We start from the raw sequence: 53238 nt of genomic DNA, 5'->3' as shown, positions 1-53238 counted from the left end.
CCTTCGTTTGTTCCTTGCAAGGCAAAGATATTTATTAATTTTGTATGTTTGTAAAACTTAAAATGTTAAAGTCCGATTATTAGGGGGTTAGACCAATTTTAAGAAATTTAATTTTTTTTTTAACTACTAGATCGCAATAGGGTATTTTATTAAAATTTTAAAATTCGCAATTATTAAATCTAATGATTCACGCTAATCAAGGGTTGAGAAAACAAGAAGTAATGAAGAAGATCTTTCAAATTATTTGTTTAATAGTCTAAAAATCAGGATCAAATAATATATAAAACGCACATTCAAAGATATTATTATTCAGATTAAAGCTTAAAAATTGGCAAAATCTATTCAACAATCTGCGATAAATTTGAAAAATATTTAAAATATATCTATGAGTGATTCAGTAATAACAACAAATAGGATTGGCTTAAGTCTAGTTAATATATGGTAAATTGATAATTTCTTTAAATTCATACCAAGCCGAGAAAGAAGTAGCTATCATCGCTATTGTTTTCTTTGCGGGGTTTTGGTTCTGATCGATGATTGATTTTAAAGCATACCAGTTTAAGGTAGTGTTTCACTAACTGTGTAAGTTGAAAAGTTATTCTGAAAAATTTTGAGCCCTTAAAGCTCAAAAAATTTTTCGGAAATAACTTTTTAACTATTTTTATATTTTATACAGCTATGATAGACAAAGAAGAATTATTGAACAGCAAGGACTTTTATAAGTCTTTTAAAACAGGAGAAGATTTAACATCATTCTTCAAACAAATGCACAAGCGAGCGGTAGAACACATGCTTGAAGCCGAACTAGATGACCACCTTGATACGGAAAAACATCAAAAAACCAAGGAAGGTAATTATCGTAATGGACATCAAACCAAGAAGATAAAATCTTCAATGGGAGAAAGTGTAATCAAAGTTCCTCGTGATAGAGACGGTACTTTTGAGCCCGCATTAGTGCCAAAAAGGCATAATATAATCGATGGTTTGGAAAATATTATTATCTCTTTTTATGCCAAAGGTATGAGTGTAAGTGATAGTGAAGAGCAAATCAGAGAAATGTATGATTTAGATGTTTCTACTTCAACAATTTCAAGAATAACCAATGCTGTTTCAAGTGAAATTATTGCTTGGGAAAATCGTCCTCTAGAAGACTTATATTTAATTGTTTGGATGGATGGGATTGTTTTTAAAGTTCGTGAAAACTCAAAAGTGATTAACAAAACTATCTATCTTGCCGCTAGATTATAGGGCGATGGCAAGAAAGACATTCTAAAAATGTGGTTTGGAAAGAATATGACTATTCCGATGAAAGTGGACACCTCATTCCGGAGTAAAGTGTACAGTAGTTTTGATGATGATTTCTTGGGTTAAAATTAGACAAAAACTTTTATTGTTTTTTCATTTTTTTTCTCATGGATTCTCCCTTGAGTTCAAAGCGGACTGCCGAGTGGATAATTCGATCCAAAATAGCATCTGCGATTGTCTTTTCTTCAATGAGATCATACCAGTTTTTCACCGGTAGCTGTGAGCAAAAAATGGTTGCCCTTTTTTGATTTCTATCCTCTACCAAATCCATTAGGATCATCTGTTTTTCATTATTGATGGCTTGTAGTCCAAAGTCGTCGATAATCAACAAATCGTGATTCTCGATCTTAGTGAGTTCCCTGATGTAAGAGCCATCTGCTTTGGCCATGATTAATTTTTGGAATAGTTTGCCCAAATTATAGTAAAGTACTTTGTAGCCTTTGATACAGCTTTGGTGTCCCAAGGCTGTTGCTAAAAAACTCTTTCCTGTTCCAGTACAGCCTGTGATGATTAGATTTTCATTTCGGTCAATAAAGGAGCAGTCCGATAAACGGGTAAGAAGGTTTCGCTCGAGATTGTGATCATCGGTATAGCTTATCTCCTCTAAAGACGCTTGATAATGGAACTTTGCATTTTTGAGTAATCGCTCGGTTCGGCTATTGTTGCGGTGATTATCTTCTGATTCAATGAGCCAGGCAATAAACTCATCATTAGTAAATGTGCCTTGGTTTCTGGTTTCGAATGAAGATTCATAAGCTCGTTTCATTCCGTTTAAACGCATTTTCTGCATCTTTTCGATAGTGGCATTTGTGTTAATATTTTGATTTAATTTAAAATGTTAAGCATAATATTCGGGCCCTCTGATATTGTCATGATTAGATAAGGAGACATTGAATAAATCCAGTTCTTCTTCTTTATCAAGTCCTCTCTCTAAAATATTTTTGATAGAATTATAGCTTACTGCATCGTAGCTTAGAGCCCTTTTACAGGCATTATTCAGGCGTTCTTTGTCTATTTTAGCTGCCATGCTCAATATTCCCAAGCAACTCTTATAACTATGTTCAGGATACTGTTTTTTATCCAATATTTTCTCAATGTATTCCTTTGTCCAAGGACCTATTTTTTGCGCCCAAGTGATAAAATATTCCGAACTCCAATCGGCATTGTAGGTGTGACTCACAGGCATATGTTCCTTTACGGTCACATAGTGGTAAGCCTTGCGACTGCGCGGGTGAAGAGCAATACGGGCTTGGTGATGGTAGATTTCCACTATGCTTTGGGTAAGGATCAACTTTACTTTCTTTCCGATATAGGCATTGGGTATGCTGTAATAGTTTTTATCAGCAGCATAATAGACATGGCAATTCTTCTGTACTGTAGCGATTTTATAGTCTCTCAGTTCGTATTTCTCCAAAGGCAATGGCTTTAAAGCATCCTTCTCTATTTCTAAAAAAAGACCGGTACGACTGTGTTGTTTTTTCTGAAAAGGGGTTTGATTGTAAATCAAAAGAAGCTCCTTTATAGCCAAATTCAATTCCGTAATACCGTAAAATTCTTTATCTCGAAGAGCCGCATGGATGCGGGTGTAAGTAATATTTACGGCACCTTCGACAAAGGATTTGTCCTTAGGCTTCAAGGCTCTGGCAGGCATTATTGAAGTGTTGTAATGCGAAGCAAAGCAGGCAAACTGTTCGTTTATATGGGGTTCGTATTTATTGGATTTGGTTACTGCCGATTTCAGATTATCAGGAATAATACAAGCAGGAACGCCTCCCAAATAATGCAGACAATTTTGAACACTGTCTATAAAATCGGGTATCTGTTGAGAAAAAGAGGCTTCCACGTAAGTGTATTGGCTTGAGCCTAGGGTCGCAACAAAGACTTCCACCGGCTTTATTTCGCCTGTTTCCTTGTCAATGATATGGAGTTTCTTGCCAGCATAATCAATGAAAAGCTTTTCCCCTGCTTTGTGGGTAGTAGGCATATAACCTTCCGATTTTTGGCTCCATTTTTTGTAATGCTCACAGAATTGGCTATACATGACTCCTTCGGGGTGTTTTGCCTTATACTCTCCCCAGAGAATATGACGAGTAACACCAACACGTTTTAATTCCTTTTCGAGATAAGGAAAAAAGGAATATAAATCTTTGTGAATCTGCTCTCTGTTGACAGGATTTAACTCATTGGGAACTTCAAAAAGCTCCGATAAATCTTCGCCTTTGAGTTCAAGGAGTTCCTTTAAACAAACCTCAGAAGCGGCAATAGCTCCAAGATATTTGATGATAGTTGTCCTTGATTTCCCAAGGTTTTTAGATATTTGATTGTTTGAAAGACCGTTGTCTTTCATTCTGATGATTTCTCGTATCATAACTGATCCTATTGATTTATTGGCCATACTTATGTGATTTGATCACAAAGTAGAACTAAAAATCATCATCAAAACTGTTCACTTTAAACCGGAATAGGGTGTTCACTTTGCTCCGGAATCACCTGTTCAGTTTGAACCGGAATGGTGTGTTCAGTTTGAACCGGAATATCCAGAATAGAAGTTCTGGCTTTTGGATGAGTGATTCAATAGATATAAAAGCGCGTGGAGTTGAGGATATTTTGATTACAGTAATAATAATTTGAACGGATCTACGCAAACTATCCGAAGCGTTTTTCCGCAATTCTAAACCAAAATACATTTGGTTCATAAGATAAGAAACTTGTAAATAGGTGGTTTGAAAGGACAGAAAGGCATTTGCTGGTGGTATGAAACACAGTTATAACGCGCCAAATAAACAAGCTTAAGAATATGCTTTAAACGATTTTGGTGATAAATGGGAGTCCTAATATTCTTACGCAATAAAATATTGGCGAGACAACTGGGATGAATTATTCGAGTTTTTTGACTTTCTTGTCGAAATTAGAAAAAATCATTTACACAAATAATTTAATAGAAAATCTAAATGGTAAAATTAGAAAATATGCTAATAACAAAATGCCTTTTCCCACAGATGATGCAGTTTTAAAATCTGTTTTGCTTGCTTTACGAGAGGCTATAAAAAAATGGACTATGCCAATTAGAGATTGGAGTATCGTATTAAATATAAGAATCAATTTATCCTTATATTTGTCGAAAGGCTCAAATTAAAAATCCAAGCCTTAACCTTTCAACTTATACACTTTAAAAGATAGTGTAGATTAATTATAAATATTTTTGTTAAGATAGCCTCTACTTTTATAAATTTAATTTTTTAACCCTTAATTCCCATGAGTGACTAAAAGTTGCGGATATGGATTTGGCGTGGTGTTCAAAATTACCGTTGGAACATTATCTTTGACATTTACCAGTAATTTGTTTATTTGAGGGTTAGCCTGTAAATTACTATTTACAAAAATACCTTGTGTCATTCCATAAGTCCTTATTACATCACCTTTTATCGTTGAATTAAGAATATAATTACTCATGCCGTAATGAACTGTTGAGGAAAACACAGGGACATTATCAAGCAGGTTGCAGCCCTCCAAATAACTTCCTTGAGCTCTAAAAACAGCGTCTGTAGGCGCATTATTATAAAAATTACAACTGTACAATGCCAAAGGAGAATCGCGTATAATATTTGGTCCTGTATGATTGGTAAAATCGCAATTTGCCGCTAATGGAAAATTGTTTCCTGAAATATCAATAGCTAATGAGTTTCCATCAAATTTACAATTAATCCAAGCATTTAGATTATCTGCTCTTGTAGCTCTCATAGAGATTGCTGTTCCACAATTCAAATACTGCCCATTGTAGAAAACAACTTTATCAACATATCCAGGATCACTTTGACTATTTGCTGGATTTGGGTCTTGAAAAAAACCAATCTTACAATCGAGAAAACTTACACTATCAAAGAAACAGTTGTCTAGTCCATAATTTCTATATAAATGAATCCCGTAATTTTGATTTCTAAATACTACGTATTTTAGGTTTGTAAAAGCAATTTGATCTATTTCATCAGGAGCAAATATACCAGCATTTCCGCCTTGCAATGTTACATTAGAAAGTATAAAATTATTATCACCAGAAGGGGATTCCTTGAGTGTTATTAAAGGAAATGTGTCTGTCAACCCTACAATTACAGTTTTTCCTGTACCAGATCCAATAATCCCATTTATTCCATTGATAGGTAAGGATAAAGTTGATCCAATATAAAAAATACCTTCTGGTAATTCAGCAATACCATTTTTGTTTATTAAATTTTGGATAAAATCAGTTTGATCAGTTTTATTCACTCGCTCCGTTTTCCAATTTGTTCCTAATGGGTCTGGTAATTTTTCCCATATGGTTCTCTCAAAGGGGGCATACTGAGTGCCCAATATAGCGTTTGACAATGTCGTTTGTACTATGGCAGATTTTTGAATTGCACCATTCAATGTTATATCTTTATTAGCTCCTGCACCTTGAAAGTGTCCTTTCAAATCAAATCCGGTCACATTGCCAGATTTTCTGATATAGTCATCATGTTCTCCAGCAAAATAAAGCACATTCGTTTTTGCTGCTATAGTCGGGGGTATAAAAGGAGTACTCTGATTTTTAATGTACTTATTAAAAAAAAATAAGTTATTAGCATCAATATCAAAAGTTGGAGTTTTAATTGTTGAATATCCATTTCCACCTCCAAAATCAGTAATTTTTACATCACCCATGTTTTGCATAACTAACATAGGTTTTGTTCCAGTACCGCTAAAATTCCATGCTTCACTATCTAAACCAACAAAAGTAATTGACTGTAAATTATCAATGTCCGTAGCGTCGCCAGCAGGAGTCAAAAAATTTGAATGTAAATGTACATTACCATAACTAGGTGTAATACTATTCCCTTTTAATACAAGCATATTTGAAGATGCATGTACTTGATGTTTGATAATTTTATTATTTCTAAAATACCCTGATTGACTACAATTAAAATTTATAGAGGACATAATATTTATAAATAGATTGTTTTCAATCCTAGCATTAGTTGCAACAATATTGCACCACTTAATCGTTTTAAGTGTACAATTAGAAATAATCGCACCTGCTTGAAAAGTTACCTCTTTACCTACTGGGAATAAATCTTCTAAATGCACATTAGTACTTCCCGCAGCTATTGTTATATTAGAGACTTGGGTTAAAGAAGGATGTCCGTACAATCTTTGGTTAGTTTTCATTATTATGTCAACACCTGAATAATCCCCTCTTTCTAAACGGACGGCGCCGTAAGTATCTAAAGCTTGTTGTAAAGTTGCTTTTTTTGCAATTGGTAATAAATAAGCTTTGAAATATTCAATTTCTTCTAACTGGTTATTTACCCCTGTTGGTAAAACTGGAATTTCAATTTGAGCCTCTTCAATTGCATACTGGTAATTTTGTGAAAAAACACCAGGTGAAAAGAGTAAAACATAAATTAAATACTTCATTGTCCTGATATTATATAAGAATTTAATCCTGATTTTCTAAGTAAGCCAAATCGTACATTTCCTGCAGCACTTGTAAACTTTGCACTAGCAGTAACATAATTAATTGTTACGTTTGTTGATGGAAGTATTGTTAATACAGCTCCGTTGTGAGCTTCTAAATTGATAGTATCGCCTATTACCATACTGCTAAACCCAGAAGTTAAAGTTAAGGTGGACGATGTTGTACATTCAATTGTATTACTAATATCTCCTGTCGCTACATTTCTAGAAGTTGTAAATGAAATAATTGCGGCTTTTGCAGTATTTGTTGTGGTTGATCCTACTAATCTATCGGCAGTTTTTGAATGTAATGCATAAGGAACACTTAGAAGTTGTGTGATTCCAATGATATTGTAATTAGTTCCGCCAGCGATATCTACCTGTGTTTCTATAAAGTAAGAACCATTTTGCCAAGGTATTGTGCTAAAATTACCTGTTACATTTTTTCCCGTCCCAATTTCAAGTGAAACTAAGCCATTATTATTTGAAGTAACAGAATGAGACTCTTGATAAATAGCAGTTCCGTTAGCAGCACCTTGATGTATAATTATTTTGAGGCTTACATTAGAATTTAGCAACAAGCTATTATCTTGTGCTCGAATAATTGCCTGATAACTAACTTTCTCTGGCGATTGTGCAGATAGCTTTATTGAAACAGCCAGTAATAAAAATAGAATGATTAATGATTGCTTCATTATTTTATTGTTTAATTATTTTAAATGTGTTTAAAACTTTGTTGTTAACGTATATTCGAAGAACGTAAATAGAAGGGGTTAGATTGTTTAAACTAATCTGGCTTTGAATTTGATTGATGGTGTTTTGTTTTATCAACCTTCCTTGCAAATTATAAAGTTGATAAGATTGTTGACCTGTTACTAAATCAAAACCTTTCAAATTCACATTTACAAAATCTGCAGTTGGATTTGGGAAAACAAATACTTCGGCTTTCCCCTCAATAGCTTCTACTATATTTTCGCTTTTATTTAATTCTTGATGCTGTATACCTTGAGCCACGTTATAGACTGATTCTAGTCCAATATAGGTATAAAATACTTGACCTATTGAGTAAGAAATAGAACCAGAACTTCCAGTTGCATTATTACCAGACGTAATTATTGTCTCCATAATATCATTACTATTAACTTGGTTATTTTGCCCAATTCCTTTCAAGGAAAAAAACAAAATTAACAGTAATGGTAGGTTTACTTTTTTTGATTGCAGGTTCATCACGGTAAAAAGGACTTTTAAATATTAGTTTTGCAAAAATATTTAAATTCATAAAATAACCGTCATAATTAATATAAAATCTGCTTAACTACATAATATTGATCGATTTAGTAACTATTTACTTATGTCCACTAATATATTTTATTCAAAAATCAATCTACGTATTAGATTTGAGCCCCTAAATAATAATAATTGTGAATTAAATAACTTATGTTTTTAATCATCAGAAATACTATTTTACAGTAACGCCGCTATATTTGAAAAAGTATGTATAAATATAATTAGTTGCGAAATAATCAGGTTTTATTATTTAAAAATACTTTCAAAATTCGCAGTTTTTTTTAAAAACCACTAGAAAAAATGCAATTCACCGACAATAAAAGCTTTATATAGAAAACAAAAGTGTTAATAATATTTTTTTCATTAATTTGATAAATATTGACTTTTTAGACAAAGTTTTGGAGTTTCTACTAACACCACTTTTTTTGTCATAATAAAACTTCTTTGTGCAGCAAGTTTATGATAATGTAAACTATTAACCTATTTCAAACAAGGCCCCAATTTTCAGTTATAATTATATTCTTCAATATTTTGTTGTCACTTATTTTAAAAAATATTTTATTAAAATAATAATCTTCAATTTTAATTAATCAAAAATGAAAGGAACTAACAACAACAGTTTTGGAAACGAGATAAGTGGAGCTAAAATAGCGTATCCCAAAAGCACGCTGCACCAGCTATTTGCTGAGCAAGCAGAAATATCTCCTAATTCGATAGCTCTTGAATATGATAGTGAACAGTTGACGTACAAGCAATTAGAAAAATTAGTAAATCAAATGGCAAATTATTTTTTTGCAGAAGGTTTACGCCCTGGACAAATTGTTGCTGTTTCTCTGGATCGATCTCCTAAATTAATTGTTTCTCTTTTTGCTATATTACAATGCGGAGCTGCTTATTTACCTTTGGATCCAAAATTTCCAACTGCACGATTAGATTATATGTTTCAAGATAGTGACGCTAGTTTTTTAATAACTACAGCATCACTTTTGAGTTCGGGACCAAATTGTTCAAAAACGATATTAATCGAAGAGGCATTTTCAGTGCTTGATAATTTCCCTGAAAAGAGAATTTTAGTTACCGTTCCCCATCAGGCAGTTGCTTATTTAATTTATACTTCTGGATCAACTGGAAAACCTAAAGGAGTTGCTGTAACTCATAGGAATTTAGTGAACTTTATTTTTTGCATGGCGCTTAAACCTGGAATAAATATAAACGATAAATTATTGTCAATTACTACAATTTCGTTTGATATTGCAGGTCTGGAATTGTTTCTTCCCCTAATAAAAGGCGCTTCATTAGTTTTTGCTGATTATGAGACTACACGTGATGGTCACATTTTACTCCGTCTTTTAAAAGAAAAAGAAATCACTATACTGCAGGCTACTCCTACTACATGGCAATTGCTGCTGGATTCTGGCTGGGAAACCCCGCTAGCTTTAAAAGCGCTTTGTGGTGGCGAAGCTATGCCTTTGAATCTTGCACGTCAGCTAATTTCAAAATGTGATTCACTTTGGAATATGTATGGCCCAACAGAAACTACGATTTGGTCTATTACTAAACAAATTCTTGAAGAAGATGAGGTAATCACAATTGGGCTGCCTATTGGCAATACTCAAATTTACTTATTGAATGAACAAGGACAGGCTGTTGTACCTGGATCAGTTGGAGAAATTGTTATTGGCGGTGACGGTGTTACTCAAGGTTATTGGAAAAGACCTGAGCTTACTAGTGAAAAATTTATACCAAATCCATTTTCAAAAAAAGTAAACTCTATTCTTTACCGTACTGGAGACCTAGGAAAATTATTAGCAAATGGAGAATTTCAATGCTTAGGACGGATCGACAATCAAGTAAAGATAAGAGGACACCGTATTGAATTAGGGGAAATAGAAGCTACTTTGAATAGTATTCTTGGCATAAAGCAATCCGCTGTAATTGTTAGTAAGTATTTTGGAAATGAAGATAAACTTGTGGCTTATTTAAAATGCGATGAGCAATTACTAGATGAAAAGCTAATTCATAATGAACTTTCAAAAATTTTACCAGAAATATTATTACCATCTAAATACATTTTAGTGGATGATTTTCCAATAACTCCAAATGGAAAAATTGATAAAAAAAACTTACCCGTTTTTAAATATAAAAGACCTGTTTCTGCCCCTCTTTTTAAGAAACCCAACACTCAATTAGAAAAAGATATTGCAAAGATTTGGCGTGAGGAATTGCAAATACCAAATATTGGCATTGATGATAATTTTTTTGATATGGGCGGTAGTTCAATTTTAGCACAAAAAGTATCTTCATTGACGAGAAAACGCCTATTGATAGAGCTACCTGTTTCAAAAATTTATATTCACCCTACAATTGGTGAACTTTCTATTATTTTAGGTGAGAATAGAAGCGAGGAAAAATTATTTGAATTGAAAAAAACTATTGAAAAAACAAATTCAACAGACATTGCAATAATTGGTATGGCTGGGAGATTTCCTGGTTCTGATTCTATACCGGAATTATGGGAAAATATAAAGGAAGGGAAAGAAACAATATCATTTTTTTCAAAAGAAGAATTAGATATCAGTTTACCTGAAAGTCTTCGTAGCGACCCTCTTTATATTGGCGCAAGAGGACTTTTGCCTTCTGCTAAAACATTTGATGCTAATTTCTTTGGATTAAATCCACAACTTGCTGCAGCAATGGATCCTCAAATAAGGATATTTTTAGAGATTGCATGGGAAGCATTAGAACAATCAGGACATTTGCCTAAACATTATAATGGTAGTATAGGAGTCTATTCGGGCTCTGAAATCAATACTTATTATGAAAATAATATATTTAACAACAATGAATTAAAAAATCAGATAGGTGAATTACAAATATATACTGTTAATGGAAAAGATTTTATTGCTCCTCGTACTTCATATCATTTAAATTTAAAAGGCCCTTCCGTCAGCGTACATTCCGCCTGCTCAACTTCTTTATTAGCAGTTGCAGAAGCTGTAAAAGCAATTAGAGCCGGTATGTGTGATGTCGCTCTTGCTGGAGGATCAAGTGTTACTGCACCAATTTACAGTGGTCATCTTTACGACGATGGATTTATAAAAAGCCCAGACGGACGCACTCGACCTTTTGAGGCTTCTGGAAAAGGTACCGTTTTTAGTGATGGAGCTGGAGTAGTTTTACTAAAAAGATTAGCAGATGCTCAAAGAGATGGAGACATTATATATGGACTAATAAAAGGAGTGGGTATAAATAATGACGGAGGAGACAAAGGCAGTTTTATGGCTCCAAGTTCTAAAGGTCAAGCTGGAGCAATAATTAATGCGCTCAATGATGCACAAATATTACCTTCAACTATTAGTTATCTAGAAGCACACGGTACCGCAACTCCTATTGGAGACCCAATAGAAATAGAAGGACTTAAAATAGCTTATGGCAAACAAGAAAAAAATGGTTACTGTGCGTTAGGGTCCATTAAAAGTAATATGGGACATACCACAGCTGCAGCCGGTGTTGCAGGTTTGATTAAAACAATTTTGTCAATGCGCCATAAGCAAATACCTCCCATGGTGGGTTTTAATACTCCAAATCCAAATATAGATTTTGAAAATAGCCCTTTCTATATAAATCGCAAGTTGATTGATTGGGATGTGGATGGTAAAAGAATAGCTGGAGTGAGTTCGTTTGGCATCGGCAGCACAAATGTTCATGTTATTGTCGAAGAATATGATATAGAACCTACTAAATCTTCATGCGGACGACCTCTTCAATTACTGTTATGGTCTGCAAAAAGTCGAAACAGTTTACTGGGTTACGAAAATGAGTTGGGTAATTTTATTGATAGATCGAAAAACATAGCTTTGGCAGACATAGCGTATTCATTAAACATAACTAGAGAGGAGTTTAGTCATAGAAGTTTTATAGTAGCTGATTCTATGAATGATGCTGCTGAGAAATTACTTTCTAAAAAAACAAAAAATACTAAACCCTTCCAGTTAAAGAGTGTAACTACTGAAATGGGATTTCTCTTTCCTGGACAAGGAGCTCAATATTTGCAAATGGGCAAAACTTTATATGATAACGAGAAAGTGTATCGTGATTCCGTAGATAAATGTGCTGAACTATTGATGGAAGATTTAAAATTAGATATTCGTCACGTAATCTATCCAGAAATTAATTCAAGTGATGCCATAGCGCTTCTCAAAGATACTCGCTTAACACAACCCGCTTTATTCGTTACAGAATATGCTTTATCTCAGTTATGGATGAGTTGGGGAATAAAACCGACTTTCCTTTGCGGTCACAGTATTGGAGAATTTACTGCAGCACATTTAGCAGGGATTCTAAATTTAAAAGATGCATTACACATAGTCGCAGTTCGGGGTCGTTTAATAAGTCAATTACCAACTGGATCTATGCTGGCAGTTCGCGTTTCAATAGAAAGGTTGCGTGAACTACTCCCAGAAACACTTTCAGTTGCTGCAATAAATTCAAATCAGTTTTGTGTTGTTTCAGGCACAAATCAAGACATAGCTATTTTTAATCAAGAACTTGAAGATCTTGATATTCCAAATAAGATACTTATCACAAGTCATGCATTTCACTCTTTTATGATGGATCCTATTTTAGAATCTTTTAAAGAGGAAATAGAAAAAATAAAACTAAATATTCCTAGATTGCCTATTATTTCGACAGTTTCAGGAACTTGGCTTACCGATATTGAAGCTATAAGTCCCATTTATTGGGTTAGTCATTTAAAAAGTACAGTACGGTTTGCAGATGCAATAGATACCGCATTTGAATTAGATGATTATATATTATTAGAAGTAGGTCCAGGTCAAACCCTCACTACCTTAGCTCGTCAGCAAGCTTCTGGTAAAATTATAGCTGCTTTTCCTAGTTTGACTTTTTCTAAAGATGTTAAAGAAAACGAATATACTACTTTATTAAATGCCATAGGGGAGCTATGGCTCAGAGGTGTAAACCCTGATTGGAATTCTTTTTATGAAAAACAACAAAGACAAAAGGTCGATTTGCCAAGTTATGTTTTTGATCGCAAACCTTGTTGGATTGAGCCTCTCATTAATGCTGAAAAAAAGGTTATTCAAAAGGTTCAGGTCTCAAATAATATGCCTTTAGTTTCAGATGCAGACAAAGTTATATTAAAAACAGATAGTAGAAGTATCAAAACAAACGATACAAGAAAAGATTCCATACTTATTAAGATAGCAAAAATCATTACCAGTGCGTCAGGTATAACTTATGAATCTGAATCAGCTATTAATACTTTCTTAGAACTAGGTTTAGATTCTTTATCGCTTACTCAATTATCAGGAAGATTGAAAAAAGAGTTTGATTTACCAATTACTTTTAGACAATTGAATGAAGGTTTTCCAACACCATTGCTTTTAGCGGATTATATTAATAAAAATCTTCCCAAAGAGCATCCTGATGAATTTCCTAATGTAATAGAAAGGCCTAATAAACAAAATATTGAGTCTCTAGATTTAACAAATGACATTCAATTTGCATCCAATAGCAATCAAATTTTATTAGAACAAGTCGTTCATCAAATACAGCTTTTGAATGATAAGATTGACCAATTACAAATTCATCAAAACTCTTTATTAAACGGAAATTCAATAAAAGATAATCCAAAAATAGATCCTTTTTTTTCCAATAACTTTACTACTAAAAATCGAGTCAAAAAAAATGGTGATCGAAAACAAAAAAATTTTTTTGATATTTCAAAGAATAGTGGTCAGCAGTTATTTGAGACCAAACCAGCAGGAAAAAAGTACATTATAATGGCAAATGAATCTCCTGTAAAAGGGTGGAAATTGGGACGAGATGAAAATGGATATCCTGCATGGTTTATAGAAAATTCCAACCAAAAAGGAAGTTTTGTGAAGATAAAGTCCATAGAACCAAATGAACATAGTAATTAACTACTATTTTAAATTGTCAATGTAAAAAACGGTACAATCACATTTAAAAAAAATAGAATCATGAAAGATCAAACTGAACTACAAATTGAAACTCTATTTAATCCATTTTCGCTTGAAATTGAAAGAGTAATTTATGCTACAAATTCACAATTAGAAATATGGACTGATTGTATGTTTGGTGGCCATGAAGCTAACAAAGCTTATAACCTGTCTGTATCCATTAAATTTAAAGGTAGGTTAATAGTTGATAAACTTGAACAAGCAGTAAAGACTTTAGTGCAACGTCATGAATGTTTGAGAGCTACATTTAGTCCTGACGGGCGCTTTATGAGTATTTACAGCGATGTCAATATCGAAATTTCTCATATTAATTTTTCTAATCAAATATTCCCTGAAAAAGAAGTTTCCATTAATACTGTAATAAAAGAAGAAGTTGATTCTCTTTTTGACCTTGTCAACGGTCCTTTATTTAGAGTTAGTTTAATAAAAATCGAGGATTTGGAATATCTTTTAACTCTAACATTCCATCATATTATTGGAGATGGACTGAGTTTTGACATAATATTAGAAGAACTCGGCACACTATATTCTGCATTCATAGAAAATGCAACACCAATACTTCCTAATCCTGAACGTTTTAGTGAATTTGCCGAAAAAACTAATTCATTTATCGAAAGTAGGGAGTACAAACCTGTAGAAGATTTTTGGCTAAACATTTATAAGGAATCGGTTCCCACAATTGACTTAAAACTAGATTTCGTTCGACCTGAGGTACGTACCTATAACTGTCATCGCATGGATTTTCCTTTGGATGATAAAATTATAAACGCATTAAAAAATATAGGAGTTAGTAATGGTTGCAGTTTAGTTACAACTTTGCTTGCTGCTTTCGAAGTTCTTTTATACAAACTTACTAATCAAAATGATTTAGTAGTAGGATTTCCATCGTCAGGAAATATATTATACGATATGAGACAATTAGTCGGCGATTGTGTAAATCTACTTCCTTTGCGCAGTAAAGTTGATCCAAACCTTAGCTTCTTAAACTATCTAAAACAAAGAAATTCGCAACTGTTTGATGCTTATGAACATCAGCAAGTTACTTTTGGGCATCTTCTTAAGAGTTTTGCAATAGCGCGAGATCCTTCAAGAATTCCTTTAATACCAATAGTATTTACTGTCGATTTGAATAGAGATATCGAAAATGAGTTTTCATTTTCAGGTCTTTCTCATGAATTTAAAATTAACCCAAGACAATATGCAACCTTTGAAATTCAACTTCATGCTTTTAGGACTAAAAATGGACCATCATTTCAATGGACTTATAATACTACTCTATTCAATCAAGAAACGATAAATCAAATGATGATAACATTTGAAAAAATATTACAAAAAGTTGTTGAGGACCCTTCAAAATCTATAAGTCAAATTACATTTCAAGATTTTAAAAAGGATTATAATGAAATAAGCGGAATCTTAACCAGCTATCCCAAGAGCACATTGCATGAACTTTTTGCTAAAAGAGTTGAGATTTTTCCTAGTTCAATTGCACTTGAGTTTAATGATAAAAAAATCACCTATCGTGAATTAGGAAAAATGATAAATCAAATGGCAAATTATCTTTGGTTTCAAGGTTTGAGACCTGGACAAACTGTTGCTATTTCATTGGATAGATCCCCTGAATTAATAGCTTCCCTTTTCGCTGTTTTGCAATGTGGTGCATGTTATATTCCTATAGATATCTCGTATCCTGAAGCAAGACTAAATTTAATGATTGAAGATTCAGATGCTACTTTTTATATAGGTTTAGATACAAAAAGGAACTTGCCAAACAAAGTTATTTCTCTTTCTGTCGGAGAAATATTAAATGCAATATTGGATTTCCCATCAGAACCTGTAAATCTTAAGGTTTCAACTAAATCTGCAGCATATATAATTTATACCTCTGGATCTACTGGAAAACCAAAAGGCGTTAAAGTTGCTCATCGCAATGTTATAAACCTTATTTATTCGATGGCAAAAGAGCCAGGAATTAGTGCAAAGGATAAAATATTTGCATTAACAACCATTGCATTTGATGCGATGGTAATGGAAATCTACTTACCACTACTTTTTGGAGCTTGTGTTGTGCTTGTTGATGACGAAACTAGGAGCGATGGACAGCTTTTACTTAAAAAAGCTATAAAGGATAAAATCACGGTCATGTGGGGAACTCCAAGCATGTGGCAAATTCTACTAAATTCAGGATGGGAAATACCCTTGAATATGAAAGCACTTATTGGTGGCGAACCCGTGCCATTGCACTTGGCTCATGAACTGCTTTCACGATGCAGTGAATTATGGAACATTTATGGACCCACTGAAACTACCGTATGTTGTGCCCTAACTCAAATTTCAGTAAATGATAATCCAATAACAATCGGAAAACCTATTGCCAACACTCAAATTTATATTTTGAACCCAAAAGGAATACCTGTAATTCAAGGTGAGGTAGGAGAAATTGTTATAGCTGGAGATGGAGTGTCTTTAGGATATGTTAATCGCTCTGAACTCACAAATGAACGTTTTATAAATAATCCTTTTCAATCTGGTCGTAAAATGTACCTTTCTGGCGATTTAGGAAAAATTTCACCTAATGGTCAATTGCAATGTCTAGGAAGAATAGATCAACAAGTAAAAGTACGGGGTTACCGCATAGAATTAGGAGAAATTGAACATGTTTTAATGTCAATTGATGGTATTAAATCGGCTGTTGTTTTAGCTGAAACAGATATTTTAATTGCTTTTATTATAGCAGATTTTGAATACAGTAACGAACTTGATCTAATTCGGTTATGGCGAAATGAATTGGCTTCACAATTACCCACTTTTATGGTTCCAGATGTTTTTCATGTTTTGGACAAAATGCCAACTACCATAAACGATAAAATAGATCGGAAAGCATTATTACAATATAAATCAAATTTTAAATGTAAAGAAGAATATACTGCTCCCAGAACAGAAGAAGAAAAAATAGTTGCCACTATTTGGAAAAAAAATTTAAATATTGAAAATATAGATATTTTTAGTAATTTTTTCGAAATAGGTGGACATTCAATTAAGGCGGTATCTGTTATGATTGAAATAGAGAAACATACTGGCAAACGATTTCCTCTTTCGTCCTTATTCCAATATTCTACTGTTGAAAAATTTGCCAAATTATTAAAAACTGAAAGTGAAATTTTATCAAATTTTTTAGTACCACTTAAACCAAGCGGAAATAAAACCCCTCTTTTTATAGTTCATGGAGCGGGACTTAATATCTTAAATTTTGCGCACGTAATTAATCACTTTGATGAAAACCAACCCGTTTATGGTTTTCAGGGAATTGGCCCAAATGGCTATGATAATTGGTTTGAATCTATCGAAGATATGGCAGCTTGCTACATAGAGTCAATTATAAAAATAAATCCCAAAGGACCTTATGCAGTTGCTGGATTTTCGTTTGGAGGCATCGTTGCTTTTGAAATTGCACGCCAATTAAGAGAACAAGGAAAAACGGTAAGTATTATAGCTTTATTAGATACGTATGTTGATTCATCGTATTATTATGCATCTCCTTTGCAAAAAAGAGTAGTAAGATATTATGATCATACTTATAGACGATTAGATTACTTAACAGGAATGCTTACAAGCTGGAAATCATTAAAATTGCGTGTAAGCTCAAAAAAAGAATATTTACAAAAAAAGTATTTTGGACTAAAAGATAATATGACTGAACAAGAAGCACTAGCACTTAAGGAATTTATAGAAGCTGATAGCATGGTTAAAAAAATTGTTGATCGCTATCACCTTAAACCGCAAAACTGTAACGTAGATTTATTTCGTTCAAAAGATGATGACAACTACAAATTAGATTCAACACACTTAGGATGGAAAAAAGCGGCATTAAAGGGTATTACAATTCACAATATCTCTGGTAATCATTTAGGGATTGTAGCACCCCCACACGACAAAGTATTAGCAAAAATGATTCAGAATCTGTTAAATGAGAAACATGCATATATCTAGAGTAAAATATTCTTAAAACTATCAGAATAAAATCATTGCAAACTAAGATTGATGAAACCACTAATTGTTTGACCACAATTATTCAAAACTAATTATCCAAATTAGTATTTTATTCGCCGAGAATTTTGTGCTTTTAAGTCCGTTGCCGACTTTAAAAGCAAATACAATATAATAAAATATCATTCTTAAAATAATCAGGAAGCTATTGTTTCGCTTATGGTTTATACAATTCATTTTTAGTTTATTGCTTCTACGAACCAAATTATCTCGAAAAATCAATACATCTAAATTTTAAGAACACAAAAGGGTATATAAAAATGATTTTCTTCTGTTAAAAAATTTAATAATTAGATGTAAAAGTGCTGTTAAAAATATTAAACTATTAAAATTCTCTGTTCATTTTTAATAAAATTATCGTATCTACATTAAAATAGGCTATTCATCGTTAATATTAGTATTATACAGAAAATGTAACTAATAACTCAAACTTTTTCCTTATTTTGTATAAATTATTTAAAATTAACATATCAAAATAATTCAATTGAAAATCAAAGTGAGGTGCCAAATTAATTTTAAATCTTCCCAAAACTTCCATATTAAATAAAAAATAATGCGAATTTATTTCGCAACATTGTCTTTGGATTTAGTTTTGAATGTATTATTTGATTCTTCTTAATTTTTAATATAATTAAAATGGAAAGACATAAAAACAATAGTTTAGACAATCCAATGATTGGACAAAAAATGCAGTATCCAAAAAGTACTTTACACGAGCTTTTTGCGCAAAGAGTTGCTGTGTGTCCAAATGCAATTGCTCTTGAATTCAAGGATCAAAAACTTTCTTATGATGGATTAGGAAAAATGATCAATCAAATAGCCAATTATCTTTGGTCTCAGGGCTTGAGACCTGAACAGGTTGTAGTTGTTTCACTAGATCGATCACCTGAATTAATTGCTTGCCTTTTTGCAGTTTTACAATGTGGTGCCTCGTACGTTCCAATTGATACTTTGTATCCTGACGCCAGAGTCGATCTGACGATTGAGGATTCAAATGCTGCATTTTACATTGGTTTAAACTCAAAAAAAAACTTTACTACAAAAGTAATTTTGGTTTCTGTTGATGAAATTTTAAATGCTGTCACGTATTTATCTACAGAATCTTTAAAACTGAATATTCCATCAGATTCCCCCGCTTATATTATTTATACATCTGGATCTACTGGAATACCAAAAGGAGTGCAAGTTGCTCACTGTACGGTAATTAATCTACTTTATTCTATGGCTTTAGCTCCTCGAATTTGTGCAGAAGATAAAATATTTGCGGTTACAACTATTTCATTTGATGCCATGGTGATGGAAATTTACCTACCGCTACTTTTTGGAGCTTGCATAGTACTTGTTGACGAAGATACTCGCAGAGATGGAAAACTTTTACTTGAAAAAGCTATCTCCGACAATATAACAGTAATGTGGGGAACTCCTAGCATTTGGCAAATTCTTGTCGATTCAGGTTGGGAAAAATCTTTAAATATTAAAGCGCTAATTGGTGGTGAACCTGTACCAAAAATTTTAGCACAAAAATTACTTTCGCTCTGCAATGAATTATGGAATATTTATGGACCCACAGAAACTACAGTTTGCTCGTTACTCACACAAATTAAAATTACGGATGACCCAATAACTATCGGAAAACCAATAGCTAATACTCAAATTCATTTGTTAGACTCTCTAGGAATGCAAGTTGCCGAGGGTGAAGTTGGAGAAATAGCAATTGCGGGAGACGGCGTATCCTTGGGTTATCTCAATCGACCTGAGCTTAATGAAGAACGATTTATTCCTAATCCATTTCAGAATGAATTAGATAGTAAAATGTATATGTCAGGAGATTTAGGGAAGTTGTTACCTGATGGAAATCTGCTCTGTTTGGGTAGGATTGATCAACAAGTTAAGGTTAGAGGACATCGAATAGAATTAGGAGAAATTGAGACTGTAATAAATAATTTGCCTGAAATAAAAAGAGCAACAGTTTTAGTGAGTAATCACATAGGCGGAGAACCTAACTTGGTTGCCTATTTACAAGCTGATGGAACTATAAAAGATACAAACAGCATTCGGCAAAAACTTGAAAAACTTCTGCCTGAATTTATGGTACCATCGTTTATTATGTGGGTCAATGATTTTCCAATAACAACCAACGGAAAAATCGATAAAAATAATTTACCACGTCCAGAATATGTTCGACCAGAATCGGCACCGCTTTTAAAAGAAGCAACTACGAAAATTGAAAAACAAATCGTAAAAATTTGGAGTGAACAACTGCAGATTCCCATAATTGGAGTCGATGATAACTTTTTTGAGATGGGTGGAACATCTTTATTAACCCAGCGAGTTGTTGCATTACTTAGAAAACGACTCGACTTAAATGTATCGGTTACTAATTTGTATCAATACCCAACGATCTCAATACTTGGTAAATTTCTAGAAATGCAAGAAAAAGCAAGTTTGTCTCATTTTTCAAAAGCGAAAATAAATAAACAATCGGCCGATGTAGCCATTATTGGTATGTCAGGCAGGTTTCCTGGAGCAGAAACAATAAATGAATTATGGACTGTTTTACAAGAAGGTAAAGAAACTATTAGTTTTTTTAAAAAGGAAGAGCTCGATGAAAGCATTCCAGATTCGTTGCGAAATGACCCGCTTTACGTTGGAGCCCGCGGCATTATAGCTTCCGCAAATACATTTGATGCATCATTTTTTGGAATAAACTCCAAACTAGCTGAAGTAATGGATCCACAAATACGACTATTTTTAGAAATTGCGTGGGAAGTTCTGGAGCAAACTGGTTACTTACCTAAACATTACAAAAGAAGTGTAGGTGTTTATGCGGGTGTTGGAACAAATACTTATTATAAAAAAAACATATTGCCTAATACAGCAGTGCTAGATAGTGTTGGATATCTTCAAGCAGAAACAGTCAATGAAAAAGATTATATAGCATCCAGAACTGCTTACCATTTAAACTTAAAAGGTCCAGCAGTGAGTATTTATTCTGCTTGCTCTACTTCGCTCCTAGCTATTGCAGAAGCTGTAGAATCTATAAGAAATGGCCATTGCGACATTGCAATTGCTGGAGGCTCTAGTGTAACTTCACCTATTTTTAGTGGACATCTGTATCAGGAAGGCTCTATGTTAAGTTCTGACGGACATTGCCGCTCTTTTGATTCATTAGGGAAGGGAACTGTGTTTAGTGACGGTGCTGGAGTTGTACTTTTAAAAAATTTAGAAGCTGCGCAAAAAGATGGAGATAAAATATATGGTCTTATAAAAGGAATAGGAGTTACAAATGATGGCGGAAGCAAAGGCAGTTTTACAGCGCCAAGTACAGAAGGTCAAGCTATTGCTATTACTAAAGCAATTCAAGATGCTCAAATTGAACCTAATTCTATTAGTTATATTGAAACTCACGGAACCGCAACGCCACTTGGAGATCCTATTGAAATTGAAGGACTGAAAATGGCTTTTGGCGCTCAGCCAAAAAATGGTTTCTGTGCAATTGGATCTATAAAAAGTAACATGGGGCATCTCACTGCTGCCGCTGGAGTGGCCGGATTGATCAAAACAATCTTAGCTATGAATCACAAGTTGATACCTCCTTCATTAGGATTTGAAAAAGCTAATCCAATAATCGATTTTGATAGTAGTCCGTTTTACGTAAATTCAAAATTAATGAAGTGGGATTCAATTGAGCCCTTAAGAGCTGGAGTTAGTTCCTTCGGTGTTGGAGGTACGAATGTGCATGTTATAGTAGAAGAATATGCTGCAGAGCAACAAATATCAGGTAAAAGCCGTCCACTTCAATTATTAATGTGGTCTGCCAAATCAGAAAACAGCTTAGACGGTTTTAAAACTAAATTAGGGGATTTTCTTAATTCCAATCTTGATTTAACATTAGCTGATGTTTCGCACTCCTTAAATAAAACTCGCGACAGTTTTGTACACAGAAGTTTTCTTTTATCAAGTAATTGTTTTGAAGCTAGCCAAGATTTACTTTCAAAAGAAAAGAAAAATGTAAAAAATGCACATTTGACAATAGCACCTAACGAACTTATTTTTCTTTTCCCTGGTCAAGGATCTCAATTTTCGCAAATGGGTTTGAATTTGTATAAAAATGAGCCTGTTTACAGAGAGGCAGTAGATCAATGTGCCAAGATTTTACTTGACCAATTTAAATTAGACATACTTGAAATATTGTATCCTGAAATGGTCACTGCAGAAACAGAGGCTAAATTGAAAGATACTCAATTCACACAGCCCGCTTTATTTGTAACTGAATATGCCTTATCTCAACTATGGTTAAGTTGGGGAATCAAGCCTACCAAATTATGTGGGCACAGTATAGGCGAATTTGTTGCAGCGCATCTCGCAGGAATATTTACTTTAAAAGATGCTTTACATTTAATTGCGATTAGAGGTCGGTTGGTAAGTCAACTTCCAGAGGGAAGTATGCTATCGGTAAGGCTTACCGAAGATAAATTAAAAAATATTATTCCAGATACACTTTCTATAGCAGCAATAAATTCAAATTTATTATGCGTTGTAGCAGGTGAAAATCATATAGTAAAAGAATTTGCTGCATCGCTAGACGTTTTGGAAATTGCAAATAAGTTATTATTAACCAGCCATGCGTTTCATTCCGCTATGATGAATCCTATTTTAGAATTATTCGAAGCAGAAGTAAAAAAAATAACTCTTAGTAAGCCTAATTTGCCAATCATCTCGTCGGTTACAGGATTAAAACTTACCGATGATGAAGCTAGTAGTTCAAAATACTGGTCGGACCATTTACGAAATACGGTAAAATTTGCAGCTGCCGCAGCATCACTTCTAGAACTAGATAACCCTATATTTTTAGAAATGGGGCCAGGTCAAACTTTAATTACTTTGACAAAACAACAAGGAGCTGGAAAAGTAATTCCTGCATTTGCAAGTTTAATGCAATTTAAAGAACAGGACAATGAATATGCTACAATACTTAATTCGTTAGGCGAATTATGGCTTAAAGGAATAGAGCCTGATTGGGATGCTTTTTATAAAAAGCAAATAAGGCAAAAAATAGAATTGCCAAGTTATGTTTTCGATCGCAAACTTTGTTGGATCGATCCACCAAATTGTCCAGAACAAAAGTCAAGCCCGATAATAAAAGAAGAACAAAATTCAATTAGCAATCTAAATGAAAATAAACCCATGAGAAAAACTACTATTCTTAACAAAATTTCTTCAATTGTTAATCAAACTTCAGGTATAGATTTCCCAGCTGATGCTTTTTCTCAAAGTTTTCTAGATCTTGGATTAGATTCTTTATCGCTTACTCAGCTTGCAATTAGTTTAAAGAAAGATTTTAAAATTCCAATTACCTTCCGACAACTTAATGAAGAATTTAGTTCTCCTTCACTTTTAGCGGATTACCTTGATCAAAATCTTCCAAAAGAAGAGTTCAGTAACAATAATCCAGCGGAAACTGTTTCCAACTCAATTGCGACTTCGTTTCCTGTGCAAAACGCAGTGCATCCTGCATTGAACGGTCATAACAATAATACTTTAGGATTGATAGCGCAACAGCTTCAGCTCTTAGGAAAGCAAATGGAACTTTTTCAAGGCAACAATATAACTCAGCCTAATAATGTGATAATTCAAGAAATAAATGAAGTTTCAAAATCATCTATTATTCTCAAAAACACAACTGATGATTTAAGAACACCAGAAGAAATTGTAGAACATAAAAAACCTTTTGGCGCGTCTCCAAGAATTGAAAAACAAGCAAAAGAAATGAGTTCTTCTCAAAAGGAATTTCTCGATAATTTAATTTCCAGCTACACAAAAAAAACAGCTGCAAGTAAAGCTTACACGCAAAAAAACAGAAGTTTTATGGCAGATCCAAGAGTTGTTTCTGGATTTAAACCATTAACCAAAGAAATTGTATATCCAATCGTTATTGAAAAATCTAGAGGCAATCGCTTGTGGGATATTGATGGCAACGAATATATTGACGCTCTTAACGGATTTGGATCTTGTTTTTTTGGTCATCAACCTGACTTTATTAAAGAAGCATTGCACAGCCAAGTTGAAAATGGATTTGAAGTAGGACCTCAACACCCATTAGCGGGTGAAGTTTGTGAATTGCTTTGTGAATTCACTAATCATGAACGAGCTGCACTTTGCAATACTGGCTCTGAAGCGGTCTTAGGCGCTATGCGTATTGCTAGAACTGTGAGTGGTCGATCATTGATTGTTGCCTTTTCTGGTTCCTATCACGGTATAAATGATGAAGCTTTAGTTCGAGGCTCAAAAAAAATGATAACTTTTCCCGCAGCGCCAGGAATTATGCCTGAGGCTGTTCAAAACATGTTAATTTTAGAATATGGCACAGAAGAAAGTCTAAACATAATTGCAAAAAGAGCAGATGAATTAGCAGCTGTACTTGTGGAACCAGTGCAAAGTAGAAGACCTGAATTTCAGCCAGTAGAGTTTTTACATAAATTGAGAGAATTAACAAGCAAATCTGAAATAGCACTTATTTTTGATGAGGTTATCACTGGTTTCCGAATGCATCCTGGAGGTGCTCAAGCCCTTTTTAATATTCAAGCTGATCTTGCAACTTACGGGAAAGTAATGGGCGGCGGCCTTTCAATTGGTGCCATTGTTGGCAAACAAAAATATATGGATGCTCTAGATGGTGGGCATTGGCAGTTTGGGGATGATTCTATTCCAGAAGTGGGAGTTACTTATTTTGCTGGCACTTTCGTAAGACATCCTTTAGCTCTAGCTGCGTCTAAAGCTTCTTTATTAAAATTAAAAGAAGAAGGCCCTGCTTTGCAACAAAGACTTACTGATATGACAAGTTGTTTCGCTGATGAATTAAACTTGGAATTTAGGCAAAAAGGTTTGCCAATGATAATTAATCATTTTGGTTCCTTGTGGAGACTTAAGTTTGATGAAGATGTGCTTTACGGAGAACTGCTGTTCACTTTACTACGCGAGAACGGTATTCATATTTGGGATGGTTTCCCTTGCTTTTTGACCGCAGTCTATAAAGAGGAAGATCTCACACAAATTATCAATGCATTTAAAAAATGTCTTCAGATAATGGTTACCGCAGGATTTTTTAAAAATAACAGATCAGAAAGAAATAACGTAAACGACCTAGAAATAAACTGCAATGGTATAATCAGCAAACCACCTGTTTATGGTGCAAGATTAGGGAGGGATCAAGAAGGTAATCCAGCTTGGTTTGTAGCGGATTCTAAGAAAACTGGCGAATACGTTAAAATAAGTTTGTAACTTTTTTATTTCCTAAAAATTCAACATCGTATGATAAAAGTGCCTTTTAAAAAAAATAATTTGAGTGTGATAGCCATTTTACATAAAAAAAATCAAACGCTATGCTAAATTTAAATAATAAATTTGATCCTTTTGCAGGCCCTGAAATAGAAAGTGTTGTATTTACTACGATAGCGCAATCTGAGATTTGGACCGCTTGTTATTTAGGCGGAAAAGATGGGTCAAGATCCTATAATGAATCTATTACATTAGATTTCATAGGTTTGCTGGATTCACTGGCTATGAATCAAGCTGTACAATTATTAATTGAAAGACATGAAGCACTTCGTGCTACTTTTAGCACCGATGGCGTTTATATTTCTATTTGCAAACAATTAACAGTAGAACTTAGTGACATAGATATAAGTTCTTTAGAGCAACTCGACCAAACAAAAGCGTTAGAAAAGTATATCGATGACGATGCGCATTTTTTGTTTGACCTCAATAAGGGACCATTAATCAAAGTGGGTTTAATTACGCTTTCTAATAATCGGCATAGTCTGGTTATTACAGCACATCATATTATTTGTGATGGTTGGTCTATTGGAATAATGCTTCAAGATTTAGGAAGTATTTATTCTGCTTGTGTTCAAAATACAATACCTAACTTACCAGCACCTATTCCATTTAGCATCTATGCCAATGAAGAAAAATTATATGGTGTGAGTGACGAGAATAAAGCAACTGAAAAGTTCTGGTCTTCCATTTATGAAAATTCAATACCTATTGTAAATTTACCTACTGATAATCCCAGACCAGCACTTAGAACTTTTAAAGGTCATCGTCTTGATTTTGCAACGGATTTTGAATTATTGTCAAATCTCAAACAGATTGGTTTAAATAATGGATCAAGTTTAGTTACAACCTTGCTAACTTGTTTTGAAGTTTTAATATATCAGTTAACAGGTCAAGATGATTTAGTAATTGGACTTCCTTCTGCGGGACAACCAGTAACAGGAATGAATCATTTGATTGGACATTGTGCTAATTTGCTTCCTTTAAGAAGTAAACTAAACGCTAAACTATCGTTTACCGATTATTTGAAAATAAGAAAATCAGAACTTTATGATGCTTATGATCATTCGCGATTAAGTTTTGGACAGCTTTTACAAAAACTAAATGTTGCGCGTGACCCATCTCGAATTCCTTTGGTTCCTATTGCTTTTAATATTGATTTAGGCATGACTGACGGAGTTCATTTTTCTAATTTAAAATTTAATTTAAAAAGCAATCCTAAAGCCTTTGAAGCTTTTGAAATTTTTCTTAATGTGAGTGGTACTGAACAAAGTCTTGTTTTTGAATGGTCGTTTAATGAGAATCTTTTTGAGGTAGAAACCGTTAAAAAGATGATGGTTTCATTTGAAAATATCATACAAAAAATTGTAGAAGAACCATCACAGACTTTAGGCCAACTTACGTCCCGAGATTTTACGAAACAATATATAGAACCAAACGCAATAAAAAGCAATTACCCAAAAAGCACTTTGCACGAGCTTTTCGCGGAGAGAGTTGCTATATCCCCGGATGCAATTGCGCTAGAGCATAATGATCAAAAACTTTCTTACGCCGAATTAGGAAAAATGATTAATCAAATAGCTAATTATCTTTGGTCTCAGGGCTTGAGACCTGGACAGGTTGTTGCAGTTTCATTGGATCGATCACCTGAATTAATTGCTTGCCTTTTTGCAGTTTTACAATGCGGTGCTTCTTATGTCCCTATTGACACCTTATATCCTGATGCAAGAGTAGATTTAACCATAGAAGATTCTAATGCTTCTTTTTATATTGGTTTAAACTTAAAAACAAACTTTTCGACAAAAGTAATTTCACTATCTATCGCAGAAATTTTAAAAGCCATAATACATTTATCAGCAGAACCCATAAATCAAAGAATTGCTGCAGAATCCCGAGCATATATAATTTATACATCAGGTTCTACAGGAAAGCCAAAAGGGGTTCAAGTTGCGCATTGCAATGTAATAAACCTGCTTTATTCTATGGCTGCTGCTCCTGGAATTAATGCAAAAGATAAAGTATTTGCAACAACAACTATCTCTTTTGATGCGATGGTAATGGAAATATACCTGCCGCTACTTTTTGGAGCATGTGTTGTGCTTGTTGATGAAAATATTCGCCTTAATGGAAAACTTTTACTTGAAAAAGCCAGCTCTGATAATATAACAGTAATTTGGGGAACTCCAAGTATTTGGCAAATCCTTATAGATACAGGTTGGGAAAAACCTTTAAATATTAAAGCACTAATTGGTGGCGAACTTGTGCCAAAACCTTTAGCACAAAAATTACTTTCTTTATGTAGTGAATTATGGAATATTTATGGGCCAACAGAAACTACTGTATGTTCGTCACTGACTCAAATTAATAGTACTGATGACCCACTAACCATAGGAAAACCCGTTGCCAATACTCAAATTTATTTATTGGATACAAAAGGAATACCTGTAGCTCAAGGTGAAATTGGAGAAATTGCGATTGCGGGAGACGGTGTATCCTTGGGTTATCTAAATCGACCTGAACTCAACGAAGAACGATTTATTTCCAATCCTTTTCAAAATGGATCATCTGGTAAAATGTATTTATCTGGTGATTTAGGGAAGCTTTTACCCAACGGGCATATACAATGTTTAGGCAGAATAGATCAACAAGTTAAAGTAAGGGGATATCGAATAGAACTAGGAGAAATTGAACATGCATTAATAAAACTTCAATCCATCAAATCAGCAGTTGTACTGGCTAAAGATGACATACTTATTGCTTTCATTGTTGTAGAAAAAAAAGACAATGACGAGCTTAAAATGGTGCAGTCATGGCGAGATGAATTATCATCGCAATTACCTTATTTCATGGTACCAAATGTTTTTCATATTCTGGCTAACATGCCAACTACAGTAAATGGCAAAATAGACAAAAAAATATTATTAGATTTTAAATCTATTTCAGAGAATAAAAAAGAACGCACTGCTCCGAGAACAGAAGAGGAAAAGTTGGTAGCTTCTATTTGGGAAGAGAATTTGAATCTAGAAGATATCGATATTTTTCATAATTTTTTTGAAATGGGCGGACATTCCCTAAAAGCGGTAAAAGTAATGTTTGAATTAGAAAAGCGCACTGGTAAAAAAATTCCTTTATCTTCATTATTTGAACATTCTACAGTTGAAAAGTTTGCCAAATTATTACTTGCAAATAACGAAATTATACATGACTTTTTAGTTCCTATCAAACCTAATGGTACCAAAAATCCGCTTTTTATGGTTCATGGTGGCGGACTTAATATTTTAAATTTCGCGACTGTAATTCATAATTTTGACGCAGATCAACCTGTTTATGGTTTCCAAGGCATAGGACCTAACGGATTTGATAATTGGTTTGAATCAATCGAAGAAATGGCAGCTCGCTACATCGATTCAATTATAAAAATAAATCCAAAAGGGCCGTATGCTTTAGCTGGTTTTTCGTTTGGAGGTATAGTTGCTTTTGAAATGGCTCGGCAATTAAGGCAGAAAGGACAAGTAGTAAGCATTATTGCAGCCTTAGACACTTATCTAGATTCATCCTATTTCTATGCTTCATATTCGCAAAAAAAAATAATTAGATATAAAGATATTACTCGTCGGAGATTAACTTTTTTGAAAGAAATACTAACAAGTTGGAAAGCTTTAAAATTACGTTCTAATGCAAAAAGAGAATATATATTAAAAAAATATTTTGGCTTTAAAGATATTATGACTGAGCAAGAAGCTGTAGCATTTACTAAATATATAGAAACTAGTGCGATGGTAAATAAAATCGTTGATCGTTATCATCTTATTCCACAAGATTTTGAGGTAGAATTGTTTCGCGCAAAAGATGATCAAAATTACAATTCGGATCCTGATCACCTAGGATGGAAAAAAGCAGCCTTAAAAGGAGTCAATATCCATTTTATCCCAGGCGATCATTTAAATATTGTATCGCCACCAAATGATAAAATATTAGCTCGACTTCTTCAAGATTTATTAGATAAAAGACATCATCATCTGCAATATTAATTTTTAAAATTGAGATAATAAGTTGGAAAAAAAATGAAATATCTAAATTAAGAAAGAGAAAAGTCAGCGTTTTTTTATAGAATTTGTAATTCAATCGTACAACACATCTTAAAACAATAAAATTGAAGTATAATATGATTGATCAATCTCAAAATAAAAATAAACCTCCATTCAATTATAATTCCAAAGAAATTGAAACAATTATTCATACTACTAATGCACAGTTAGAAATATGGACAGATTGTTTAATTGGAGGTGCTGATGCAAATAAGGCATATAATTTATCATATTCTATAAAATTTACAGGAAATTTAGTTCTAAAGGCATTCGAAGATGCAATAGATATTTTAGTAAATCGTCATCAAAGCTTAAGAGCTTCATTCAGTTTGGATGGAATTTTTATGAATATTTACAAAGATCTTAAAATCGAAATATCTCATTCTGATCTTTCTCACTTTTCAAAGATCAACAAGCAAGAGACTAAAGAAATTACAATTAACGAAGAAGTTGATGCACTTTTCAACCTCGTTAAAGGACCTTTATTTAAAGTTAAAATAATTAAAACCGATGACTTAGAAAATTTTGTGATACTAACGTACCATCATATTATTGGGGATGGTTTGAGTGTTACATTAATTATAAAAGAACTCAGCCTACTTTATAACGCGTTTATTGAAAATACATTACCAAACTTAACAAAACCAGATCTTTTTAGTGAATATGCTTTGAATATAAATGCGTTGACACAAAATAATGATTATCAACAGATAGAAGATTATTGGCTTAACATATACAAAGACTCAATTCCCAAAATGGAATTGCCCTTAGATTATGAAAGACCTACGTTACGAAATTACAATAGTAAAAGATTTGATTTTACGATTGATGATAATATTATAAATACACTGAAACAGCTTGAAAAGAATACATGCTGCACTGTAACAGCAGCTGTACTTGCAGCATTTGAGGTTTTTTTATCTAAAATCACAGGTGAAACTGATATCGTTATAGGATTTCCCACATCAGGAAACAGAAGATATGAAATGATGAATATGATAGGAGATTTTGCAAACCTACTCCCGATACGAAGTAAAATTGACACAAGCAAAAATTTCTTAGAGTATTTAAAATTAAGAAATCGACAATTATTAGAAGCCTATAAACACAATCAAGTTAGTTTTGGTCATCTGCTTCAAAAGTTGGCAATTGCTCGAGATCCTTCTCGAATTCCTCTTGTACCAGTGGCTTTAACCGTTGATTTAAATCGGGACATTGAAAAAGAGTTTCTATTTAACGGACTTACTTATGAATTTAGAATTAATCCTAGGAAATACTCATCCTTTGAAATTAGGCTTCATGTTTGTATAGTTGCAAAGATTCCAACTTTTCAGTGTTCTTACAATACGTCATTATTCAAGCAAGAAACAATAAATAAAATGATGATTTCATTTGAAGAGACCTTACAAAAATTAATGTCAAATCAAAACAGTCCCTTATCTGAAGTTTTATATGGTGATTTCTTAAACAACTATAGAATTTTGAATAATACAGAGACCTCATATCCTGCCGTCTCACTAACTGAGCTATTGAGTAATCGCACAGAAATTTCATTCAATAACACTGCTCTGCAATATAAAGACACTAAAATATCGTATAGAGATTTACACATTAAAGTAAATCAATTTGCACATTATTTAGAATCTCAAGGAGTTAAATCTGGCGATTATATAGCTGTTTCTTTCCCAAGAACGCCAGAATTAGTCTATGCGATATTAGCAATTATTCAATGTGGTGCAGCATACCTTCCCTTAGATCATCAATATCCTATTAAGCGAATAGAATATATGATGGAAGACTCCGAAGCTAAATTTTTGTTAACGAGTAAATCATTGTCTTTATCATTACCAAAATGTTCAAATACAATTTTAATTGATGACGCTATGCAATCGTTACATCATTTTCCATCAACTAAACTGCAAACTGCCGTAAATCCAGAAAATATTTTATATCTCTTGTATACCTCGGGTTCTACAGGTAAACCAAAGGGTACAAAAATCACAAATAGGAATGTTGTTAATTTGTTGTACTCTATGATATTAGAACCAGGAATAATAGAAAAAGATAGAGTACCTTTTATCTCAACAATTTCATTTGACATCGCTAGTTTTGAATTGTTTTTCCCATTATTTATAGGAGCAACTTTAGTCTTGATTGACCATGAGACATCAAGTGATGGAATACTCTTTAATGAAATGTTAGAGAAAGAAATGATTTCTTTAATTGTGGCGACACCTACTACCTATCAAATGCTTTTAGATGCAGGGTGGTCAAAAAAATTACCAATAAAAATATGGTGTTGCGGAGAACCACTACCTGCTAAACTTGCTAAAGAACTCATCAATAGAAGTGATGAACTATGGACATTATATGGACCTACCGAAGTAACCATATTTTCCTCTTGTAAACATATAAAAAACGAAGAAACAATAATTTCTATTGGAGGTCCAATAGCTAACATGCAATATTATATTGTTGATGAACAAATGAACTTATTGCCACCTAATGCAATAGGTGAAATTGCTATTGGAGGGGATGGTGTTGGAACTGGATACTTGGGAAGACCAGAATTAACGGCTGCTAAATATATTCCTAATATCTTTTCTAATAAAAAAAATGCAATACTTTATCTTTCAGGAGATTTAGGAAAACTTTTACCTACAAATGAATTGATGTGCCTTGGTCGTATTGATCATCAAGTTAAAGTTAGAGGTCATCGTATAGAAATTGGAGAAGTGGAACTTGCTTTAACAGCAATTGAAGGTGTCAAATCGGCAATCGTAATGGCTAAGAACGATAGCCTTATTGCCTTTTTAACAGTAAATTTTCAATTCGCTGATGAACTTGTTCAGATTCGATTATGGCGAAATGAATTGGAATTGCATCTACCCGCTTTTATGATACCAAATGTTTTCTATATCTTAGATAAAATGCCTACCACTCTAAACGATAAAATAGATCGCAAAGCTTTGTTAGAGTACAATGCCACTTTAGAAAATAAAGGACAGTACAGAGCTCCCCGCTCAAAGGAAGAAAAAATAGTTGCTAGTATCTGGAAAGAAAGTCTAAATCTTGAGAAAATCGATATTTTCAGTAATTTTTTCGAATTGGGTGGACATTCAATAAAAGCAGTAAAAGTTGTGATGGAAGTGGCGAAAATTACCGGGAAACAAATTCCAATTTCTGCATTGTTTCAGCATTCAACAATTGAAAAATTTGCTAAATTATTAAGTAATGATGATGAAGTTTTATCAGATCATTTAGTACTACTGCAGCCAAAGGGAAGTAAAACTCCCTTATTCATTGTACACGGTGCTGGACTTAATATTTTGAATTTTTCTGATGTGCTTCAATATTTCGATGAAGATCAACCAGTTTACGGTTTTCAAGGAATTGGACCTAATGGTTACGAAAACTGGTTTGAATCAATAGAATCTATGGCGGCTTGCTACATAGATTCACTTATAAAAGTAAATCCGCAAGGTCCTTATGCAGTTGCTGGTTTTTCGTTTGGAGGTATCGTTGCTTTTGAAATGGCTCGTCAACTAAAGGATCAAGGAAAAACGGTAAGTGTTATTGCATTATTAGACACTTATGCTGATTCATCGTATTATTATGACTCTTATGCCCAAAAAAAACTAATACGATTTTATGATAAAACTCGTAAATGGTTCGATTTTTTAAAGGAAATGATCACGAGCTGGACGTCAATAAAATTGCACATTAACTCGAAAAAAGAGTACTTACTAAAAAAATATTTTGGATTACGTGATAGTATGACTGATCAAGAATTGGCAGCATTAGAAAAATTTATAGAAGCAAATCGACATGTAGAAAAATTAGTTGATCGCTACTGTCTTATTCCTCAGTTTTTTGAAGTGGAATTGTTTCGAGCAAACGATAATATGAATTACAAATTAGACCCTACTCATTTAGGATGGAAAAAAGCAGCATTAAACGGAGTCAATATTCACAACATTGCAGGCAATCATCTTACTATTGTAGCTCCACCAAATGACAAAATTATAGCAAGAATGTTACAAGAAATTTTAATTAAAAAACATGAAAACATCTAGAGTAATTATATCAACTTCTTGCATTGAAGACACAAAATTGATCCCCATTAGAGAATATTCTTTAAACGCTTACGATATTGTTATTTATAGTATACATTTACCTGATTTTTACCATTTGAAAATTGATTTAGTTAAGTTTCTCAATTTTTTGGAACTTGATAGAGCTGCACGCTTTTACAACGAAATAGATAAAAACCATTTCATTATATATAGATCGATTCTAAAATTTGTACTAGCAGCTTACACTAAAATGGATGTGAAAAATATTCATCTTGATTTTTATCCAAATAAAAAACCATATTTAGTTTCTCATCCTTGGTTGCATTTCAATATTTCACATTCTAAAGACTTTACAGTTATAGCAATTTCACGCAAAAAGGTTGGAATAGATATTGAATATATGTCTAAAGATTTCAACTTCGTAGACCTTCTTCCTGTTATTTTTGAAAAGAAAGAAATTTCAACGATTCAAAATGCTATCAATAAAACGCATTCCTTTTATACCGCATGGACGCGCAAAGAAGCATTTGTAAAAGCATTAGGAAAAGGTATTGACGAGGATTTTAAAAATGTTCCCTGTTTAGATGGACAACATTGCATCGATTTTAATTTTGCTCAAAGTAATGAGAACTGGCAAGTCAATACTTTTAATCTTACAAAAGATTATTTAGGCGCATTAGCATTTGAAAATTCTTCAAAAAATTCTAATAGTGTAATAATGCAAGCTATGCCAAATAATATGAAGGATTTATTTGCTTTGTTGTAACTCTTACCAATATAAAAGATCCAAAATTATTTATCGTTTTAAATCAAAATATTTTTTGTCCAAACTTTTAGAATAAGTTTTACCGAAAATTATTTGCTGAAGTTCTCACTATTTATTTTATAGAGCCAATAAAAGCTTATTATAAGAATGTGTAGTCAGAATTAAATAATATCATCCTACCTCATTTAATTTAGATAGATGCACACACTGACTTTATTTTTACGCAAGAAAATAAACAGCTTGGATTAATTACTACAAACATATTTTTCGCAAATTAAAAAAGATTTAAAAATTCAGATGACCATTATCTAACTTTTCAAGTAATTATAATCCATTAGTTAAAGAATATAAAAAAAAATTCAGAAAAATTTATTTAATTCCTACATTTGGAGCTACGCGAATTAAATTTACAATAATGCAAAGAAAATACCTATCCACGCTTATAATGTTGCTTTTACTTGTTCAGGTAATCACCGCTCAAAATCCAAAAAAATTAAATTCGGTTGAAATTTACAATCAGATAGAAAAGCTCAATTTTCTTGGTACTGCATTGTATATTGCTGCGCATCCTGATGACGAAAATACACGTTTAATTTCCTATTTATCAAATGATGTCAAAGCAAGAACGGGTTATTTATCATTGACTCGCGGTGATGGTGGTCAAAACTTAATTGGCACGCAACTCCGAGAATTATTAGGAGTAATACGTACACAAGAACTTATTGAAGCCAGAAAAATTGATGGTGGAGAGCAATTTTTTTCTCGTGCTAATGATTTTGGTTTTTCCAAAAATCCGACTGAGACATTAGAAATTTGGGACAGAGACAAAGTGTTAGCAGATGTTATTTGGGTTATCAGAAAATTTCAACCAGATGTAATAATAAATCGTTTTGACCATAAATCTCCAGGCACAACGCACGGCCATCACACTGCATCAGCAATGTTAAGTGTAGAAAGTTTTAAGCTTGCTAACAACCCTGCTATCTTTCCAGAGCAATTGCAATATGTAAAGCCTTGGCAAGCAAAACGGCAGTTTTTTAATACCTCATGGTGGTTTTATGGTACGATCGAGAAATTTAACGCAGCCGATAAAACTAACCTAATCGCATTAGAAACTGGTGTTTATTATGCTGATTTAGGAAAATCAAATCAAGAAATTGCAGCTTTGAGCAGGAGTCGTCATCAATCACAAGGTTTTGGAAGCACTGGAGCCCGAGGAGAAGAAACAGAATATTTAGAATTCATAAATGGCGATCCTTTGACTGAAAAAAAATCGCTTTTCGACGGTATTGATACTTCTTGGAACCGCGTTAAAAATGGAAAAAGCATAGGAGTCTTATTGACAAAAATTGCATCTGATTTCAATCACAATGATCCTTCGAAAAGTATTCCAGATTTGGCTAAAGCCTATTCCATGATTCAAGCACTTGACGAAGAGCATTGGAAACCTTTAAAATCAGCCGAAATTAAAGAAATTATTGCTGCTTGTGCGGGTTTATATCTTGAAGCGACTGCGCAAAGTCAGGAAGTAACTCCAGGAAGTAATTTAAAACTAAAATTAGAAGCCATTAATAGAAGTGCCGCATTTATAAAATTAAGTAGCGTGTCAACTTTACCAGACGGGAAACAAACATTACAAAATTTAGATTTAAAATCGAATAGAACAAATACAATAAATTTAGATTTACAATTGCCCGAATCGCTTAATTATACCCAACCTTATTATTTAAAAGACAATGGAACAGTGGGGATGTATACAGTTATTGACCAACAAAATATTGGACTTCCTGACATAATTCGTGACGTAAAAGTAGTTTTCAATATTAAGGTGAATGAAATAGAAATTCCGTATGAGCGGACTGTAATTTATAAATATAATGATGATGTGAAAGGAGAAGTGTACAATTATCTCGATATTGTACCAGCGGTAACTACTTCTATAGTTGAGAAAGTTTTACTTTTTAAGGATTCAAAAAGCAAAAAAGTAGCAGTAAAAATCAAAGCTGGCAAAGATGTTGTAAAAGGTAATTTAGAACTAGAACTTCCTAAAAATTGGATCGTTTCTCCAAAATCTATTCCGTTTGAAATTGCCAAAAAAGGAACAGAACAAATTGTGACCTTTGAAGTAACTCCACCAGCTAAAGCTGATGAAGCTGTGGCCAAAAGTGTAGCAATCATTGGCGATAAACGATTTGATAAAGAGCAAATTTTTATAAATTACGAACATATTACCAAACAGCAAGTGCTAAAATCAGCAGAAGCAAAAGTTATCAAAACTGATTTAAAAACTAAAGGCGAGCGAATTGCCTATATAATGGGTGCTGGCGATGAAGTCCCTGCGAGTTTAACGCAATTAGGTTACGCGGTTACAATATTGAGTCCTGAAGAAATTACACGAGAAAAATTAGAGAATTTTGAAGTAGTAATGACAGGTGTTCGCGCTTACAATACTGTGAAAGCGCTAGCTTTTAAGCAAGATATTCTTTTTGAATTTGTTAAATCGGGAAAAACAATGGTTGTACAATACAATACTGCGGGAGATTTAATAACAGATAGAATCGCCCCTTTTCCGTTGAAACTTTCTCGTGATCGCGTCACGGAGGAGAACGCAGAAGTCCGTTTTTTGACGCCAAATCATCCTGTTTTAAATTATCCTAATAAAATCACCACAAAAGATTTTGAAGGTTGGAAACAAGAACAAGGATTGTATTATCCTAATGTTTATGACAAAGCCTTTACTGCCATTCTTTCTTCGAATGATAAGGGAGAATCATCAAAAAATGGAGCATTACTAATTGCACCTTATGGAAAGGGTCATTATGTTTACACTGGTTTAAGTTTTTTTAGAGAACTACCCGAAGGAGTCACTGGAGCTTATAAATTGCTATCCAATATCATTTCGTTACAATCATCTGAAAAAAGTGATGCTCAATAAACAAGCATAAATTAACAAAAATGGAATTAAAAAAAAGAAAAACTTGGACAAAAAACTATACTTGGGTGTTAATTGCCAATGCGATTTACATTCTGATTTTTTGTTTGATAATGAAATTATACTCGTAAATTATGCAGTTATTTGATTGGATTATACTTATAGTTACACTGTTATTTATTGTAATTTATGGTGCATGGAAAACTAAAGGCAGTAAAAACGTAGAAGATTTTATTTTAGGAAATAATGAAACGCCTTGGCATGTGGTAGGACTATCGGTTATGGCTACGCAAGCGAGTGCTATTACCTTTCTTTCTACTCCAGGACAAGCGTATCATGACGGAATGGGCTTTGTGCAATTCTACTTTGGACTGCCTATAGCAATGGTGGTGATTTGCGTTACCTTCATTCCTTTGTACCATAAATACAAAGTTTATACTGCGTATGAATACCTCGAAAAAAGATTTGATTTAAAAACGAGATCACTTGCAGCGATACTATTTCTATTTCAAAGAGGATTAGGAACAGGATTAACTATTTACGCGCCAGCTATAATTTTGTCCGCAATATTAGGTTGGAATCTAACGTACATGAATATTATAATTGGTGTTTTGGTTATCATATATACTTTTTCTGGTGGAACCAAAGCTGTAAATGTCACTCAAAAACAGCAGATGTTTGTTATCATGTCAGGAATGTTTATCACTTTTTTCTTTATTTTGCATTACTTGCCGAATGATATGACTTTTACAAGTGCTTTACATATTGCTGGTGCAAATGATAAAATGAATATCGTCAATTTCTCGTTTGATCCAGAAGAAAAATATACTTTTTGGAGCGGAATCACCGGTGGGTTTTTCTTAGCATTAGCTTATTTTGGAACGGATCAATCGCAAGTTGGGCGTTATTTATCAGGTCGATCAGTAAAGGAGAGCCAAATGGGTTTGATTATGAATGGACTTTTAAAAGTACCCATGCAGTTTTTTATTTTGCTAACTGGAGTAATGGTTTTTGTCTTTTTCCAATTCAATCCTGTTCCTTTGAATTTTAATCCAAATAATAAAGCGATGATTGAAAAATCAGCTTTCAAAGGAGAGTACAATGCTTTAGAAAAAAAACTAGACAATTTATCCGAAGATAAAAAAGTAATTAACCTACTTTATATTGATCAATTGAATCAAGATTTCGACAATCCAATTTTGCGAAAAGAGCTTGTTGCCCTATCCAATAAAGAAAAAGATTTGCGAGATCGAGCTAAAGAAATTATCCTTAAAGCAGATAAAAATAGCGAAACAAACGATAAGGATTATGTGTTTTTTCATTTTATCCTGAACTATCTACCAAGAGGCCTTATTGGTTTATTACTGGCGGTGATTATTTCAGCCGCAATGTCATCTACTGCTGCAGGATTAAATGCATTGGCATCGACAACAGCGATTGATATTTACAAACGCAATATCACAACAGTAAAGTCAGATCGACATTATCTCCAAGTAACAAAATTATTTACACTATTATGGGGAATTATTGCGATTTTATTTGCTTGCGTTGGAACACTTTTTGAAAATTTAATACAATTAGTAAATATCATTGGTTCTATTTTTTATGGAACAGTTTTGGGTATTTTTTTAGTAGGTTTTTACATCAAAAATGTCCAATCTAAAGCTATTTTTTATAGTGCGTTAACAAGTCAGCTCACCATTTTTATTATTTATTATTATGCCATTTACATTTATCCAAGCGGACAGGAAAAACTAGGTTATTTATGGCTGAATTTTATAGGTGCGATGCTTACCATTATAATCTCGCTATTGCTTCAGTGGACTATTTTTAGAAATGATAAAGCTAGAGATCCAGATTCAGTGATGGTATAATTAAAAATTCAACAGAAAATAATTAACCGCAAATTCGCAGATTTAAAAATTTGCGCTGTTAAGGCTTTTAATTTGGAAGTATAAAGCTAAGGATTATATGCTTTCTAGAAAGGATTTCTACCAAATAGCCTTTAAATATTCTGTAAAGGGAAGTTAATTTTTTTTGTCAGGTTTAGCGCAGTCAAAACCCTTTTTATGAGTCATACATAATCTCGACTTCGCTCCATTTGACAAGAAACAAAACAATAAATTTAAAAAAGTAATTAATATTACGCACAATTAAATTTACAGTCATGTAGATACTATTTATTTTTTATTGCTTCCAATGCATACGGGAGAAATTAACTCCTTATATATTTTTTATTGGAGTCGTTGAATTTCGTTTCACATATCTTCATAGGTGTTTGTGATCAAAGCGAGGTCATGTGCACTTTATAACAATAAAAAACCCGTTTCGCAATTCCGAAACGGGTTCTATTAAATTTATTATTGTCAGAATTTAGTTTCTGCTCCACTCTGAAATACTATCCTTATTCATTTTTACATAATCTTGGTTCTTTGCAGTTTCAGCAGCTGCGAGAGACGCTTTTGCAGTTTCGATAGCTCCTTTTTTGTCACCAGCTTTTGCTTGAATTAATGATTTTAAGCGATTGTACCAAAATGGTTTGTCTTTAGACATATCTAAAGATTTATTTATATATTCTAATGCTTTTACATTATCTCCATTTGACTGAAACAAGAATTGCGCTGCAGCAAAATAATCAGCAGATGCTGGACCTGACAAAGCTTTTGCAATATTTGCTGTAGCTTTTTGTTGCGTAGGAACCTCAAATTTCAACGATGCAAATGAGTTTTCCCATGACATTTCTAAAAAAGCAAAATTGTTATCTAGAGCGTTTATTGCAATAGTCAATGTTTCAGCACTTTTATTTAAAACCTCTGGTTTTACTGTAGTTTTAAGTGCTACATTTTCCTCTTTCCACTCTTCTGGATTTCCCCAATTATCAGTTGTTTTGTAGAAAATAATTTCCCAACTTTCAATTTTTGGAATAGTAAACAATGAATATTTACCCTTCGTCAATGTCTTCCCATCAATGATTACATCATCGCTAAAAGATATTGTTGTATTTTCATTTGCTCCTGTTCTCCATACTTTTCCAAAAGGAACCAAATTACCAAAAACTGCTCTTCCTCTCGCGCTTGGTCTTGAATAATTAATTTCTACATCAGTAAGCCCAACTGACTGCATGATAGTTGCTTTTGGACTGGATTGAGGCGTTTTTATTTGTGCTTCAGTTGTGAAATTTGCTAGCATAATCGCTAAAACAATAATTATTTTTTTCATTGTTAATTGATTTTTTTGTGATTTCCAAAAATACAAATTCAGCAGTGTAAATGTGTTAATTAGTTCTTAATTTAGATCGAATATTCTTTACTTTTTCAAAATCTAATTCGTCAAAATGGTCAATAACAATATTTGCTAATGAAAGATCTTGGGCTTTTGAATGCAAACTATTGTAACCAACACAGAAAATTCCAGCCGCATTAGCAGCTTTAACCCCGTTAGTACTGTCTTCTATTATTATGCAATTTTCCTTTGGTGCACTAGATAAACTAGCAGCGTGTTCAAATATTGCTGGATGTGGTTTTGATTTTGGAAAATCCTCGCCACTGATTAAATGTGTAAAATAATCATGCAGCTTAAATCTATTAAAAACACGCGAGATAGTCACTTTTGAAGCCGACGATGCTAATATTAATTGCATTCCGTTTTGATGTAAATTTTTTATTAAGATTTCCACACCTTCTAGTAATTCCAAATCCGTTTTGCTATCAAAAGCATCATTAAAGATTATGCGTTTCCTTTGAATTAAGTCTTCTACTTCATATTCGATAGTAAAGATTTCTTTTAATTTCTGAAATGTATTTCGTGTTGATAAACCAGTGAAAGAAGTATACATTTCTTCGGTAACATCAATATTTAATTCGTTGAATTGTGAAAAATAAGCAAAACGGTGCACTGGTTCTGTATCGACGATTACACCATCCATGTCAAAAATTACTGTTTGTATCATTTTTTTATTTTGCCACAAAGGCGCAAAGACACGAGTCTTTTTTATGTTAGTAATTGCTTTATGTTTTTTTGCCACTAAGGTGTAAAGACACAAAGTTTTTTTCTGTTAGTAATTACTTTATGTTTTTTGCCGCAAAGGCACAAAGACCCAAAGTTTTTATATGTTAGTAATTACTAAAAGTTTTTTGCCACGAAGGCATAAAGACACGAAATATTTTTTCTGTTAGTAATCGCTTTATGTTTTTTGCCACAAAGGCGCAAAGACACGAAGTTTTTTTTCGTTACACCAACTTTTACGCGTACTAAAAGCCTTTCTTAAAAAATAATCGAAAATTTAAAACCATTAAGAAAATTAAGATTAGTTAAGTCTCAATATAACTTAATTTGCTTAATGGTTTAAAAATAAAACTATTTCTTAATAATTTACATTTTGAAAAATTGAGATTAGAGGTCACTGAACACTAATCACTAAACTCAGAACACTAATCTCTGAACACTAAACCAAAATCACTCCTTTTTAAGCAAATAACGTATTACTGTTTCCGCTGCGTAAAGTCCAAATAATGCTGGCATGTAACTATTAGTTCCGTAGAATGATTTTTTATAATTAGAACCATCGGTCATTTTTAAACTTGTCTCATCTTGAATTTCCGATGAAAAAACCACCTTTAATTTATCAATTTTCACCTCTTTTAAACGTCTCCTGATCGTTTTTGCTAAAAAGCAGTTCTGCGTGTTTCCAATATCAGATACCTTTACTTTTGAGGCTTCCATTTTTCCGCCTGCACCCATACAACTGATTATTTTTACTCTTTTTCGTTTGGCGCCAATGATTAAATTTAACTTTGGCGTAACGCTGTCAATGCAATCTAACACATAATCAAATTCATCTGAAACAATTTCAAAAGCACGTTCAGGCGACAGGAATTCGGCTATTCGAGTTAAATTTAAATCGGGATTAATGTCTAGTAAACGGTCACCAACTAAAGAAACTTTGGATTGTCCAACGGTGGAATGTAATGCTGGTAACTGTCTGTTTATATTAGTGATATCGATTACGTCTCCATCCACAATTGTCATATTCCCTACTCCTGCTCGTGTTAAAAATTCGGCTGCAAAAGATCCTACTCCGCCCAGTCCTACAACTAAAATATTTGCATTTTTTAATTTATCTAAGCCTTCTTTTTTGAACAATAGTTCGCTTCTTTCTAACCACTTTGCCATTATCAACTTTTTGTTATTTAAGTTCTTAGAACCTAATGATTTCTATTTAATTGTTTTATTGAATACCTCTGCGAAATTGCTATTAATTATTTCCTGTATCTTCAAAACACTGATTACTTTATAGTTTGCCGCTAATTGATAAACGGTTTCAATTCCTTCCTCAATTGTATCTGTCTCTAGAAAAATTCTGTCGTTTGGAATATTTATGAATACTTCCTCTAACTCTTTTTTTTGTAATAAGTATTTCCCAAACGAAATGTGAAAACCATTTGCAATCAACTGATTTGCAACTTGACCGTTTTTAGAAAATCCATGAATTATCATTGGAACTGAAATATTTAATCTCTTTTTAGTTTCAATTACCTCTTGAAATGCAGCTGCACAATGAATGACGACCGCTTTATTATATTTTTGTGCTAAAAGCAACTGTCTTTCAAAAACCATTTGCTGCAATTCTATTGGTATTTCAATTCGTTTGTCGAGTCCGCACTCACCAATCGCTAAACAATTGGGCTCTTTTAATTTACTTTCAATTATTGCCAAATCTACTTCTACCCTATCTTTAACAATATACCAAGGATGAATTCCAACAGAATAATACTGAATTGCTCCGTCAAACTCCTGCGGATATTGATTGACTAATTCTAAAACAGAATCTTGATTTGTGTATTTGTGTGTATGTAAATTAAAAAATTCCATTAGTCGTGAAATTTTTTAACGCCTGCTTTTACTTCGATATTCAAATCATTTTCTAAAGGTACTTTTGGACAAGAATATTTAGAATTATAAGCACAATAGGGATTGTATGAAGTATTGAAGTCAATGAGAATGGTATTTCCTTTTGGTGTTTCTAGGTCAATATATTTCCCTCCAATGTAACTTTCTTTGCCAGATGTCAAATCAGAAAAAGGTAAAAACAAATGATTCTTGTATTTCTTTTGCTTTGAAAGCGCAATATTTCGGTATACATTTAATTTAAAATCTGAACCATTTATTGTAAAATAAACTTCGCCGTATTTTACATATAGCGGTTTCCTATCGGTAGTGGTTTTCATTTCAAAAGGCTTCTCGTTTTTGGTACGCACAAACTTAGCCACCACATTAAAAGTTTCATTAGCTGGATAGAAATCTAAACTTTTAAAATCCACTAAATCTTCTACCAGGAGCGGACTTGTTTTAGCATCTGCATATTCAGCATTTAATTCCCTTTGAAATTTAGCTACAGCCGAGACATCATAAGTATTTTGGCCAAAGCCAAAATTAGCTTGTACTAAAAAAATAAAAAGCAAAAGAGTTTTCAATTGAATAATTTTATGCAAAAATAGTTTAAAAGTTACAAAGCGACAAAGATAATATTTGGAATAAATGGGTTCAGATTTCCGATTTCTAGCCCAGATAGTAGTGAAAATCCTTATATTTTTTTTCTTTAAAAAAATATAAGATTGTAACGAATAGCTGGAAAAAGCTCCTGAAAAAGGTTGTAATTTTGCAAAACAGAAATTTACCTCATGCTCAAAACTGCTTTTCAACGTTACATCAATAATTACCGAGGATTCACCAGAGAAATCTGGATCTTGACTTTAATCACATTTATCAACAGAGCGGGAACAATGGTTTTGCCGTTTTTATCGAAATATTTAAAGGAAGATTTGAATTTTTCTTATGAACAAGTTGGTTGGATTATGGTCTGTTTTGGTTTTGGCTCTATGTTAGGTTCGTGGCTTGGCGGTAAACTTTCTGATAAAATAGGATTTTATAAAATCATGGTATTTAGCTTATTTACCAGCGGGTTGCTGTTGTTTGCCGTACAATATGTGCGCACTTTCTGGGGATTATGCTTTGCAATGTTCCTTATAATGACCGTTGCTGATATGTTTCGTCCTGCCATGTTTGTTTCGTTAGGCACTTATGCCAAACCCGAAAATCGAACCAGAGCATTGACTCTTGTTCGTCTTGCTGTAAATTTAGGCTTTACCGCCGGACCTGCTTTAGGAGGATTAATCATTATGAATTTAGGATACAGCGGACTTTTTTGGGTTGATGGAGCTTCTTGTATTGTGTCAATTTTAATTTTTACAGTACTTGTAAAAGAGCGAAAAAAACCAGCTGATTTGAACGTTTCCGAGAGTGTGACCGAAATTCCAGCATCCGTTTTCACCGATAAAATATTCTGGATTTTTCTATTTGTATGCTTTATCACAGCCATGCTTTTCTTCCAACTTTTCACGACATTGCCGTTGTACCACAATGAAAAATTTGGGCTTACGGAATTCCAAAGTGGCCTTTTATTATCATTAAACGGCCTGTTGATTTTCTTTCTTGAAATGCCAATTGTAAGCATTAGCCAGCGCAAAAATATTGACAAACTTAAAATTATCCTTTGGGGTTGTTTGCTGATGTCGATCAGTTTTTATGTTTTATTGATCAATGTTTGGGCTGGGACCCTAATTGTGAGTATTCTTTTTATCACTTTTGGAGAAATGTTCATTTTTCCATTTTCCAATTCTTTTGCTTTGAGCAGAGCACCAAAAGGGCATGAAGGACGCTACATGGCGCTGTTCACAATGAGTTTCAGTTTAGCACACATTGCCAGTTCAAAAACGGGACTTGAAATTATAGCCAACTTTGGTTATCAAACCAACTGGTTTGTGATGGGAACACTAGGAATACTCTCGGTTGCGGGTTGTATTTGGTTGCAGAAACTCGTTAAAGCCGAACAACAACGATTGTAGGCAATAGCAAGTAAAAATTTTTCCAGAAAAGGTAATAAGTCAATTTTCACCAAACAAATTCCCGATCACAGGTGCAAAACGTAAATCAATTTACTGCTGTTGCCAATAAAAACTGACTAACAACAATATATTTTTAATATTTTTCCTCCTAGAAAATAAATCGAAGTTTATCGGCTAAATGATTTAATACCTTGACTATTTATTATGAACGGCATTCAGAATTATTTTATGTTAAACCCAATTCCAAAACCAATATAACCCGCTAACCTATCAATTATTTCTGTAGAAGTGAAATTATTAGAACTGATGAATTTTATAACCTGTGCATTTTCAATGTTTAAAACATTGTTCGCTTCAAACCAATATTTAAACTTTTTAGCTTTGTAGTTAACCTTAAAACTTAAATTAAAAAAATCAGTGGATTGGTTATCGGTGTTAAATTTTTCAAAGGAATTATCGATGAAATAAGAAAATTGTGAATTGATTTTACCATTAAAAGAAAGAAATGGATTGAGTTGAATTATCTTATTTTTAGTGCCTTGAAATGATAAACTATTGGTTTGATAGCGATAATTTAATCCACATTCATAGTTAAAATATTCATTTTTAAAAATGCTAATTAACGATGTTTTAATGCCAAATAATTCTGTAAGCTGCGTATTGTTTACAAAATTTATTTGATTGACGAAATTGGAATTAATGTAGTTAAACGAAACTTTAAATTTGTTTTTTATTTTCGAAATGCGATGCTCATAAGAGATTGAGTTATTCCATGCAAATTGATTTTCCGTGTTTATTTGTTGTATTTGAATGAAATCTACAGCATTTACAGAATTATTTGAAAGCCTATTTCCAAAGACAGTGTAGGATGAATTAAGCATTATGACAATTCCGTTGTAAAGATCAAATTGAAAGTAATTTAAAGCATAAATATGTTGCGTAATAGGTGTTGAATAATTGATATTTGAATTTGCAAAAAGATTTCTGAAGCTTTCGAAAAAACTGTTATCATTGAGATTTCTTGCCGAATATACATCTACAGTTTTTGAATAATTTACCAATAAATGATGCGTTTGATTAAAATTATATTTAAAAAGAAAAGAGGGCAGAATAAAGGAATTTTCGCCTTTTTCATCACCAAATTTCAGAAAGTAATGCCTGAATTCCGATTTAGCCTTATAATTAAATTTCCCTTCGCTTTTTTGAAAACTGATATCAGATGTGAAGTAATTTGAGGTAAAATTTATTCGATTATCACCAAGTGCAATGCCAGTATTAAAATTAGAATTTTCAAAAATATAGCCAAAACTAAATTTATACAAGTGCTGTTTTTTCTTTATTGTAAGCTTACTATAAAAACCATAATCATTGTTTTTTTCGACATTATTTTGGGTCAAATTGCTGTTAAGATTAAACAAATTATAGTTAGCATCAAGCCCAATATCACTCTGATTTTTGTTGAACTCTTGGAACAAATTGAATGATAATAATTTGTTTTTATCAATTTTACTAATATAGCTAAGCTGATGACCAAATTTATAATTTATTTTATCGATACTTTCGCCAATCGTGTTTTGAGTAGAATTTAAGTTATTTCCAATTGTATTTGAAGCATTGATGACATTTGGGTCAAATAACAGAGTATAGTTCACTAAATTATTTGTGCTTTGTTTGTAATCAATATTTATTTTTGTTTGATTGTATAGTAAATTATTTTTGCTAAAAATATTTTCTAAAACATTGGATGTTGAAGAATTATCAAAAAAAACCTTATTTGTCCGAGAAATTTCTGTGGTTCTTAATCTTGAAAAAATAGAAAACCCATTTATCGATAGTTTATTTGTCGATTGATATGCAAAATCAAACGCTACAAACTCATTGGCTTTTGTGCTGACATTATCATCAGATAATAAAAATACAGGTATGTCACTAGTTTTCAAAGAGTTAATTGAGGAATCGTTATTTCTCAGTTCTTGCCTCACACTTTTATTTAACGAAAAATAATCTTTCATCGACAAAGGCTGGAAACCCGTATTGTTAAGATTTACTACTGCGGAAACGTTTATCTTTTCATTAAATTTAAATAAATTACTGTTTACTTGATATCTACTGAGGTACGCTGTGTAAGCATCAATAGTACCTGTTATTTTGCCTAAAAATTCTTTTTTGATATTTATGTTTAAAGCGGTTTTGTTGCTGCCTTCAATTTCTTTTAACGCTGCAAAATTCTCATAATTGCTCAGCACGTCAATTCCTTCAAGCATTTCTGCATTAATATTTTCGGTAGCAATCTTATGGTTATCACCAAACATTTTTTTGCCATTTACAAGTAAGTCATTAATCACTTTTCCCTGAGACATTATTTTACCATCTTCATTTACTTCAATGCCGGGGAGTTTTCTTAGAACTTCAACTAATTTTTCTTCGTTGCCAGTAGTCAAAGCTTTTAGATTATAACGCAAAGTATCGCCTTTGATTTTTGCAACAGCTAATTTGCTTTGGATTACAATTTCTTTTAATTCCACTTCTTTTTCGTCAAGAACAATTAACAATATTGCATTAATATTTGCGATTTCAATGATTTTAGTGTGGTACTGTACGTGTGTAATTTTTAACGTGTATTTGGCCAAAATATTTTTACTAACTGCTATTTCAAAAAAACCAGCTTCGTCAGATGTTGAATATGCAATAAGTTTATTGTCAACCATTAATTGAAGCGTTGCCGAAGGTATTTCAATGTTGGCTTTGTTTTTTAAAATACCGCTTACAGGGATTTGAGAAAAACAAAAATGGGAAAATAAAAATATTGAAATAAAATATCTCATACCTTACTGTCTCAAAGAATTTCCCAAACCGCTTTTTAATTCATTTATTCTGTCTTCTACGATTTTTAAATATTCTTTTTTAGAAACTTTAGTACCGTTCAATGGCCTTTTAATTTCTAATTTACCCTTATTTTCAGTAACTTTGATGGCATGATAAGTTTGCTTTTCAGCAATCAATTCTATGATGAGACCCGGTAAACCATAAAAGTCTTTTGGACCATCCTGGATAGCAATTTCGTCTGAATACCAAGCGATAATACTTTCGTTATTAATCGTAGCTTTGGCTTTTTTACAGTTGTAAGTGCCTATTGTTTTTTCTTCATCAAGTATTTCCCAATTGATTTTTTCTAATTTATCGACAACCAGAAGTTTTTTACCTAACACATCCGCTTCATGAAGATATTCTTTAGTTTTAAAATTTTTGTACAATCCACCGCCATCTTTACCAATTTCAATTTTTTTTACTTTTTCATTTTCAATTTTCAAATCTTCATTGTTTAAAATTTTTTCTCTTTCTTCCATGTACAAAGATTCCCCATTGTTATAATACAAAAAGAAAATGGTCGGTTTCGACAAATAGGCAGTCACGCTTTTTCTTGTTTCGGGATCTGTAACATTTTTAAGTTGGTTTTCAATGTTTGCTCGCCTCTCAAACTCAATGGTGAAAGACTGTGCAATAGAAATGTTTGAAATAATCACCATGCTAAATAATTTTAATAGATTTTTCATCCTGAAAGTAGTGTTAAATAGTATTAATAATAAAGATTGATTTTTAAAAATAAATTTAAATATCCCCTTAAACAGCAAAGTGAAAAAGGGAATTCTTGTAACTTATTATACCTCTAAATATACGTCATATATTCCGATGTAAACACCATCAACATAAACAGCAAACCTTCCTAAATAAATGCGTTGATCATCTTCATCAGCAGTTAACTTTTCTGAAGTCAAAATCATGTTCGTTTGAAATTCAATTGATTTGTTTGTACGAACTTCATTATTTGCTGCAATGTTTATTTAAATTTATATTCGATTCCAAAATTGATAAATCTGCTAAAAACCGCGTTTTCATTCTCCGTAAAAATTACTTGATTAAAATCTTTTGTAATAAACTGATTCGCATTAAATAAATTTGAAAGCATTAAGCTGAAGTTGATTTTATTTGTTCTTTTACTAACCGAAAAATCTAAATTAGAAAAATTGTCTTTATTGCTAAAAAAGTATACATTTCGATAAGTACTCATTACGATCAGAGATTTATTAAAAAAATTAGACTTCAAGGTTATACTATTACTAATAAACTCTAAGTTATTTTTAAAATCGCTTAAGTCGTTTTTAAAGATAAAATGGGAGTATTTTGAAAAATAATTAAAGTCAAAATTTCCTTTAAGTTTACTGTCGATTTTTAAACCTAACAAATATCGTTCAGAAAAATTTTCTCTGATTATATTTTCAAATATAAAGTTAGATTTATTGTTTAATATTTCTGGTTCAAAAGTGATTTTAAACGGAAGTTTTTTAAAATTTTTTACAAAAGTTGTAGAAAATGCTGTGTAGCTATTATCTAATTGATTTGCTTGCTGTAATATAATATCATTTAAAAAAGATTGATTGTCAAGATTTCTCGCTTTTCCATGTAATATTGCAGAAGTTATTTCTACTTTAAATTCTTTAAAAATTTTGAAGTAAGCGATTGAGTAAATTTCATTATTTGTTGGTGTTAAACCCAAAGACGGCTCAAAAATGGTTTGAAAATTAGATAAATATAAACCGTTTAACGTTTTTTCTAATGGAAATTTACCAACATTATTTGATGCAATCAAGGTGAAATTTGAAGATTCATTTGGTGAAAAAATAATGTTTACATTGTATTGAAAATAAGATGGTTTTGTAATGACATCTGGAATCTCAATTTTTGATAGTTCCATATTTGCGTTAAGGATAAACAACCCAATTGAATTTTGATAATTATACAATAATGAATTTGTGTTGTATGACAATTTTTGTCTGGGATTCAAAAAATCAAAATTTAAATCTGTTGAATTACTTGATTTTTTTTCGTTTTGCAATGAATTCGACATATATTTATAACCAAAAAAGTGATTTCCGAAGTTGCTCTTTTGATTTATCTTTAACTCTGACACAAAATTACGTTCTGTATTACTATTTATTTGATTAAATGAAAATAGCGATTGTAATATTGATGAGCCAAGAAAATTGGCTACATTAAGATTGTCGGTTTGCAAATTATTATTCAATACATAATTCTCATCAGAAAAAGAAATGTTAGAAATTAAACCTGTTTTCTTGCTAAAAACGTATTCAAGTGAATTGTTAAAAAACATACTATTTGAATTATGTTTATTTTGAAAATCGTTTTGATTTTGTGAACGATTTAAATTGTCCAAATTATTTTCAAACCAAATATAATTTAGATCGGTTTTTAATTTTATTTTGTCTGATGTATGTTTAAGTTGTATTTTATTTTTTGAATTGTACTCCTTTTGAGTATTATTTAAATCTATATTGTTTATCAAATCATTGATATAGAATTGGTTTGTAAAACTTTGGTTTTTCATAAAATGATAGTTATTGAAACTACCAATAAACAAATCTGTTTTTTCGTCAATAACATAGTTTATTGAAATTCCTAAGATAGAATTATCGTTTTGAGTAAAATTATTAAATCCATATAACTCGTCACTTAAACCTTTCCGTTTTTTAACTTCATTGTAATCAATGGGTAAGGACATTATTTTTGCATTTGCTTCCTCGCCAATGTTCCGAATTTGCGCTAATGAAATTTTGTTATTTCCAAAATTTGTGTTTTCGCCAGAAGCCTGAATGTTTACTTTTTTATTAAGGGAAAATAAATTGGAATATCCCCCAAATTTCTCATTGTTTTGGTAACCAAAGTTTCCTTGAATATTCCCAAAAAATGATTTGTTTAAATCTTCCTTTAATTTTATGTCTAAAACTGCAAATTTGCCATCGTCTAGTAAACTTTCTTTTAGTTTGTTGTTTTTTTCATCAAATCGAACCTCTATTTCTTTTATATCATTTGGCGATAAAGTTTGCGTTAATAATGCGCTTCCTAAATCCGAAACTTCTTTGCCATCAATAATTACTTTTCTGATAATTTTACCGTTAACTTCAATTTCGCCGTTGGCTTGAATTTTAAAGCCTTGAATTTTTGCTAGAACCTGTTCTAAATTGTTGTCGTAAACATCTTTCAGCTTGTCAATGTTATAAATTATGGTGTCTTTCTTTACAATTATTGGCGGTTTTGACACTATTTGTACTTCTTTGAGTTCAATAATTTCTGAACCGTTAAGCACAATTTCTAAACTAATTAGTTGCTTTGTATCTGTTCCAACAACAATGTTTTGATTGAACTTTTTATAACCAAATTTTCTGCCTTCTACTAAATAAATTCCCTCTAACAATTGTTTTTCCAGTTGAAAATTCCCGATACTATCTGATTTTGTGTACTCTATTATTATGCTATTTTCGTATAAAATTACGTTAACACCAGCTAAAGATGAATTGTTTTCATCTTTAGCTCTACCTTTAATTGTGGTTTGACTATATGTATCCAATGATATTAGAGTGAAAACAATCAAAAAGATTATTTTGTTGCTATTCATTTTAATTAATTTTCTCTTGAATATAAAATTTCAAATTTATCAACTTTTGTTCCTTTTGTAATATCTTTTAGTAGTTCTTTGTTTTTAAAATCTATACTTTTTAATTTATATTTTGAATTAGAATTTTCATATTCAATTTCTAAAATTAGTCCCGGTAATCCAGCGTATCTTCCCGGACCAGCTGATAAAGGGATTTCGGTTGTAAACCAAGCAAATACTTTCCCGAAATAATAAGGGTCATTTTTATCAACCTCATAAGAATAGGAGCTTGCTTTTATAGCCTTATATCCATTAATTATTTTAGTTTCTTTTGTAATTACCCATTTAAAATCATTTTTCCATTCAGCAGTTATTAACTTTTTATTAATATTACGTTGTTCTCTAAATATAGCAGTATCCAGATTATAATTATTAATATATTTGAGAGCGGCCATGGTAAATTTGCCATTACCATTATCTTTTACTTGTTTATCTATATTATAAGAAAATTGCGAAATATTGTCTTTGATATATAATTCAACTTCATTTTTAAATATCCCTTTAAAAAAACTGTGTTCATAAATAACTTTGATATCCACCGATTTATCTTTATTTTGGCTTAATGCGATATTGCTTATTAATATAAGTCCTATTATTAATTTTTTCATATTTAATACTTAGTTAAAATTGTATTTGTTATTCCGTATTTTAATAAAGAACATCTCTAAAAAAGCTATTGTTTGAAAACAGTATAAAATCCCAAACCATTGATTTTAGTTGTTTTATCAGATATTAAAATCTAAAACAGGTTCTTTTTAGAGATGTTCAAAAATCTAAAGGCAATGATAAACATTCACATTACCATCATAACTAATTATACCTATTGGCTTTTATTTAAGCGTTTTAGCGAGTTCATTACAATCGCATAACCAACAAGAAGCTTCGTTGCCATTAACTTTAATCGAACAATAAATTGTATCATCTGCAACTTTTTGTTCAATAATTATTTTGTCACTTTTTTGAACCTTTTCACTAGGCGCTGGCGCAATTGGAAGTTTTTTAATTGGGTCTTCAGTGTTTGCAAAACTTGCAGCTCCTATTAACATCAGTAATCCTAAAAATAAATTTTTCATAATATACGGTGCTTCTCCCATTTACAACAATAGTTGCTATAAGGACGAAAGTTGGAATAGCTTGTTATGTTATTTCTTCGCCCTGTTGTTAAAATATTGCAAGAACATCCTCGAGGTAGTTTTCAAAATTATTTGCAACTAATTTCTACGACCCTATTTATGCTTTTTTAACAGCTAAACCAATCAGGTTTACAAGTCAAATTTATAAACTTTAAATAAATGTAGGTGGTACTAAAAGTACCGTTTTTTACCTTTACCGACAAATTGGTTTTTTACTGTATAATTTTATTAATGAGAAATTTAATGAAAAAAAAATAGTTTAATTTTATAATTGGTTAGAAAACATCATTGCTATCCGAAAGTTTTAAGAAAACCTTAAATATCAGTCGGCATTGCCTATATACAGGTTGTTTTTAAAAAATTATCCTGAAAATAAGTCA

Annotated in this window: 24 protein-coding genes and 2 pseudogenes; 11 read left to right on the top strand and 15 right to left on the bottom strand. The window is 32.3% G+C overall.

Annotated features, from left to right (window positions below):
* Window positions 1–678: 678 nt before the first annotated feature.
* Window positions 679–1245: pseudogene (locus tag BUB42_RS15035) on the top strand (IS256 family transposase); the annotation flags it as partial.
* Between the two features lie 142 nt (window positions 1246–1387).
* Here BUB42_RS15035 and istB read toward each other — a convergent pair.
* A complete protein-coding gene (gene istB / locus BUB42_RS15030; protein ID WP_073021839.1) occupies window positions 1388–2122 on the bottom strand; it encodes an IS21-like element helper ATPase IstB in 735 nt (244 codons plus the stop codon).
* Window positions 2123–2143: 21 nt separating this feature from the next.
* A complete protein-coding gene (gene istA / locus BUB42_RS15025; RefSeq protein ID WP_073021837.1) occupies window positions 2144–3700 on the bottom strand; it encodes an IS21 family transposase in 1557 nt (518 codons plus the stop codon).
* 143 nt (window positions 3701–3843) lie between these two features.
* Here istA and BUB42_RS16775 point away from each other — a divergent pair.
* Window positions 3844–4485: pseudogene (locus BUB42_RS16775) on the top strand (transposase); the annotation flags it as partial.
* A 66-nt stretch (window positions 4486–4551) separates the two neighbouring features.
* Here BUB42_RS16775 and BUB42_RS15015 read toward each other — a convergent pair.
* The 3 genes from BUB42_RS15015 to BUB42_RS15005 are packed head-to-tail and all read right to left on the bottom strand — an operon-like array spanning window position 4552 to window position 7899.
* A complete protein-coding gene (locus tag BUB42_RS15015; protein WP_073021833.1) occupies window positions 4552–6735 on the bottom strand; it encodes a hypothetical protein in 2184 nt (727 codons plus the stop codon).
* Complete coding sequence (locus BUB42_RS15010) at window positions 6732–7469, bottom strand: hypothetical protein (protein WP_073021831.1); 738 nt, start codon at window positions 7467–7469, stop codon at window positions 6732–6734. Before BUB42_RS15010 ends, BUB42_RS15015 begins: the two co-directional genes overlap by 4 nt.
* A gap of 4 nt (window positions 7470–7473) precedes the next feature.
* The gene (locus tag BUB42_RS15005) at window positions 7474–7899 is read right to left on the bottom strand and encodes a T9SS type A sorting domain-containing protein (protein ID WP_170857242.1); all 426 of its coding nucleotides are present in this window, start codon (window positions 7897–7899) and stop codon (window positions 7474–7476) included.
* Window positions 7900–8657: 758 nt separating this feature from the next.
* Between BUB42_RS15005 and BUB42_RS15000 the strand changes: the two genes are divergently transcribed.
* The 8 genes from BUB42_RS15000 to BUB42_RS14965 all read left to right on the top strand — a co-directional run bounded on the left by BUB42_RS15000 (window position 8658) and on the right by BUB42_RS14965 (window position 39184).
* Window positions 8658–14006: a type I polyketide synthase gene (locus BUB42_RS15000; RefSeq protein WP_073021827.1), complete on the top strand. Its 5349-nt coding sequence runs from the start codon at window positions 8658–8660 to the stop codon at window positions 14004–14006.
* A 60-nt stretch (window positions 14007–14066) separates the two neighbouring features.
* Window positions 14067–18056, top strand: coding sequence for a non-ribosomal peptide synthetase (locus tag BUB42_RS14995; RefSeq protein WP_073021825.1), 3990 nt, complete (start codon window positions 14067–14069; stop codon window positions 18054–18056).
* 693 nt (window positions 18057–18749) lie between these two features.
* Complete coding sequence (locus BUB42_RS14990) at window positions 18750–25394, top strand: polyketide synthase (RefSeq protein ID WP_211517693.1); 6645 nt, start codon at window positions 18750–18752, stop codon at window positions 25392–25394.
* Between the two features lie 101 nt (window positions 25395–25495).
* On the top strand, window positions 25496–29479 hold the full coding sequence (locus BUB42_RS14985; protein WP_073021823.1) for a non-ribosomal peptide synthetase: 3984 nt from the start codon (window positions 25496–25498) through the stop codon (window positions 29477–29479).
* A gap of 134 nt (window positions 29480–29613) precedes the next feature.
* Window positions 29614–33612: a non-ribosomal peptide synthetase gene (locus tag BUB42_RS14980; protein ID WP_073021821.1), complete on the top strand. Its 3999-nt coding sequence runs from the start codon at window positions 29614–29616 to the stop codon at window positions 33610–33612.
* Entirely contained in the window at window positions 33599–34378 is a 780-nt protein-coding gene (locus BUB42_RS14975; RefSeq protein ID WP_073021820.1) for a 4'-phosphopantetheinyl transferase family protein, read from the top strand. Before BUB42_RS14980 ends, BUB42_RS14975 begins: the two co-directional genes overlap by 14 nt.
* Window positions 34379–34793: 415 nt before the next feature.
* Window positions 34794–37313: a PIG-L family deacetylase gene (locus tag BUB42_RS14970; protein WP_073021818.1), complete on the top strand. Its 2520-nt coding sequence runs from the start codon at window positions 34794–34796 to the stop codon at window positions 37311–37313.
* Between the two features lie 131 nt (window positions 37314–37444).
* Window positions 37445–39184, top strand: a complete 1740-nt coding sequence (locus BUB42_RS14965; RefSeq protein ID WP_073021816.1) for a sodium:solute symporter family protein — start codon at window positions 37445–37447, stop codon at window positions 39182–39184.
* Between the two features lie 499 nt (window positions 39185–39683).
* On the opposite strand, the gene BUB42_RS14960 is transcribed toward BUB42_RS14965, so the two are convergent.
* The 5 genes from BUB42_RS14960 to BUB42_RS14940 form a co-directional block, all read right to left on the bottom strand.
* Window positions 39684–40529, bottom strand: a complete 846-nt coding sequence (locus tag BUB42_RS14960) for a DUF2911 domain-containing protein (protein ID WP_073021815.1) — start codon at window positions 40527–40529, stop codon at window positions 39684–39686.
* A gap of 55 nt (window positions 40530–40584) precedes the next feature.
* Entirely contained in the window at window positions 40585–41259 is a 675-nt protein-coding gene (locus BUB42_RS14955; protein WP_073021843.1) for an HAD family hydrolase, read from the bottom strand.
* A 506-nt stretch (window positions 41260–41765) separates the two neighbouring features.
* Window positions 41766–42482 (bottom strand): tRNA threonylcarbamoyladenosine dehydratase, encoded by a 717-nt coding sequence (locus BUB42_RS14950; RefSeq protein ID WP_073021813.1) that lies wholly within the window; start codon window positions 42480–42482, stop codon window positions 41766–41768.
* Window positions 42483–42524: 42 nt separating this feature from the next.
* Window positions 42525–43181: a TatD family hydrolase gene (locus tag BUB42_RS14945; RefSeq protein ID WP_073021811.1), complete on the bottom strand. Its 657-nt coding sequence runs from the start codon at window positions 43179–43181 to the stop codon at window positions 42525–42527.
* Entirely contained in the window at window positions 43181–43783 is a 603-nt protein-coding gene (locus tag BUB42_RS14940) for a DUF1684 domain-containing protein (RefSeq protein ID WP_073021841.1), read from the bottom strand. The genes BUB42_RS14945 and BUB42_RS14940 overlap by 1 nt, the downstream gene beginning before the upstream one ends.
* A gap of 207 nt (window positions 43784–43990) precedes the next feature.
* Between BUB42_RS14940 and BUB42_RS14935 the strand changes: the two genes are divergently transcribed.
* Complete coding sequence (locus tag BUB42_RS14935) at window positions 43991–45214, top strand: MDR family MFS transporter (protein ID WP_073021809.1); 1224 nt, start codon at window positions 43991–43993, stop codon at window positions 45212–45214.
* 221 nt (window positions 45215–45435) lie between these two features.
* Here BUB42_RS14935 and BUB42_RS14930 read toward each other — a convergent pair whose 3' ends face one another.
* From BUB42_RS14930 to BUB42_RS14910, 5 genes are all read right to left on the bottom strand, one after another.
* Complete coding sequence (locus tag BUB42_RS14930; protein WP_073021808.1) at window positions 45436–48039, bottom strand: TonB-dependent receptor; 2604 nt, start codon at window positions 48037–48039, stop codon at window positions 45436–45438.
* 3 nt (window positions 48040–48042) lie between these two features.
* On the bottom strand, window positions 48043–48768 hold the full coding sequence (locus BUB42_RS14925) for a GLPGLI family protein (protein WP_073021806.1): 726 nt from the start codon (window positions 48766–48768) through the stop codon (window positions 48043–48045).
* Window positions 48769–49052: 284 nt separating this feature from the next.
* Window positions 49053–51686, bottom strand: coding sequence for a TonB-dependent receptor (locus tag BUB42_RS14920; RefSeq protein WP_073021804.1), 2634 nt, complete (start codon window positions 51684–51686; stop codon window positions 49053–49055).
* A gap of 5 nt (window positions 51687–51691) precedes the next feature.
* On the bottom strand, window positions 51692–52333 hold the full coding sequence (locus BUB42_RS14915; protein ID WP_073021802.1) for a GLPGLI family protein: 642 nt from the start codon (window positions 52331–52333) through the stop codon (window positions 51692–51694).
* Window positions 52334–52555: 222 nt separating this feature from the next.
* On the bottom strand, window positions 52556–52798 hold the full coding sequence (locus BUB42_RS14910) for a hypothetical protein (protein WP_139257414.1): 243 nt from the start codon (window positions 52796–52798) through the stop codon (window positions 52556–52558).
* Window positions 52799–53238: the final 440 nt, after the last annotated feature.

The sequence above is a fragment of the Flavobacterium micromati genome, assembly GCF_900129585.1.
GTDB lineage: Bacteria > Bacteroidota > Bacteroidia > Flavobacteriales > Flavobacteriaceae > Flavobacterium > Flavobacterium micromati.
The sequence above is the reverse complement of the archived record's forward strand: the minus strand, read 5'-3'. Positions and strand labels throughout refer to the sequence as shown.

Excerpts from the sequence above, each read along its gene's own strand:
- istA (WP_073021837.1), bottom strand. The coding sequence starts at position 3,700 with ATGGCCAATAAATCAATAGGATCAGTTATGATACGAGAAATCATCAGA.
- BUB42_RS15015 (WP_073021833.1), bottom strand. The coding sequence starts at position 6,735 with ATGAAGTATTTAATTTATGTTTTACTCTTTTCACCTGGTGTTTTTTCA.
- BUB42_RS15010 (WP_073021831.1), bottom strand. The coding sequence starts at position 7,469 with ATGAAGCAATCATTAATCATTCTATTTTTATTACTGGCTGTTTCAATA.
- BUB42_RS15005 (WP_170857242.1), bottom strand. The coding sequence starts at position 7,899 with ATGGAGACAATAATTACGTCTGGTAATAATGCAACTGGAAGTTCTGGT.
- BUB42_RS15000 (WP_073021827.1), top strand. The coding sequence starts at position 8,658 with ATGAAAGGAACTAACAACAACAGTTTTGGAAACGAGATAAGTGGAGCT.
- BUB42_RS14995 (WP_073021825.1), top strand. The coding sequence starts at position 14,067 with ATGAAAGATCAAACTGAACTACAAATTGAAACTCTATTTAATCCATTT.
- BUB42_RS14990 (WP_211517693.1), top strand. The coding sequence starts at position 18,750 with ATGGAAAGACATAAAAACAATAGTTTAGACAATCCAATGATTGGACAA.
- BUB42_RS14985 (WP_073021823.1), top strand. The coding sequence starts at position 25,496 with ATGCTAAATTTAAATAATAAATTTGATCCTTTTGCAGGCCCTGAAATA.
- BUB42_RS14980 (WP_073021821.1), top strand. The coding sequence starts at position 29,614 with ATGATTGATCAATCTCAAAATAAAAATAAACCTCCATTCAATTATAAT.
- BUB42_RS14975 (WP_073021820.1), top strand. The coding sequence starts at position 33,599 with ATGAAAACATCTAGAGTAATTATATCAACTTCTTGCATTGAAGACACA.
- BUB42_RS14970 (WP_073021818.1), top strand. The coding sequence starts at position 34,794 with ATGCAAAGAAAATACCTATCCACGCTTATAATGTTGCTTTTACTTGTT.
- BUB42_RS14965 (WP_073021816.1), top strand. The coding sequence starts at position 37,445 with ATGCAGTTATTTGATTGGATTATACTTATAGTTACACTGTTATTTATT.
- BUB42_RS14960 (WP_073021815.1), bottom strand. The coding sequence starts at position 40,529 with ATGAAAAAAATAATTATTGTTTTAGCGATTATGCTAGCAAATTTCACA.
- BUB42_RS14955 (WP_073021843.1), bottom strand. The coding sequence starts at position 41,259 with ATGATACAAACAGTAATTTTTGACATGGATGGTGTAATCGTCGATACA.
- BUB42_RS14950 (WP_073021813.1), bottom strand. The coding sequence starts at position 42,482 with ATGGCAAAGTGGTTAGAAAGAAGCGAACTATTGTTCAAAAAAGAAGGC.
- BUB42_RS14945 (WP_073021811.1), bottom strand. The coding sequence starts at position 43,181 with ATGGAATTTTTTAATTTACATACACACAAATACACAAATCAAGATTCT.
- BUB42_RS14935 (WP_073021809.1), top strand. The coding sequence starts at position 43,991 with ATGCTCAAAACTGCTTTTCAACGTTACATCAATAATTACCGAGGATTC.
- BUB42_RS14930 (WP_073021808.1), bottom strand. The coding sequence starts at position 48,039 with ATGAGATATTTTATTTCAATATTTTTATTTTCCCATTTTTGTTTTTCT.
- BUB42_RS14925 (WP_073021806.1), bottom strand. The coding sequence starts at position 48,768 with ATGAAAAATCTATTAAAATTATTTAGCATGGTGATTATTTCAAACATT.
- BUB42_RS14920 (WP_073021804.1), bottom strand. The coding sequence starts at position 51,686 with ATGAATAGCAACAAAATAATCTTTTTGATTGTTTTCACTCTAATATCA.
- BUB42_RS14915 (WP_073021802.1), bottom strand. The coding sequence starts at position 52,333 with ATGAAAAAATTAATAATAGGACTTATATTAATAAGCAATATCGCATTA.
- BUB42_RS14910 (WP_139257414.1), bottom strand. The coding sequence starts at position 52,798 with ATGAAAAATTTATTTTTAGGATTACTGATGTTAATAGGAGCTGCAAGT.